Origin of the sequence: Streptococcus sp. CCH5-D3, assembly GCF_001556435.1 — a bacterium.
GTDB lineage: Bacteria > Bacillota > Bacilli > Lactobacillales > Streptococcaceae > Streptococcus.
This window is the reverse complement of the sequence record NZ_LSIW01000072.1, coordinates 1-57,671: the sequence shown is the minus strand read 5'-3', so window position 1 is coordinate 57,671 and position 57,671 is coordinate 1. Positions and strand designations below refer to the sequence as shown.

The 57,671-nt window shown below is 40.2% G+C and carries 51 protein-coding genes and 1 riboswitch (1 of these 52 running past the window's edge); of the genes, 36 read left to right on the top strand and 15 right to left on the bottom strand.

The features are described from left to right. The 10 genes from AX662_RS05015 to nt5e form a co-directional block, all read left to right on the top strand. Positions 1–177 carry the final stretch of a TraX family protein gene (locus tag AX662_RS05015; RefSeq protein ID WP_060971791.1) on the top strand. It extends 624 nt beyond the left edge of the window, so the window shows 177 of its 801 coding nt (coding positions 625–801); its start codon lies beyond the left edge, outside the window; the stop codon is at positions 175–177. A 132-nt stretch (positions 178–309) separates the two neighbouring features. Then, positions 310–858 carry a DJ-1 family glyoxalase III gene (locus AX662_RS05010; protein ID WP_060971790.1) on the top strand — a complete coding sequence of 183 codons (549 nt, stop codon included), beginning with the start codon at positions 310–312 and terminating at the stop codon, positions 856–858. A 341-nt stretch (positions 859–1,199) separates the two neighbouring features. Continuing rightward, complete coding sequence (locus AX662_RS05005) at positions 1,200–1,973, top strand: dihydroorotate dehydrogenase electron transfer subunit (protein WP_060971789.1); 774 nt, start codon at positions 1,200–1,202, stop codon at positions 1,971–1,973. A 9-nt stretch (positions 1,974–1,982) separates the two neighbouring features. Continuing rightward, on the top strand, positions 1,983–2,939 hold the full coding sequence (locus AX662_RS05000) for a dihydroorotate dehydrogenase (protein ID WP_060971788.1): 957 nt from the start codon (positions 1,983–1,985) through the stop codon (positions 2,937–2,939). Positions 2,940–3,174: 235 nt separating this feature from the next. Beyond that, positions 3,175–3,870, top strand: coding sequence for an orotidine-5'-phosphate decarboxylase (gene pyrF, locus AX662_RS04995; protein WP_060971787.1), 696 nt, complete (start codon positions 3,175–3,177; stop codon positions 3,868–3,870). A gap of 87 nt (positions 3,871–3,957) precedes the next feature. After that, positions 3,958–4,587: an orotate phosphoribosyltransferase gene (gene pyrE, locus AX662_RS04990; protein WP_004182503.1), complete on the top strand. Its 630-nt coding sequence runs from the start codon at positions 3,958–3,960 to the stop codon at positions 4,585–4,587. 85 nt (positions 4,588–4,672) lie between these two features. Continuing rightward, on the top strand, positions 4,673–6,124 hold the full coding sequence (locus AX662_RS04985; protein WP_060971786.1) for an amidase: 1,452 nt from the start codon (positions 4,673–4,675) through the stop codon (positions 6,122–6,124). 109 nt (positions 6,125–6,233) lie between these two features. Beyond that, the gene (locus tag AX662_RS04980) at positions 6,234–7,082 is read left to right on the top strand and encodes a transporter substrate-binding domain-containing protein (protein ID WP_060971785.1); all 849 of its coding nucleotides are present in this window, start codon (positions 6,234–6,236) and stop codon (positions 7,080–7,082) included. A gap of 58 nt (positions 7,083–7,140) precedes the next feature. Beyond that, positions 7,141–7,794 carry an amino acid ABC transporter permease gene (locus AX662_RS04975; RefSeq protein ID WP_060971784.1) on the top strand — a complete coding sequence of 218 codons (654 nt, stop codon included), beginning with the start codon at positions 7,141–7,143 and terminating at the stop codon, positions 7,792–7,794. A 110-nt stretch (positions 7,795–7,904) separates the two neighbouring features. Beyond that, on the top strand, positions 7,905–10,151 hold the full coding sequence (gene nt5e / locus AX662_RS04970; protein WP_060971783.1) for a cell surface ecto-5'-nucleotidase Nt5e: 2,247 nt from the start codon (positions 7,905–7,907) through the stop codon (positions 10,149–10,151). Between the two features lie 35 nt (positions 10,152–10,186). Here the strand turns inward: nt5e and AX662_RS04965 are convergent, their stop codons facing one another. The 3 genes from AX662_RS04965 to AX662_RS04955 all read right to left on the bottom strand — a co-directional run bounded on the left by AX662_RS04965 (position 10,187) and on the right by AX662_RS04955 (position 14,111). After that, positions 10,187–11,128 (bottom strand): AraC family transcriptional regulator, encoded by a 942-nt coding sequence (locus AX662_RS04965; protein ID WP_082757396.1) that lies wholly within the window; start codon positions 11,126–11,128, stop codon positions 10,187–10,189. Between the two features lie 142 nt (positions 11,129–11,270). Then, entirely contained in the window at positions 11,271–12,641 is a 1,371-nt protein-coding gene (gene mnmE / locus AX662_RS04960) for a tRNA uridine-5-carboxymethylaminomethyl(34) synthesis GTPase MnmE (protein ID WP_060971782.1), read from the bottom strand. A gap of 126 nt (positions 12,642–12,767) precedes the next feature. Then, the gene (locus tag AX662_RS04955; RefSeq protein ID WP_060971781.1) at positions 12,768–14,111 is read right to left on the bottom strand and encodes an alanine/glycine:cation symporter family protein; all 1,344 of its coding nucleotides are present in this window, start codon (positions 14,109–14,111) and stop codon (positions 12,768–12,770) included. Positions 14,112–14,207: 96 nt separating this feature from the next. After that, positions 14,208–14,314, bottom strand: a riboswitch (glycine riboswitch). 305 nt (positions 14,315–14,619) lie between these two features. Here AX662_RS04955 and pcrA point away from each other — a divergent pair. The 20 genes from pcrA (at position 14,620) to AX662_RS04855 (ending at position 34,671) form a co-directional block, all read left to right on the top strand. After that, on the top strand, positions 14,620–16,929 hold the full coding sequence (gene pcrA / locus AX662_RS04950; RefSeq protein WP_060971780.1) for a DNA helicase PcrA: 2,310 nt from the start codon (positions 14,620–14,622) through the stop codon (positions 16,927–16,929). A gap of 120 nt (positions 16,930–17,049) precedes the next feature. Next, positions 17,050–18,330, top strand: coding sequence for an O-acetylhomoserine aminocarboxypropyltransferase/cysteine synthase family protein (locus AX662_RS04945; RefSeq protein ID WP_060971779.1), 1,281 nt, complete (start codon positions 17,050–17,052; stop codon positions 18,328–18,330). A 60-nt stretch (positions 18,331–18,390) separates the two neighbouring features. Continuing rightward, positions 18,391–19,146, top strand: coding sequence for an HAD hydrolase family protein (locus tag AX662_RS04940; RefSeq protein ID WP_060971778.1), 756 nt, complete (start codon positions 18,391–18,393; stop codon positions 19,144–19,146). Between the two features lie 64 nt (positions 19,147–19,210). Continuing rightward, entirely contained in the window at positions 19,211–19,705 is a 495-nt protein-coding gene (gene tpx / locus AX662_RS04935; protein WP_037599845.1) for a thiol peroxidase, read from the top strand. A 127-nt stretch (positions 19,706–19,832) separates the two neighbouring features. Then, positions 19,833–20,453: a restriction endonuclease subunit S gene (locus tag AX662_RS04930; RefSeq protein WP_037599843.1), complete on the top strand. Its 621-nt coding sequence runs from the start codon at positions 19,833–19,835 to the stop codon at positions 20,451–20,453. An 88-nt stretch (positions 20,454–20,541) separates the two neighbouring features. Next, positions 20,542–20,775: a DUF1858 domain-containing protein gene (locus AX662_RS04925; RefSeq protein ID WP_060971777.1), complete on the top strand. Its 234-nt coding sequence runs from the start codon at positions 20,542–20,544 to the stop codon at positions 20,773–20,775. Between the two features lies 1 nt (position 20,776). After that, positions 20,777–22,123: a DUF438 domain-containing protein gene (locus tag AX662_RS04920; protein ID WP_060971776.1), complete on the top strand. Its 1,347-nt coding sequence runs from the start codon at positions 20,777–20,779 to the stop codon at positions 22,121–22,123. A 120-nt stretch (positions 22,124–22,243) separates the two neighbouring features. Next, positions 22,244–23,125 (top strand): tRNA pseudouridine(55) synthase TruB, encoded by an 882-nt coding sequence (gene truB / locus AX662_RS04915; RefSeq protein ID WP_060971775.1) that lies wholly within the window; start codon positions 22,244–22,246, stop codon positions 23,123–23,125. After that, the gene (locus AX662_RS04910; RefSeq protein ID WP_060971774.1) at positions 23,122–24,033 is read left to right on the top strand and encodes a bifunctional riboflavin kinase/FAD synthetase; all 912 of its coding nucleotides are present in this window, start codon (positions 23,122–23,124) and stop codon (positions 24,031–24,033) included. The genes truB and AX662_RS04910 overlap by 4 nt, the downstream gene beginning before the upstream one ends. 69 nt (positions 24,034–24,102) lie before the next feature. Then, positions 24,103–24,516, top strand: a complete 414-nt coding sequence (locus tag AX662_RS04905) for a Spx/MgsR family RNA polymerase-binding regulatory protein (protein ID WP_002890965.1) — start codon at positions 24,103–24,105, stop codon at positions 24,514–24,516. Then, positions 24,509–24,790, top strand: coding sequence for a UPF0223 family protein (locus tag AX662_RS04900; protein ID WP_004182521.1), 282 nt, complete (start codon positions 24,509–24,511; stop codon positions 24,788–24,790). Before AX662_RS04905 ends, AX662_RS04900 begins: the two co-directional genes overlap by 8 nt. Further along, positions 24,780–25,547: an inositol monophosphatase family protein gene (locus AX662_RS04895; protein WP_048790298.1), complete on the top strand. Its 768-nt coding sequence runs from the start codon at positions 24,780–24,782 to the stop codon at positions 25,545–25,547. Before AX662_RS04900 ends, AX662_RS04895 begins: the two co-directional genes overlap by 11 nt. Before the next feature lie 80 nt (positions 25,548–25,627). Beyond that, positions 25,628–26,938 carry an RsmF rRNA methyltransferase first C-terminal domain-containing protein gene (locus AX662_RS04890; protein WP_002890962.1) on the top strand — a complete coding sequence of 437 codons (1,311 nt, stop codon included), beginning with the start codon at positions 25,628–25,630 and terminating at the stop codon, positions 26,936–26,938. Between the two features lie 125 nt (positions 26,939–27,063). Further along, positions 27,064–27,939, top strand: a complete 876-nt coding sequence (locus AX662_RS04885; protein ID WP_060971773.1) for a phosphate ABC transporter substrate-binding protein PstS family protein — start codon at positions 27,064–27,066, stop codon at positions 27,937–27,939. Between the two features lie 2 nt (positions 27,940–27,941). Continuing rightward, positions 27,942–28,856 (top strand): phosphate ABC transporter permease subunit PstC, encoded by a 915-nt coding sequence (pstC, locus tag AX662_RS04880; protein ID WP_002890959.1) that lies wholly within the window; start codon positions 27,942–27,944, stop codon positions 28,854–28,856. Further along, positions 28,846–29,730: a phosphate ABC transporter permease PstA gene (gene pstA / locus AX662_RS04875; RefSeq protein ID WP_013990602.1), complete on the top strand. Its 885-nt coding sequence runs from the start codon at positions 28,846–28,848 to the stop codon at positions 29,728–29,730. The genes pstC and pstA overlap by 11 nt, the downstream gene beginning before the upstream one ends. Before the next feature lie 10 nt (positions 29,731–29,740). After that, positions 29,741–30,544: a phosphate ABC transporter ATP-binding protein PstB gene (gene pstB, locus AX662_RS04870; RefSeq protein WP_002890957.1), complete on the top strand. Its 804-nt coding sequence runs from the start codon at positions 29,741–29,743 to the stop codon at positions 30,542–30,544. Between the two features lie 12 nt (positions 30,545–30,556). Next, positions 30,557–31,315, top strand: a complete 759-nt coding sequence (gene pstB, locus AX662_RS04865) for a phosphate ABC transporter ATP-binding protein PstB (RefSeq protein ID WP_002890956.1) — start codon at positions 30,557–30,559, stop codon at positions 31,313–31,315. Between the two features lie 28 nt (positions 31,316–31,343). Continuing rightward, positions 31,344–31,997, top strand: a complete 654-nt coding sequence (gene phoU, locus AX662_RS04860) for a phosphate signaling complex protein PhoU (RefSeq protein WP_004182526.1) — start codon at positions 31,344–31,346, stop codon at positions 31,995–31,997. Positions 31,998–32,130: 133 nt separating this feature from the next. Beyond that, positions 32,131–34,671, top strand: coding sequence for a M1 family metallopeptidase (locus tag AX662_RS04855; protein ID WP_060971772.1), 2,541 nt, complete (start codon positions 32,131–32,133; stop codon positions 34,669–34,671). Positions 34,672–34,833: 162 nt separating this feature from the next. Here AX662_RS04855 and xerS read toward each other — a convergent pair whose 3' ends face one another. Both xerS and AX662_RS04845 read right to left on the bottom strand, forming a co-directional pair. Then, positions 34,834–35,904 (bottom strand): tyrosine recombinase XerS, encoded by a 1,071-nt coding sequence (gene xerS / locus AX662_RS04850; RefSeq protein ID WP_060971771.1) that lies wholly within the window; start codon positions 35,902–35,904, stop codon positions 34,834–34,836. A 267-nt stretch (positions 35,905–36,171) separates the two neighbouring features. Next, on the bottom strand, positions 36,172–37,161 hold the full coding sequence (locus tag AX662_RS04845; protein WP_049545534.1) for a lipoate--protein ligase: 990 nt from the start codon (positions 37,159–37,161) through the stop codon (positions 36,172–36,174). 123 nt (positions 37,162–37,284) lie between these two features. Between AX662_RS04845 and AX662_RS10335 the strand changes: the two genes are divergently transcribed. Next, positions 37,285–38,154, top strand: coding sequence for a hypothetical protein (locus AX662_RS10335; RefSeq protein WP_231728413.1), 870 nt, complete (start codon positions 37,285–37,287; stop codon positions 38,152–38,154). A gap of 366 nt (positions 38,155–38,520) precedes the next feature. On the opposite strand, the gene glgP is transcribed toward AX662_RS10335, so the two are convergent. From glgP to AX662_RS04820, 3 genes are all read right to left on the bottom strand, one after another. Continuing rightward, entirely contained in the window at positions 38,521–40,782 is a 2,262-nt protein-coding gene (glgP, locus tag AX662_RS04830) for a glycogen/starch/alpha-glucan family phosphorylase (RefSeq protein WP_060971770.1), read from the bottom strand. 1 nt (position 40,783) lies between these two features. Further along, positions 40,784–42,283, bottom strand: coding sequence for a 4-alpha-glucanotransferase (malQ, locus tag AX662_RS04825; RefSeq protein ID WP_060971769.1), 1,500 nt, complete (start codon positions 42,281–42,283; stop codon positions 40,784–40,786). 262 nt (positions 42,284–42,545) lie between these two features. Continuing rightward, positions 42,546–43,538, bottom strand: a complete 993-nt coding sequence (locus tag AX662_RS04820) for a LacI family DNA-binding transcriptional regulator (RefSeq protein WP_060971768.1) — start codon at positions 43,536–43,538, stop codon at positions 42,546–42,548. A gap of 180 nt (positions 43,539–43,718) precedes the next feature. On the opposite strand from AX662_RS04820, the gene AX662_RS04815 reads away from it, so the two are divergent. The 5 genes from AX662_RS04815 (at position 43,719) to AX662_RS10330 (ending at position 48,653) form a co-directional block, all read left to right on the top strand. Continuing rightward, positions 43,719–44,966: an extracellular solute-binding protein gene (locus tag AX662_RS04815; RefSeq protein WP_002884898.1), complete on the top strand. Its 1,248-nt coding sequence runs from the start codon at positions 43,719–43,721 to the stop codon at positions 44,964–44,966. 89 nt (positions 44,967–45,055) lie between these two features. Then, positions 45,056–46,414, top strand: a complete 1,359-nt coding sequence (locus AX662_RS04810; protein WP_060971767.1) for a carbohydrate ABC transporter permease — start codon at positions 45,056–45,058, stop codon at positions 46,412–46,414. After that, entirely contained in the window at positions 46,414–47,250 is an 837-nt protein-coding gene (locus AX662_RS04805; protein WP_060971766.1) for a sugar ABC transporter permease, read from the top strand. The genes AX662_RS04810 and AX662_RS04805 overlap by 1 nt, the downstream gene beginning before the upstream one ends. A gap of 15 nt (positions 47,251–47,265) precedes the next feature. Then, positions 47,266–48,402, top strand: a complete 1,137-nt coding sequence (locus AX662_RS04800) for an ABC transporter ATP-binding protein (RefSeq protein ID WP_060971765.1) — start codon at positions 47,266–47,268, stop codon at positions 48,400–48,402. Between the two features lie 158 nt (positions 48,403–48,560). Next, positions 48,561–48,653: a type I toxin-antitoxin system Fst family toxin gene (locus AX662_RS10330; protein ID WP_004182539.1), complete on the top strand. Its 93-nt coding sequence runs from the start codon at positions 48,561–48,563 to the stop codon at positions 48,651–48,653. A gap of 135 nt (positions 48,654–48,788) precedes the next feature. Here AX662_RS10330 and AX662_RS04795 read toward each other — a convergent pair whose 3' ends face one another. From AX662_RS04795 to AX662_RS10325, 7 genes are all read right to left on the bottom strand, one after another. Beyond that, positions 48,789–48,977, bottom strand: coding sequence for a twin-arginine translocase TatA/TatE family subunit (locus AX662_RS04795; protein WP_003092496.1), 189 nt, complete (start codon positions 48,975–48,977; stop codon positions 48,789–48,791). 12 nt (positions 48,978–48,989) lie between these two features. Continuing rightward, positions 48,990–49,718, bottom strand: a complete 729-nt coding sequence (tatC, locus tag AX662_RS04790; RefSeq protein ID WP_060971764.1) for a twin-arginine translocase subunit TatC — start codon at positions 49,716–49,718, stop codon at positions 48,990–48,992. After that, positions 49,705–51,390 (bottom strand): FTR1 family iron permease, encoded by a 1,686-nt coding sequence (locus AX662_RS04785; RefSeq protein WP_060971763.1) that lies wholly within the window; start codon positions 51,388–51,390, stop codon positions 49,705–49,707. Before AX662_RS04785 ends, tatC begins: the two co-directional genes overlap by 14 nt. Then, positions 51,368–52,573: an iron uptake transporter deferrochelatase/peroxidase subunit gene (efeB, locus tag AX662_RS04780; protein WP_060971762.1), complete on the bottom strand. Its 1,206-nt coding sequence runs from the start codon at positions 52,571–52,573 to the stop codon at positions 51,368–51,370. Before efeB ends, AX662_RS04785 begins: the two co-directional genes overlap by 23 nt. Before the next feature lie 5 nt (positions 52,574–52,578). Next, positions 52,579–53,451, bottom strand: a complete 873-nt coding sequence (efeO, locus tag AX662_RS04775) for an iron uptake system protein EfeO (protein WP_037599798.1) — start codon at positions 53,449–53,451, stop codon at positions 52,579–52,581. A 250-nt stretch (positions 53,452–53,701) separates the two neighbouring features. Next, on the bottom strand, positions 53,702–57,415 hold the full coding sequence (locus tag AX662_RS04770) for a pullulanase (protein WP_060971761.1): 3,714 nt from the start codon (positions 57,413–57,415) through the stop codon (positions 53,702–53,704). A gap of 119 nt (positions 57,416–57,534) precedes the next feature. Continuing rightward, a partial coding sequence (locus AX662_RS10325; RefSeq protein ID WP_156430692.1) for an N-acetylmuramoyl-L-alanine amidase family protein occupies positions 57,535–57,671 on the bottom strand: 137 nt, incomplete at its 5' end.

The window sequence follows — 57,671 nt, the reverse complement described above, 5'->3', positions numbered from 1 at the left end:
ATTTCAGTGATTGCCCATCTCTTTGATCCGACGGGTGTGCAATGGATGATGGTCTTTGCTGCGATTCCTATGTATTTCTATAATGGTGAGCGTGGTAGTGGTAACAAGAATTTCTTCTATATTTTCTACCCAGCCCATATTTATCTCTTGTGGATCCTAGCAAGTTTGTTTAGATAAAATGACAAAGACAGTCCTTGTGCTGTCTTTTTTCATGCTCAAAGTCCGTTTTTATAGTTTGTTTCCTGCTTCTAAAACTGCTATAATTTAAGGCGTAATAGAATCATGCGATAAGTAAATTGGAGGTATATCATGACAAAAGTAGCAGTAGTATTTGCGGACGGATTTGAAGAAATCGAAGCCTTAAGCCCAGTGGATGTCTTTCGCCGAGCAGAATTTGACTGTAGCATGCTTGGACTCGAAAATGTGTCAGTGACTGGCTCACATGGGATTCAAGTTGCGATGGATGGCGTATTTGATGGCAATTTTGCGGATTATGACTTGGTGGTCCTTCCTGGAGGTATGCCTGGATCAACTAATCTACGCGACAACGAAACTTTGATTGCCTCTCTTCAAGAGGCTGCAAAAGCTGGAAAATACGTTGCTGCTATTTGTGCTGCACCAATTGTTCTCGAACGTGCTGGTCTTCTTGAAGGGCGTAAATTCACATGTTTTCCTGGCGTAGAGGAACAAATTGCATCTGGCGAGCATCAAACTGACTTGGTAGTTGTTGATGGTAATATTGTCACTAGCCGTGGTGCTGGAACAGCATTAGCCTTTGCTTATGCCTTGGTCGATCTGTTGGGTGGCGATGGTCAGCAGTTGGCTCATACTATGGTTTACGACAGATTGTTTAAATAATGTTTTTTAGGGCTCTTGTTCAAGAACTCTAGCACCTCTTGTTAGGAATGTTGACAATTTATTTTCCCCTATGAGATGATAGAGAACGTATCAAACAGAGGGCCTAGTTATAGGCTGGAGAGACCTTAGCTTAATTTTATAAGCTTTGGTTTTTTCTTTTCTCCTTTGACATCCGTCTTGAAAACGGTTATAATAATCACAAAATAACCTTTAAATGAGTCCAGAGAGGCTTGAAAGGTCGGACAGAGTGAAACAGCAGGGGATTTCCTGTGATTTTTTGTGCGACCTTGCCATGTGGCGAGGTTTTTTTGATGACAGTTTGCAGTTTAGAAAGGGTTGTCATGATTTTAGTTGAAGATTTAACCATTGTGAGTCAGCGTGAGATTGCACCTCGTATTTTTGAGATGGTGCTAAAGGGAGAGATGGTTACGGATATGCAGGTTGGTCAGTTCGTCCACCTCAAGGTGCCAGACCCAAGTAAGCTCCTTCGTCGTCCGATTTCCATCTCAGAGATTGACTACGACAAGAAAGAGGCAACCATTGTCTATCGTGTGGAGCGTGAGGGCACAGCTATTCTCTCTAAGATGGTAGCTGGTCAAACCATTGATACCATGGGCCCTCAGGGAAATGGTTTTGATATTTCCGTTGTCGATGCTGGGCAGAAAGCTCTCCTTGTTGGTGGTGGTATCGGTGTGCCACCTTTGGTTGAGACGGCTAAGCAGTTGAAGGCTAAAGGTGTGGAAGTCGTGTCTGTGATTGGTTTTGCCAATAAGAAAGCCGTCATCTTGGAGGACAAGCTCAAGGCTTGTGGTGATGTTTATGTGACCACTGATGACGGTTCATACGGTATCAAGGGTTACGTTTCGACGGTTATTGATGGTTTCGACTGGACTCCAGATGCCGTTTACAGTTGCGGAGCTCCAGGCATGCTTAAATATGTCGATAGCAAGTTTGAAAATCATCCTCATGCCTATGTTTCTATGGAAGCTCGCATGGCTTGTGGTATGGGTGCTTGCTATGCCTGTGTGGTTCACGTAAAAGGAGAGTCGGATGCCAAAAATCTTCGTGTTTGCGAGGAAGGGCCGGTCTTCCCCACCGGAAAAGTCATCGTCTAGGAGGTTACCATGTCAGAGACTAAATCAGAAAATCGTTTAGCTATTAGCCTTCCAGGGCTCGACTTGAAAAATCCCATTATCCCAGCCTCAGGTTGCTTTGGTTTTGGGCAAGAGTACGCCAAGTATTATGATTTGGACAAACTAGGTTCTATCATGATTAAGGCAACAACTGCCAACCCTCGTTTTGGTAATCCAACACCACGTGTGGCTGAGACACCATCAGGCATGCTTAATGCCATTGGCTTGCAAAATCCTGGTGCTGATGCTGTCTTGTCTGAAAAACTACCTTGGTTGCAGGAGCATTATCCTGGGCTTCCAATCATTGCCAATGTAGCTGGATTTTCTAACGAAGAATATGCGGAAGTCTCTCACAAGATTTCCAAAGCTAGCAACGTCAAGGCTATCGAGCTTAATATCTCATGTCCAAACGTAGACCATGGCAATAACGGCCTTCTCATCGGACAAGTCCCAGAGCTTGCCTACGCAGCCGTAAAAGCCAGTGTCTCTCATTCTGATGTGCCCGTCTATGTCAAACTGACACCAAGCGTGGCTGATATCACAAGTGTAGCCAAGGCAGTCGAAGATGCCGGTGCGACAGGCTTCACTATGATTAACACCTTGGTTGGTACACGCTATGACTTGGCGACTCGCAAACCTATCATTGCTAATGGTCAAGGTGGTATGTCAGGGCCAGCTGTCTTCCCAGTAGCCCTTAAACTCATCCGCCAAGTTGCTCTAGCGTCAGACCTCCCAATCATCGGTATGGGTGGCGTCGACAGTGCCGAAGCGGCTATCGAAATGTTCATCGCTGGTGCCTCAGCTATCGGTGTCGGAACAGCCAATTTCGCAGATCCCTATGCCTGCCCTAAAATCATTGACCGTCTCCCTGAGGTCATGGACAAGTATGGCATTACAACTCTTGAGGACTTGCGCAAAGAAGTTCGAACAGAGTTGTTGGGGAAATAGAATAAAAATAACTTTTTTAAGGAATTTAACAAAGGTATAATTACTTTCATCCCCCTTTGACATTCCCTTATAAAAGCGCTATAATAGAACAAATTGAACTGAACCTTTAATCGAGTCCAGAGAGGCGAGAAAGGTGTACTGAGATGCTACGGCATCACTAAAGGGTAGGGACTGCCCTGTTTTCGTGCAACCTTCGCTGACTGGCGGAGGTTTTTTGTGTGAAAGGATATAAGAAATGAGAGAAAAACGTCCTGTTATTGCCCTTGATTTCCCGACTTTTGAGGATGTGAAGGCATTCTTTGCTAAGTTTCCTGCTGATGAAAAGCTCTATGTGAAGATTGGTATGGAACTTTACTATGCGGCTGGTCCAGAGATTGTTCGCTACGTTAAAGAGCTTGGCCATAGTGTTTTCCTTGACCTTAAGCTTCACGATATTCCAAATACTGTCAAATCTGCAATGCGTGTTTTGTCTAACCTTGGTGTTGATATGACAAATGTGCATGCGGCTGGTGGTGTGGAAATGATGAAGGCTGCGCGTGAAGGCTTGGGTGATGGTCCAATCTTGATTGCTGTAACTCAGTTGACCTCTACCTCTGAAGAGCAGATGCATGATTTCCAAAATATCCAAACGACACTTCAAGAATCAGTGGTTCATTATGCTAAGAAGACTGCTGAAGCAGGCCTTGACGGTGTTGTTTGCTCAGCACACGAAGTAGAAAAAATCAAAGAAGCAACAAATGAAGATTTCGTTTGTTTGACACCTGGTATTCGTCCAGCAGGAGCAGCAGTTGGTGACCAAAAACGTGTCATGACACCTGCCGATGCGCGCCAAATTGGTTCAGATTACATTGTTGTTGGTCGTCCAATTACACAAGCTGATGATCCAGTAGCAGCTTATCAAGACATCAAGGCTCAATGGACCGGTCAATAAATTTTCAAAAAGACCTTATTTCATAGGAAAATAGACCGAATTAGGTTATAATAAAGAGTAGAAAACGCTTTACGGAGGATAATAATTATGACATTAGCATCACAAATCGCATCTGACTTGCTTGATATCAAGGCTGTTTACCTTAAACCTGAAGAACCATTTACATGGGCATCAGGAATCAAATCACCAATCTACACAGACAATCGTATTACTTTGTCTTATCCAGAAACTCGTACACTTATCGAAAATGGTTTTGTGGAAAAAATTAAGGAAGAATTTCCTGAAGTAGAAGTGATTGCTGGTACTGCAACTGCTGGTATTCCTCACGGTGCTATCATCGCTGACAAGATGAACCTTCCATTTGCCTATATCCGTAGCAAACCAAAAGATCACGGTGCTGGTAACCAAATCGAAGGTCGTGTGGTTAAAGGCGAAAAAATGGTTGTTGTTGAAGACTTGATTTCAACTGGTGGATCAGTACTTGATGCTGTAGCAGCTGCAGAGCGTGAAGGGGCTGATGTTATCGGTGTTGTGGCTATCTTCACTTACGAATTGCCAAAAGCTGAGAAAAACTTCGCTGATGCTGGCGTGAAATTGGTCACTCTTTCAAACTACACTGAGTTGATCAAAGTGGCTAAAGTGCAAGGCTACATCACAGCAGACGGACTTCAACTCTTGAAAAAATTTAAAGAAAACCAAGAAACTTGGCAAGACTAAATATCATGATTGAAGGCGGAACGTTTCAGGCGTTTCGTTTTTTTTAGTATAATTTAGGAAGTAATAGAAGCAGGGAGAATATAAGATGTCAGTAAATGAGTGGTCAGATGCAACGGCAATGGCTGAGGCCGTGCGAAATAAGACGGTCAGTCCCCGAGAACTAGTAAAGGATACTATAAGTGAAGCGGAAAGGACGAATACTAAAATCAATGCTATCGTCAGTCAACGTTACGAGAAAGCTTTAGAAGAAGCAGAAACTAGAGACTTTTCAGATAAACCTTTTGCTGGTGTCCCAATTTTCCTAAAGGATTTAGGTCAGGAGGAAGCTGGTGAGCCGTCAACAGCGGGTTCTCGCCTATTTACAAGTTATCGGGCTAAGGAAACGGATAATTATGTTAAGAAACTTGAGGAATTGGGCTTTATTATTTTAGGACGTTCTAGCACTCCTGAGTTTGGCTTCAAAAATATCAGTGATGCTCAGATTCATGGTCCTGTCAATCTACCTGATGATGTGAGGCGTAATGCTGGTGGCTCAAGTGGCGGTGCGGCTGCTATTGTGAGCTCTGGCATTTCTCCTTTGGCCCCAGCTAGTGACGGTGGGGGCTCTATTCGAATTCCAGCTTCCTTTAACGGCCTAATCGGTCTCAAGCCTACCAGAGGACGAATTCCTGTCGGTCCTGGTTCGTTTCGTGGATGGCAGGGAGCCTCTGTCCAGTTTGCTTTGACTAAGTCTGTTCGAGATACCAAACGCTTGCTTTATCATATGCAGACGTGTCAGATGGAAAGTCCATTTATCTTGCCAAAGCTCAGCAAAGATTCTTTTGATCAACCAGTCAGACCTCTGAAGATAGCTTTTTCGACTGTCTCTCCTATTGGTGGTAAGGTATCAGAATCTGCTATTGCGGCGACAAAAAAGGCTGCTAGAGCATTAGAAAGTCTAGGACATCATGTCTATGAAATCACCTATCAGCCCTTGAATGGGATTGAAGCTATGCAGTCTTACTACATCATGAATAGTGTTGAGACGGCAGCCATGTTTGATGGTATAGAGGCTGGTTTGCAACGTCAGATGACGCCTGAAGATATGGAGTTGATGACTTGGGCTATTTTCCAATCTGGGCAAAAGATTCCTGCCAAAGTTTACTCTAAAGTCCTAACTCAGTGGGACCAGTATAGCCATCAGATGGCCAATTTTCATGAGTCTTACGATATTCTTCTGACTCCTACAGTGGCGGATGTGGCACCTAAGCATGGGCAGTTTGCCCTCTCTGAAAGCCTACAGAACCAACTCAAGCATATGTCTGAGTTTGATTGGCCAAAACAACAAGAACTTATTTGGGATATGTTTGCGGATAGTTTAGATTGGACGCCTTTCACCCAACAAGCTAACCTGACGGGACAACCATCGATTTCTTTACCTGTCTATCGTGATGGGCAAGGGCTGTCCCTTGGTGTTCAACTGACAGCCGCCAAGGGAAGAGAAGACCTCCTCTTACACTTGACCCAACAAATGGAAGAAGGTTCGGTTTTTAGCTAGCTATACTCATTCTCGGTTCAATTTTTTGTAAAACCCTTTCAAATAGTGTAGGCTTAGATTATAAGTTTTTAACTTAACTTTATTATTTGTTTTAAGGAGACACACATAGATGAAAAAGAGATTTTTCGCCGTTTTCAGCCTAATCTTGGCTGCGGTCTTTTTGGTTGCCTGCTCGTCACAAAGTACAGGTGAGAAGAACTGGGAAAAGATTGAGAAACGTGGTAGCATCAAGGTTGCGACTGCTGGAACACTTTACCCACAAACCTATCACGATGATAAGAATAATTTGACTGGTTATGACGTTGAGATTCTCAAAGAAGTTGGAAAACGTCTTAAGTTGAAAATTGAATTCACTGAGATGGGTGTAGATGGCATGCTTACTGCTGTAAATAGTGGGCAAGTCGATATCGCTAACTACTCACTCGAAGACGACAACAAGAATGTTAAAAAATTCTTACGTTCTGAACCATACAAGTATTCCTTCACTTCAATGGTCGTTCGTGAATCGGATAATTCTGGAATCTCTTCATGGAAGGATCTCAAAGGCAAAAAGGCAGCCGGTGCTGCAAGTACAAAGTACATGAAGATTGCCAAAAAAATGGGTGCTGAACTCGTCGTATATGATAATGTTACCAATGACGTTTACATGCAAGACTTGGTAAATGGGCGTACAGACGTTATCGTCAACGATTACTATTTGCAAAAGATGGCAGTAGCCGCTGTCAAAGACAAGTACCCAGTTAAGATCAACGACGGTATCTACAGTAACCCTTACTCAACAAGCTTTACTTTCTCATTGAAGAATAAAACTCTTCAAGAAAAAGTTAATAAAGCTATCAAAGATATGAAGAAAGATGGTACCCTTACTAAGATTTCAGAGAAATTCTTTGCTGGTCAAGACGTTACAAAGAAAACAAAAGTTGACTATACTGAGATTGATATCTCTGATGTTGAATAATATGAGCGATCCAATTGGATCGCTTATTTGCTAAAGAAATGTTTAGAAAGTTAGACTTATGATTATTGATTTTTCGCTGATTCTAAAAAGCATTCCTTATGTCTTATCAGGTCTGCCTTATACCTTAGGAATCTCTCTTTTAAGCTTTATGGTTGGGAATGTTTTTGCTATCATCCTTGCCTTTATGCGAATGTCTCAAAAGCCTTGGTTAAAGTATCCAGCCCGCATTTATATTTCCATCATGCGTGGGGTTCCTATGTTGGTCGTGCTCTTCATTCTTTACTTTGGTTTGCCTTATGTTGGTGTTCAGCTACCTGCCCTTCTTTGTGCCTTTATTGGCTTCTCCTGTGTTAGTGCCGCTTATATGGCAGAGATTTTCCGTTCATCCATAGTTGCCGTAGATAAGGGGCAGTGGGAAGCAGCTCGCTCTCTTGGTCTTCCTCAGAAGTCTATTATCCGTCGGATTATCTTACCTCAGGCTATGCGTATAGCAGTAGCCCCTCTTGGTAATGTTATTATTGATATGGTTAAGAGTTCCTCATTGGCTGCTATGATTACAGTGCCTGACATTTTCCAAAATGCTAAGATTATCGGTGGGCGTGAGTATGACTACATGTCTATGTATATCCTAATTGCCCTTATTTACTGGACTTTGAGCTTTACTTTAGAACTGCTTGAAGGCTATCTTGAAAAACGTTTAGTTAGCTATTGATTTTTGAAAAAATTGTTTGAATATCTAATAAAATATTGAAAATTATTTAATTCTAATCTTATAAATGTGGTATAATAAAAGCGATTTAAAAATCAGAAAGGTCTTTTGGAATGAAGAAGAAAACAGTCGTTGCAACGACACTATCAACCCTACTCGTCTCAACTGCCATCTTGGCTAATGCTGTCCAAGCTGACGAGATAGAAACTCATGCAGCTGTAACAGCACCAAGCACTGAAGTGGTAGCTACAGAGGCAACTACCAATGCGACATCTACTGCAGCAACAACTGGATCAAGCGAGTCTGCAGCTCCAGTAGCTAGTTCAACATCAGTTGTTACTGCTTCTACAGCTGAAACAAGCGAGACACCAGTTGCCACAACTAGTGAAACAGCAACTGCAGCCACAACTCCTACAACAGAAGTCGTGACAAATGCTAGCACAAGTGCCAGCAACGACACTGTAACTGTTCTTCACACCAACGATGTTCATGGACGTATGGTTGAAGATGATCGTAACGGAGTTATTGGTGATGCCCTTTTGTCTGGTATCGTCAATGATTCTCGTTCAAAAGGAACAACCCTTGTCTTTGACTCTGGGGACTCATTCCAAGGTCTTCCAATCTCAAACAGCTCTAAGGGTGAGGACATGGCAAGCGTCATGAATGCTGTTGGTTTTGATGCCATGACAGTGGGTAACCATGAGTTCGATTTTGGTCTTGACCAATTGCGTCGTTTGAGCAAACAAATCAATTTCCCAATCATCACATCTAACGTTTATGTGGACGGCGTACGTCTTTTCCAACCATCTACAATCGTTGACAAAACACCTGGTGTTGATGGAGATGAAGTAGTTGTTATTGGTGTTACTACACCTGAGACAGCTACTAAGACACACCCACGTAATATCACTGGTGTCTCTTTCACCGATCCTATTACTGAGGTTAAAGCTGTTGTTGACCAAGTGGAATCAAATGCTCGTGCTGAAGGTAAGGAATACAAGACTTATATTGTCCTTAGTCACTTGGGTATAGATACAACAACTCCAGTTGAATGGCGTGGATCAACATTGGCAGAAGCTCTTTCAAACTATGCACCTTTAAAAGGAAAACGTGTTCTTGTCCTTGATGGTCACTCACACACTCTTCACACAGCGACATACGGCGATAATGTCACTTACAACCAAACTGGTAGCTACCTTAACAATGTCGGCCGCGTCGTTTATAATTCTGACCGTATCTTGTCACATGGCGTGATTTCACACGACGAAGCTAAGAAGAATTATCAAGTTAACCCAACAGTTAAAACTATGATTGATGACATCCAAGCTAAGTATAAGGCAGATTCTTCGAAAGTAGTTATCGAAAATAGTCCAGTTAAACTTAGCGGTGACCGTATGGACGTTCGTGTTCGCGAAACTAACCTTGGTAATGTTGTCGCTGATGCTCTCTTAGATTACGGACAATCAGCCTTCACACACAAGTCTAACCTTGCCGTAACAAACGGTGGTGGTCTTCGTGAAACAATTGCCAAAGACAAACCAATCACTAAAGGTGATATCATTGCCGTTCTTCCATTTGGTAACTCAGTTGCTCAAATTCAAGTGACAGGTCAAAATATCCATGATATGTTTGTCAAATCTCTTGGTTCTATTCTCCAAGTTGACGAAAGTGGTAAAACTGTTCTAGATGAAAATGGTCAACCTCTTCTTGAACCATCTGGCGGTTTCCTTCAAGTATCAGGAGCTCGTGTTTATTATGACACAACACTTCCAGCAGAAAAACGTATCTTGTCAATTGACATTTTTGATCCAGAAACTGGTACCTATAAACCACTCAACACTAATGAAACTTACTACCTTGTAACCAATGACTTCTTGGCTGCTGGTGGTGATGGCTTCACAATGCTTGGTGGTCCTCGTGAAGAAGGTCCTTCAATGGATACCGTCTTTGCGGATTACTTGACACATGCAGACCTTTCTAAGTATGCAGTTATCAATCCAAACTCACGTACCATTTCTATTTCAAGTGCTGATTTTGCTGCCTTGAACAAAAAAGAAAATGCAGAAGATCCTACATTCAATCCATTGAGTCCTGTTACGCCATCTAGCGTTGCTGAAGACCTTAAAACAACTAAACCAGTTGTATCTAAAGTAGTAACGACACCTAATGGTAAAGTATTCTTCGTTTCAACAAGAAACGAAGCACTTAAAGAAACAGAAAAAGTGGCAGAAGCTTCTGCTCAAACTGAAGTTCTTCCTACAACAGGTGATAAGGCCTCACACGCTGGACTCCTTGGACTTGGAATGTTGCTAACTCTCTTTGGACTTAGTGGAAAACACAAAGGTAAAGAGAAATACTAAGAAGTTTGCAGATAAAAAAAGAGTTAACCATTTGGCTAACTCTTTTTTGTTTTCTTGTTGTTGCTATGTGTTTTTCGATACTGACTTGGTGTTTGATCGTAATAGTGTTTAAATTGACGGTTGAAATTTGATAAATTGTTAAAACCAACATCAGTAGCAATTTCCAAAACTGGTTTAACACTATTACGGAGCTCTTCGCAAGCAGCATTAAGTCTTGCTTGAATGATAAATTCGGTACAAGAGGTACCAGTTTGTTGCTTAAAAATCGTCATAAAGTGAGTCTTACTATACCCCATAAGCAATGACAACTTATCAATAGTGAGATTTTCGGCATAATGCTGGTTAATGTAATCAATAATTTCCCGAATTTTTTCATTCTTACGATAATGATCATCAGAAGTCTTTCGCTCTACCAAGCGATAGAAGTAGAAGAGATAGATTAATTCCTCTAGTTTTGACTTGAGAAGAAGTTCATAGTGACGTTCTTTCTGACGAATCATCTTAAAAATCTCAAAAAGAAGAGCTTTAATTTCTGTATAACCCTCGTCTGACGGTCTTAGACATTGTTTAAACTTAAAATTGGAATTCTGTAAGGGCTGAAGATAACGGAGACTAAGCAGATCCACCAGAGACTGTCCCAACATATCCAAATGAAAATGAAGAGTATCAGTATGATGAGACTGATTATCTATGGGATGAATCGAATGAAGCTCATTAGGACCTATCAAAAAAATATCTCCAGCCTGGCTGTCAAAATAGTCATAATCAATATGATAGCGAGCTGTCCCCTCATAAACGTACTGTATTTCAAGCTCAGGATGCCAATGAAATAGAATATCAGGGCGTCCATTTTCGACCTTAATTTCCGCCAGTCGAAAAGGAAGCAGATTATCATCAAAATCTATCAAATGTTTAAAATCAGTATCAGTAGCTGCTTGACTCATGATTAACCTTTCAAAATCATAGAATAATACCATGATAGCATTTTCTTTCTTAAAAAGCATGAGTTAATCGTCTTATAGTATTGGTAGTTTTTAGTTTACATAATTTTATTTCTGTATTTAAGTATGCAAAATAAAAAGATGACTAAGCATCCTTTTTACATAAATTTAGTTATGTTTATTTTCCTAGACAGAACTGACTAAAGAGTTGTGTAATGAGTTCATCTGGGGCGGCGTCACCAGTGATTTCTCCTAAAACTTCCCAGGTACGTGTCATATCAACCTGTAAGAGGTCAACAGGCATGCCTAATTCAAGACCTTGATTGACTGCTTCAAGACTTTCGAGAGCTTTTTCAATGAGTGAAATGTGACGGGCATTTGAGAGATAAGTAGCATCTTTCTCCACTAGGCCAGCATTATCAAAGAAGAGCTGATTGATGCAATCTTCGATTTTGTCAATATTTTCATTCTTGAGGACTGAAATTGGAATGATATCTTTGGGAAGCTCTTCCATTTGGATTGCTTGTGGTAGGTCTGTCTTATTTAGAAGAATGATGCGATTGCTATTTTGACTGATTTCTAGTAATGTACGGTCTTGCTCTGTTAACGGTTCGGAGCTATTAAGCACAAGGAGAACCAGGTCAGCCTCTTCGAGAGCTTTCTTAGAACGCTCAACACCAATCTTTTCAACCACATCATCTGTGTCTCGAATACCGGCGGTATCGATTAACTTAAGTGGAACACCCTTGATATTAACGTATTCTTCAATGACATCACGGGTAGTACCTTCAATATCCGTAACGATAGCTTTCTCCTCGCGTAGGAGATTGTTAAGAAGACTAGATTTTCCGACATTTGGACGACCAATGATTGCTGTTGAAAGGCCTTCTCGTAGGATTTTTCCTCGTTTAGCAGTGGCAAGAAGATTTTCTAAAAGTGCTTGGAACTCTTGCGTTTTTTCACGGACAAGAGCTGTGGTAACTTCTTCAACATCATCATATTCTGGGTAATCAATATTAACTTCGACTTGAGCCAAGGTGTTAAGGATTTCTTGGCGAGTGTTGTTAATGAGATTCTTGAGCGAACCATCAAGTTGAGAGACGGCAACGGCCATAGCCTTATCAGTCTTAGCACGAATCAAATCCATGACAGCTTCGGCCTGAGTCAAGTCCACACGACCATTCAAAAAGGCACGTTTGGTAAATTCTCCAGGTTCAGCCATACGAGCTCCAGAACGAATAAGAAGTTGGAGGATTTCATTAGTCACAGCAACCCCACCGTGAGTGTTTATCTCCACGACATCCTCACGCGTAAAGGTCTTTGGCGCACGCATAACACTTACCATGACTTCATCAATGGTTTCCTCATTTTCGACAATATGGCCGTAATTGATAGTATGTGAAGTAACTGATTCTAGATTTCTTCCTTTGAAAACTTTATTAGCAATGGCGATAGCATCGGTTCCAGATAAGCGAACGATACCGATAGCACCTTCACCTAAGGGCGTTGAAATGGCAGTAATCGTATCAAATTCTTTGGTAATTGACATAGTTATTCCTTTGGATTTTTTCTGTATAAGTTTTAAAATGACTTAATTTCATTGTAACGCAAAAGAGCAGTAGTCGCAAGGACTGGTGCTGATAAAGCCAAGAAAAAAGAGCCTGAGCTCTTTTCTTTATTTGTGGCGTTCAAAGTATGATTTGGTTTCTTTAAAGATGATTGGTGAAAGGACTAGGAGGGCAATCAAGTTAGGCAATGCCATCAAGCCGTTTACGATATCCGCAATTTTCCAAACAACATCAAGTGTGAGGTAACCACCAAGAGCAACCATAACCACAAAAATGAGGCGGTAGAGTGGAAGGAATTTAGTTGATTTGAAAATGAATTCGAAACAACGTTCACCGTAGTAAGACCAACCCAAGATTGTTGTAAAGGCAAAGAGAACTAAAGAAAGTGTTAAGGCAATTTCACCAAATGTACCAAAAACAGAAGAGAAGGCGGCTTGTGTCATTGGGGCACCTTCTAGGCTACCTGACCATTGACCAGTTACAAGGATAGCAAGACCTGTAAGCGTACAGATGATAATCGTATCAATGAAAGTACCTGTCATCGAAATCAAACCTTGTTCAACAGGTTCTTCGGTCTTAGCGGCAGCGGCAGCGATAGGAGCTGATCCAAGACCTGACTCATTTGAGAAGACACCACGCGCAATACCAAGTCGCATAGCGACCATGACTGTTGCACCAGCAAAACCACCTACGGCTGCTTTCCCAGTAAAGGCAGATTGGAAGACCATTTCAAGAACTGGTAAAAGTTGATTAAAGTTTGTAAAGATAACCACAAGAGCTGCTAGGATATAAAGTCCAGCCATAAATGGTACTACCTTTTCAGAAACTTTAGAGATAGATTGGATACCACCAAAAATGATGGCAGCAGTTATAAGAGCAAGTAAGATACTTACGATTTTTGGTGACCAGTCAAAGCTGTTTTGAAGTGAGGCGGTGATTGAGTTAACTTGAGAGAAAGTACCAATCCCCAACCATGCAACAAGCACACCTGCAAAGGCAAAGAAGTAGGCCAAAGGTTTAGCAATTATTTGCCATTTTCCAGAGAAACCATGTGTGATGTAATACATTGGACCACCAGAAACATTACCTTGGTCGTCAAGTGTACGGAATTTAATAGCCAAAAGACCTTCGGAATATTTGGTTGCCATACCAAAGAAAGCGGCAATCCACATCCAGAAAAGGGCACCAGGTCCACCAGTTTTGATGGCTGTAGCTACCCCAACAATGTTACCTGTACCAACAGTTGCAGCAAGAGCTGTCGCAAGGGCTGCAAAACTAGAAATATCACCTTCCCCTTTATCTTCAGCAAAGATAAGTTTAAAAGCTTTAGGAAGACGAAGAACTTGCAAAAGTCCAAGACGAAGCGTAAGGTAAATCCCAGTTCCTACAAGAAGGACCAAAAGGGGTGGACCCCAGACAAAATCATCAATTGTAGTAAAAAAGTCTAACATGAATGTAACAATCTCCTTTAACCGAGACGTCAAAAAAGAGGTTTGGCTTAACCAGACCTCTGAGAATACAAAGCTATTAATACAAGTTAAAAACTTGCGATGCTTTCTGTCCTTTTACCTGAGAGTTTCGGTTGTTACCCCTTGCCCCTTCGGTGTCTTGTTTACAGCTAAGGCTGCTTCAAGATCTCTCCAGAAGTCCGTCAATCACCAGTCTTCCTGATGACATCACTCGGTTCTTATTTTATTGTGGTTCTATCTTATCGAAAAAACCGAACAGTGTCAACACTAATTTTCATCAAAACTATAAAAAACCGAATATTACACTTAAGAATGCCTTTCACCAAAATCTAGAAAAGTTTGGAATAACAATCATTTTAAGCAAACAACCTCCCAATAAAAACAAACGATTATTTGCTAAAGTTATTTCACACTCATTATGAATAGAGTCTGCATTTTCATCCAAAAAATGATAAAATAGTAGAGCTTATTTTTGAGAATGGAGAATATGATGAACCCATTATTAACTGGTATGAATGACAAACAGGCCGAAGCCGTCCAAACAACTGAAGGTCCTTTGTTGATTATGGCAGGTGCAGGATCAGGGAAGACACGTGTACTTACCCACCGCATTGCCTACCTTATCGACGAAAAAATGATCAATCCTTGGAATATTTTGGCCATTACCTTTACCAATAAGGCAGCTCGTGAGATGCGTGAGCGTGCTATGGCTTTAAACCCAGCAACTTCAGAAACCTTGATTGCGACCTTCCATAGTATGTGCGTGCGAATCCTTCGTCGTGAAGCGGACCATATTGGCTACAATCGAAACTTTACTATCGTGGATCCTGGTGAACAACGTACTTTGATGAAACGTATTCTCAAGAATCTTAATCTTGATCCTAAGAAGTGGAATGAACGTGCCATCTTAGGGACGATTTCCAACGCAAAAAATGACCTCTTGGATGAAGTGGCTTATGAGCACCAAGCTGGTGACATGTATACTCAAATCGTTTCTAAATGTTACAAAGCCTATCAGGAAGAGCTCCGTCGTAGTGAAGCCATGGATTTCGACGATTTGATTATGATGACTCTGCGTCTCTTTGACAAAAATCCCGATGTGCTCGCTTATTATCAGCAGCGGTATCAGTATATTCACGTGGATGAATATCAAGATACCAACCATGCTCAGTATCAGTTGGTAAAACTCTTAGCATCTCGCTTCAAGAATATCTGTGTCGTGGGTGATGCTGACCAATCAATCTACGGTTGGCGTGGGGCTGACATGCAGAACATCCTTGATTTTGAGAAGGACTATCCTGAAGCTAAGGTTGTCCTCTTGGAGGAAAACTACCGTTCAACCAAGAAAATTCTCCAAGCAGCCAACGAAGTTATCAAGAACAACCGTAACCGCCGTCCTAAGAAACTTTGGACTCAAAATGATGACGGTGAACAAATTGTTTATTACCGTGCTAATGACGAGCGTGATGAAGCTGTTTTTGTTGCTTCAACTATTGATAACATTATTCGTGAAGAAGGTAAGAACTTCAAGGATTTCGCTGTACTTTACCGTACCAATGCTCAGTCTCGTACCATTGAAGAAGCTTTACTCAAGTCTAATATTCCTTATACCATGGTTGGAGGAACCAAGTTCTATAGCCGTAAAGAAATTCGTGATGTCATTTCTTACTTGAACTTGATTGCCAATCCTGCTGATAATATTAGCTTTGAACGTGTCGTTAATGAACCTAAACGTGGAGTTGGGCCTGGGACACTAGAAAAGATCCGTAAGTTTGCCTATGAGCAAAACATGAGCCTCCTAGATGCTTCAGCTAATATTATGTTGTCTCCTATTAAGGGGAAAGCAGCTCAGGGCGTTTACGATTTTGCTAACATGATTCTGAACCTACGTGATCAGCTAGATGGACTAAGTATCACTGAAGCTGTAGAGGCTGTTTTGGATAAGTCTGGTTATCTGGATGCTCTTTCGATGCAACAAACACTTGAAAGTCAAGCGCGCATTGAAAATATCGAAGAATTCATGTCTGTTACTAAGAATTTTGACGAAACCAACACCGATGGTACGGAGGACGAGTCAGGTATTGACCGTTTAGGCCGTTTCTTGAACGATTTAGCGTTGATTGCTGATACGGACGATGGTGATATGGAAGCAGCAGAAGTAACCTTGATGACTCTTCATGCTGCCAAAGGACTTGAATTCCCAGTTGTCTTCCTAATTGGTATGGAAGAGGGTGTTTTCCCTTTGTCACGTGCCTCAGAAGAGCCAGATGAACTCGAAGAAGAGCGTCGTTTGGCTTACGTAGGTATTACTCGGGCGGAAGAGATTCTTTTCCTTACCAACGCTAATACGCGTACGCTTTTTGGTAAGACTAGCTATAATCGTCCTAGCCGTTTCTTACGTGAAATTTCAGATGATTTATTACAATATCAAGGTCTAGCACGTCCAGCCAATTCATCATTTGGTGTTCGTTTTACAAAGGAAGAGCCGATACAATTTGGTCAGGGCATGAGTTTACAACAAGCGCTTCAGACCAGAAAAGCAAATGCACAACCGCAAAGACACACTGGCGCTCAGCCATTTTCAAAAGCTACTGGGGGACTACCTTTTGGTAAGACTTTAGACTCTGGCAACTCAGCTACAGATTGGGAAATCGGAGATATCGCTCACCACAAGAAATGGGGAGATGGTACCGTCCTAGAAGTAACTGGAAGTGGCAAGACACAGGAACTTAAGATAAAATTCCCAGAAGTTGGACTTAAAAAAGTCTTGGCAAGCGTAGCACCTATTGTGAAGAAATAGAAAGGGACCGAAAGGTCCTTTTTATAAGCCCTCCCTATCACATTGATAAAAAATTTCTATTAGACAGCTAGCTTTTCTGGGTGTAGAATGAAGGCAACTTTTGTTTTGGAGGACACCCATATGTCACGAGAATTTTCATTTGAAACCTTACAATTACACGCTGGACAAACACCTGACAAGGAAACAAAATCACGTGCTGTTCCAATTTACCAAACCACTTCATATGTTTTTGACGACGCTCAAGAAGGTGAAGATCTCTTTGCCCTTAGAAAGCCTGGTAATATTTACACACGGATTACCAATCCAACAGTAGCAGTACTTGAAGAACGTATTGCAGCCCTCGAAGGTGGTGTTGGTGCCTTGGCTACGGCATCAGGTATGGCTGCAATCACCTATGCTATCCTTGGTTTGGCACATGCTGGCGATCACGTTGTTGCCGCGACAACCCTCTATGGTGGGACATTCAATCTCTTAAAAGAAACTCTTCCACGCTATGGTATCACAACAACTTTTGTAGATGTTGACAATCCTGAAGAAATTGAAACCGCTATCAAAGATAATACCAAGCTTGTCTTGATTGAGTCTTTGGGAAATCCGCTTATCAATATTCCTGATTTTGAAAAAATTGCTGAGATTGCTCACAGTCATAAGATTCCATTGGTTGCTGACAATACTTTTGGAACTCCATATCTCATCAATGTTATCTCCCATGGTGTAGATATCGTGGTTCATTCTGCAACTAAGTTTATCGGTGGACATGGAACAACTATTGGAGGTCTTATCGTCGATTCTGGTAAATTTGACTGGGAAGCTTCAGGCAAATTCCCACAGTTGGTTGACGAGGACCCATCTTACCACAATATCAGCTATACGCGTGATGTTGGTCCAGCAGCATTTGTAACTGCCCTTCGTACACAACTTTTGCGTGACACAGGGGCTGCCTTGGCACCTTTCAATGCTTTCTTGCTCTTGCAAGGACTTGAAACACTTTCACTTCGTGTCGAACGCCACGTCGAAAATACTAAAAAAATCGTAGACTTTTTGGAAAATCATCCAAAAGTTGAAAAAGTTAACTATCCTGGATTACCATCAAGTCCTTACTATGATTTGGCACAAAAATACTTCCCTAAAGGACCAGGTTCTATTTTCACTTTCCATGTTAAAGGTGGACAAGACGAAGCACGTACTGTTATTGATAATCTTGAAATCTTCTCAGATTTAGCCAACGTTGCTGACGCAAAATCTTTGGTGGTGCACCCTGCAACAACAACTCACCAACAATTGGCAGAAGCTGATTTACTAGCTTGTGGCGTCACTCCAAATCAAATTCGTATCTCAGTTGGTTTGGAAAACGCAGATGATTTGATTGAAGATTTAAAACTAGCTCTTGATAAAATCTAAGTATTTCAATACAAAATGATTTAGCCAGCTCTTTAGCTGGTTTTTTGTTATACTATCCCTATGAAATTTGTTTTTGATTTGGATGGAACCCTATGTTTTGATGGTATGACCATGTCAAAAGACCTACAAAAGGTTCTTTTAACTGCACCAAAATACGGGCATGAAATTATTTTTGCAACAGCACGCTCTTACAGAGACTGTCTTAGTATTTTAGAAGGAGAATTGAGAAAGCTGACAGTAGTTGGCTTAAACGGTGGTGAAGTCTTTCAAGATGAACACTTAGTATCACAATACACAATACCTTCTTCTGGTCTAAGAATGATTGTTAGTTACTGTGATACTTATAATCTCCCTTATTTTATTGATGATACCTTTAATTATGCTATTCAAAATCCTGAGCAAATCCCTTTTCTTTCAAATGTTGATCCATTAAACAAAGCAAGAATTTTGCCTGTTCATGAACTTAATGAGCCTATCAAAGTTGTTATTCCACTTGTAGAGCATGAAGATATACGTGAAGACTTTATCTTTAATCTAAACAAACTGGAATGTTTAGACCTTAGTTATCATGATATCGAAAGGTGTCTTTACATTAATCCTAAAGGTGTAACCAAGGCTAGTACTGTTTTAAACCACTTTGGTAAAGACTTTGTAGCTTTTGGAAATGATCAAAATGATATTTCTCTTTTCAAAAATGCTATATATGGAGTGCAAATTGGTGATTATCCCTACCTAAAAAACTTTGCGGATGAGGTTATTCCTGCAATTAATGCAGTTATTGCTGAAAAAATTAGACTACTGTTTGAAAAGTTCTAAACAAATGCTTAGGCTTATTGCTATATTTACAGTACAATAGTTAAAAAAGTATTGGAGGACTAACATGCCAAAATTTATTGGAAAACCAGTTACGGTAGCAGAAGACAAACAACTTCAAGTTGGAGATACCTTGCGTGACTTTAACTTGACCGCGACAGATTTGACGAAAAAATCACTTTCAGAATTCGATGGAAAGAAAAAAGTTATCTCTATCGTTCCATCAATCGATACTGGTATCTGTTCAACTCAAACACGTACCTTTAATAAGGAATTGTCAGAATTAGACGATACAGTAGTTATTACTATTTCAGTGGACCTACCATTTGCACAAGCTCGTTGGTGTGGTGCTGAAGGACTTGAAAATGCCATCATGCTTTCTGACTACTATGATAATAGTTTCGGTAAAGATTATGGTGTCCTCATTGAAGAATGGCACTTGTTAGCACGTGCAGTTTTAGTGGCAGATGCTGACAATAAGATTACTTATGTCGAATATTTGGACAATATCAATACTGATCCAAACTATGAAGCAGCAGTAGCAGCGGTTAAAAGCTTATAAAATGAGGCTCAGGTCTCTTTTTTATTTTTGCCTTTCTTACAGTTTTTACTTGCAAAAGTATTAGCTTCTTGCTATTATTGTATAGCAATACTCAATATGGATAGTAAAATATAAAAAAGGAGATTCAATGTCTGAAAAAGAAAGACCTCAACTGATTATCGATTACGAAGCTAATACAGACAAACTTGTTCGTTTAGGCGATGTTGTCGATCAATTTAAAGGGAAAGCTGTCCCTGCTAAGGCAGAACCTGGCGAATTTTCTGTCATTAATCTATCGGATATGACACCCAACGGCATTGCCTACGATGACCTAAAGACGTTTTCTGAAGAACGCCGGAAATTATTACGATTTCTCTTAGAAGATGGGGATGTTCTTATTGCTTCTAAGGGAACTGTACAAAAAGTTGCTGTTTTCGAAGATCAGGGCAAGCGAGAAGTTGTCGCCTCATCAAATATCACAGTATTACGACCTAAGGAAAAACTCCGTGGTTTCTACATCAAGTTTTTCCTTGAGACAGAGATTGGTCGTGCCTATTTAGACTATGCTGATAAAGGAAAGGCTGTCCTAAATTTGTCGACAGCTGACCTCTTGGATATCAAAATTCCTGAGATACCAATTGTGAAGCAAGATTATCAAATTGCTGCCTACTTGCGTGGGCGTGCTGATTACCACCGTAAGATGGTGAGGGCAGAGCAGGAGTGGGAAAATATCCAGCATAATGTCACAGAAGCTCTATTTGGAAATTAATCAAAAGCCAGCAAACTAAGATTTGTTGGTTTTTTTTCATTATTCTCGTGTATAATGGAAGTAGTAAATATGTTAATAGGAGGTCATTATGACTACCAACACTATAGATTTATCACAACCTGTTGCAACAATCATTAAAGAGCATCCAGAGGTTAAGGAATTACTGATTGATCTCGGTTTCAAGCCCTTGTCTAACCCAGCTATGCTAAATACTGTCGGTAAGGTAACAAGTCTAAAGGCTGGATCTAAGTTAGCAAATATTCCCTTAGAAAAAATTAAGCAAACCTTACTGTGCAATGGTTATAACGTAATTGGTGACTGATATGGAAGATAATCGTATTCAAATACTCAAAGAAATTCTACTAGATTTGCACCATGGAGCCAGTCCTGAGAGTGTTCAAGAGCGCTTCAATCAACACTTCAAGGGAGTATCTGCCCTCGAAATCTCTATGATGGAGCATGAATTGATGTCATCAGAAGATGGGGTTACCTTTGAAGACGTAATGAGCCTCTGTAATGTCCACGCAAACCTCTTTAAAGGTGCTATTGCAGATGTGGAAGTGGCAGACACTGATCAAGAGGGCCACCCTGTCTATGTGTTTAAACAAGAGAATTTAGCCCTACGTTCAGCTATTCTCCGTATCCGACGTATCATAGAAAATATTAGTAAGCCTGAAAATGAAGATTTTAAATCTGACTTGTTCAATGGACTTAAGCATCAGATGACTCTACTTGGTCAATTCCATAATCATTATACTCGTAAAGAAAAGCTTTTCTTTCCAATAATGGAGCGTTACGGCCATGACTCCCCTCCAAAAGTGATGTGGGGAGTAGACGATGACATCCGAAAACTTTTTAGAGCGGCAGAATCTAAACTAAAAGAACTTCCAGATGCTGATTTAGAAGAATTTTCAAAGTCTTTCGAAGCATTCTCAGAAGAGTTTGAAGCCATGATTTTCAAAGAAGAGGCTATCTTACTTATGATTCTGCTTGAAACCTTCACGCAAGACGATTGGCTTTCGATTGCCGAAGAAAGCGATGCCTATGGCTATGCAATAATAAAACCTACAGCTATCTGGAAACCTAAGCATGAACGTTTTGAGGAGGTAAATGCTGATACATCGCAAGAACAATCTGAACTAAGTAGTGACGAACATCTGGACAATACCCGAATTATCGACACTCCCGAAGGGCAGTTCACCATCAGCTTCACTCCAAAACCAAAAAATGAAACTGTCGTAGATAGAGAAACGACTCAGCCTTTTGGCAATGGTTATCTTTCTGTGGAGCAGGCCAATCTCATTCTCAACCATCTTCCTTTGGAAATCACTTTCGTCAATAAAGACGATATTTTCCAGTACTATAATGATAATGTTCCCGCCAATGAAATGGTTTTTAAACGAACACCTAGCCAAATTGGACGAAACGTTGAACTTTGTCATCCGCCAAAAGTGCTTGATAAGGTCAAGAAAATCTTTGAATTACTGAAGAGTGGGGAGCGTGACCAAGTTCCAATGTGGTTCAAATCTGAACGTTTAGGGAAATTCGTTTATGTTACCTATGCAGCTGTTAGAGATGACAAGGGAGACTTTCAGGGTGTCCTAGAATATGTGCAGGATATTCAGCCTTTCTTTGAATTGGAAAGCGACCTTAATAGAGATATCGATTAAAAAAGCTAGCAGACCTGCGATTGCTTATGACTATAATACTTAAGAGGTTTGAGACTTTGCTCTCTGCCTCTTTATGTTTCTACCTAGCTCTTTAGGATTGCTTTTGATATAATTAAAAGTATGATTTCAGGAATTATTAATCTCAAAAAAGAGGCTGGAATGACCAGTCATGATGCTGTATTTAAACTACGTAAAATATTACAAGAGAAAAAAATCGGACATGGAGGTACCCTTGATCCAGATGTTACTGGTGTTTTACCTATAGCGGTTGGAAAAGCGACTCGTGTTATTGAGTACATGACTGAAGCAGGAAAGGTCTACGAGGGTGAAATTACCATTGGATTTTCAACAACTACCGAGGATACTAGTGGAGATGTCGTTCAAACAACTCCGGTTACAGAGTTAGATGAAGAAACCGTCGATATGGCAATGGCTAGTTTTGAGGGAGAAATCACACAAATTCCTCCTATGTATTCAGCGGTTAAGGTCAACGGAAAGAAACTTTATGAGTACGCACGCGCTGGAGAAGAAGTAGAGCGTCCACAACGTCAAGTGACAATTTCCGAATTTGTCCGTACCTCTCCTATTGAATTGGAGCACAATACCGCAAAATTCACCTTCCGTGTTGCTTGTAGCAAGGGGACTTATGTCCGTACTTTATCTGTCGATTTGGGTGCTAAACTCGGATACGCGAGTCATATGTCTGCTCTTCGTCGAACAGCCTCAGCTGGTCTAACCTTAGATAAGGCACTAACACTCTCACAAATTTCAGAAATGGTAGAAGCGGGGGATACTTCCTTCCTCCTTCCCATCGAATTTGGTGTTCAGGACCTACCAGCTGTTCAAGTCACTGAGGATGATGCTAAAGAAATTTCATTTGGTCGCTTTATTACTATCGATAGCCAAGAACCCTTAGTTGCGGCCTTTTTAGGAGACAAGGTTCTAGCCATCATGGAAAAGCGAAATCAAGTTTATAAACCTAGAAAAGTATTAAGTCAATGAAAGTAACTTCTATTAATGATTATAAAGATATCCATCAGGAAAAGGAAACGGTTCTTGTCTTAGGGTATTTCGATGCTCTTCACCGTGGTCATAAGGTCCTTTTTGATAAGGCGCGCCAGATTGCTGATGAAAAACAGCTTGAAGTAACTGTCCTTACCTTTAATGAGAGCCCTCAATTGACTTTTCAAAGGTATACGGATGATCTCCTCCTTCATATCACAGCACCTCAGAGACGTTGTGATCTTTTTAAAGCCTATGGTACTGATCAGCTTTATTTAACAGATTTCAATAGTGATTTTGCTCGAACAAGTTCAGACGATTTCATTGCTCGTTATATTAAACGTCTAAAAGCCCAAGAGGTTGTTGTGGGCTTTGATTACAAATTTGGACATCATCGAACAGATGCGGACTATCTTGCCCGTAATTTTTCTGGTAATGTTCATGTCATTGAGGAGCAACAAAGCGATGGTGAAAAGATTTCGTCAACACGTGTGCGTCAATTAATACGAGAAGGCAAGGTTAAAGAAGCCAATAAACTCCTTGGCCATGAATTCTCTACACGTGGCATTGTGGTGCATGGTGATGCCCGTGGACGTACCATTGGTTTTCCAACAGCAAATTTAGCACCTATTGATAGGACTTTTCTACCAGCTGACGGTGTCTATGTCGCCGAAGTTGTAATTGATGGCAAACGTTATCGTTCCATGACTAGCCTAGGAAAAAACGTTACCTTTGGGGGAACAGAACTTCGTCTTGAAGCCAATATCTTTGATTTTGAAGGCGATATTTATGGAAAGACAATTGAAGTTTTTTGGCTGGATTATATCCGTGATATGATTAAGTTCAATAATATCGATGAACTATGTGCTCAACTGGAGGCTGATAAAAAAATCGCGGAAAAATTTTAAGAAAGCGTAGCCAAAACTAATCAAATAATGTATAATGATTAGGAATGTTAAAGTGAAAGGGGTGTTTGCGTGGTAACTTTATTTTTATCACCTAGCTGCACTAGCTGTAGGAAAGCACGAGCCTGGTTGACCAATCATGAAGTTGCTTTTGACGAACACAATATTATCACGAGCCCATTAACTCACGATGAGTTAATGAAGATTTTGTCTTACACGGAAAATGGTACTGAAGATATCATTTCAACTCGTTCAAAAGTCTTTCAGAAGCTGAATATCGATGTGGATGATTTGACCATCAAGGAACTCATTCAATTGATTTCTGAATACCCAAATCTTCTTCGTCGACCTATCATTATGGACACCAAACGCATGCAAATTGGTTTCAACGAAGATGAAATTCGTGCCTTTTTGCCTCGTGATTATAGAAAGCAAGAATTGCGCCAAGCGACCATTCGAGCTGAAATTGAGGGTAACAATGACTAAAGGAAATTATTCCTACCCACTCGATCCATCATGGAGCACTGAGGAAATTACCACAGTGCTTCATTTTTTGAGTCAGGTAGAAAAAGCATACGAGAGCAAGGTTGACCGTGACCAACTCTTGCAAGCCTATAAGGCATTTAAAACCGTTGTTCCAGGCAAAGCGCCTGAAAAACAACTAGACAAGGCCTTTGAAGAAGCTAGCGGTTTTTCAACCTATCAAGCTGTCAAAGCTGCTAAAGCAAAAGATAAAGGATTTGTATCACTTGGAAAATAAACTGATTTTCGCCAAAGAAATCATCAAAGAAGCCGGTGCTTTTATTAAAGAAAGTTTAAGTAAAACTATCACGGTCGAAGAAAAGACGGCTTATGATGATTTAGTAACTAATATTGACAAACAAACACAAGATTTACTCGTGGCACGTATTAAATCCTCCTTCCCTTCAGACAATATTTTCGCTGAAGAAAATGGCTTGGTTCATAATATTAAAGATGGAAATGTCTGGGTCTTGGATCCTATTGATGGAACGGTCAATTTTATTGTCCAACAAGATAATTTTTGTGTTATGATTGCCTACTATGAAGAGGGGCAAGGAAAATTTGGCCTCATTTACAACGTCATGGCTGATCAACTTTTCTATGGTGGTGGCCAGTTTGATGTGTATTGTAATGACAAGTTGCTTCCAGCATATAAAAACCGACCTTTAGACCGTTGCCTAGTCGCTAGCAATGGAGCTATGTATGCTAAAAATTTTCACGGCTTAAAAGACCTTATTGATAAGACCTTGGGCGTTCGTGTCTACGGTGGTGCTGGTTTAAGCATGTCAAAAGTCCTATCTGGTCAAATTTTAGCTTACTTTTCGGTAATTTACCCATGGGACTATGCCGCAGCAAGTATTATGGGGGAAAAATTGGGTTATCACCTTGAGACCATTACTGGAGAACCACTGGATTATTCTAGTCGTCAAGCTGTGATGCTTGTCCCTAAAGACAGACTTGAAGAAATCAAGCATATTATGGGCTCAGAAAATTAATTTGAAACATAAAACCATACTGGACAAATCAGAACAGCAAGTTCTCTTGGTTAGTCCAGTTTTTTGATAGAAAGGAAACTATGCAATTTCCATCAGACTTTATAGAAAAATATAATAACCTCCTTAGAGATGAAGCTGAGGACTTCTTTGCATCTTTTGATCAAGAAGCCGTATCCGCCTACCGTACCAACCCTTTGAAAAAGCAACAGAAGGACTTTCCTGATGCCATCCCTGAAACACCTTGGGGCCATTACGGTAAAATTTCCGGAAAATCTGCCGACCATGCAACTGGTTTGGTTTATTCTCAGGAACCAGCTGCTCAAATGGTTGCTCAAGTGGCAGCTCCATCCAAGGGAAGTCGTGTCTTAGACTTGGCAGCTGCTCCAGGCGGAAAGTCTACTCATCTTCTTAGTTACCTAGATAATACAGGACTGTTGGTCAGCAATGAAATCAATCCAAAGCGTAGCAAAATTCTGGTTGAAAATATTGAGCGTTTTGGAGCGAGAAATGTTATTGTGACAAATACGTCAGCTGATAAACTAGCCAAAGTTTTCAAAAATTATTTTGATACGATTGTCTTTGATGGACCATGTTCAGGAGAAGGAATGTTTCGTAAGGATCCTGATGCAATCCAATATTGGCATAAGGAGTATCCTAGTGAACTGGCACAATTACAGAAGGACATCTTATCAGACGGTTTGAAAATGCTCGCTCCTGGTGGACAATTGATCTACTCAACCTGCACCTGGTCTCCTGAGGAAAATGAAGGTGTTGTTGCTTGGATTTTAGAAAATAATCCTGATCTTGAATTGGTGGCAATCCCTAAATTGAATGGCATGAGTGATGGAATTGATTTTCCAGAAACAGCTCGAATGTATCCACACCATTTCAAAGGTGAAGGCCAGTTTGTGGCAAAATTCCAGGATAAGCGCGTGCCTGAGCAAACACGTATCAAAGAGGGAAAATCTAACCTAAACAAGGAGCAGAAGCAACTTTGGGAAGATTTTGCAAAAAAACACCTTAAAACTAGACTGGATGGTTTACTGCAAGTTTTTGGGGACAATCTCTACCTGCTTCCAAAAGGGCTCCCAGACCTTTCTAAAGTTAAAATCGCTCGTAACGGTTTGCATCTTGGTGTCTTCAAGAAAAAACGTTTCGAACCAAGTTTTGCTCTTGGAATTGCTTTAACATCTGATGAAGTTGTTTCAAGTATAGAGCTAACTCAAGACCAGTTTGCCCAATACGTTTCTGGTAATGTGGTTACTCTAGATCAAACACATCCTAACGGTTGGTATCAGCTTTTAGTGGACGGCAATGGTTTTGGGTTTGCTAAAGTTGTTGGAAATACGGTTAAAAACTACTATCCTAAAGGATTAAGATTTCACATTTAAGAACCTGTAACCAAACTTTAATATGACTTAGTTATCCTATACTTGTTATAATTAGATAGGTGTCTTTTCACAGCATATCTATGAGACACTTTCTTACTTATGTTACAAAATGTCGGAGGACAAAAATGAAAAAAACAAAAGTCCTTGCAGTGATTCTGTCACTGGCAATGGCCATGCTGGTTTTAACTGGCTGTGCCTCTTGGATTGACCGTGGCCAGTCCATTACAGCAGTTGGTTCTACGGCCCTTCAACCTTTAGTGGAGGCGGCAGCAGATGGGTTTGCTGAAAAGAACCCTGACAATATCGTTAACGTTCAGGGGGGCGGTTCTGGTACTGGACTTTCTCAAGTACAATCCGGTGCCGTTCAAATTGGTAACAGTGACCTTTTTGCCGAGGAAAAATCGGGAATTGATGCTAGTAAGCTTGTTGACTTTCAAGTTGCCGTTGCTGGGATTGCAGTTATTACAAACAAAGAAGTCTCTGTAGATAACTTGACAACAGAACAACTGCGTAAGATTTTCACTGGTGAAATCACAAACTGGAAACAGCTTGGTGGTAAAGACCTAGAGATTACTATTATTAACCGTGCAGCTAGCTCAGGATCACGCGCAACTTTCGATGCAGTGATTATGGATGGTAAATCACCAATCCGTACCCAAGAGCAAGATTCTAACGGTATGGTTAAGTCAATCGTTGCACAGACACCAGGTGCTATTTCATACCTATCATTTGCTTACCTTGATGATTCTGTTAAAACATTGAAGTTAAATGGATTTGAACCCAAAGCTGAAAATGTTGCAACTAACGATTGGCCGATTTGGTCCTACGAACATATGTATACCAAGGGAAAACCGGATAGCTATACCAAACAATTCTTAGATTACATGATGAGTGACGAAGTCCAAGAAAACATCGTCGCAAAAATGGGTTACATTTCCATCCATAGCATGAAAGTTACCAAGGATGCTGATGGTAAAGTCTCAAAGAAGAGTGAGGAGTAAGCATGAAAAATGAAGAATTGGTGAAACAATTAACATCACCCTCTAAAAATTCACGCCTCGAGAAGTTTGGTAAAACAATCACTTTCCTTTGCCTGGCCTTGATTGTTTTCATCGTAGCGATGATTTTACTTTTCGTTGCTCAAAAAGGGCTGGCGACTTTCTTTGTCAATAAAGTTAGCTTGGTCGAGTTTCTCTTTAGTGGTGATTGGTCACCATCTGAAGGCAAATTCGGGGCACTACCAATGATTTTGGGATCATTCGTAGTGACTTTGCTTTCAGCCTTGGTTGCAACCCCATTTGCCATTGGAGCAGCCATCTTTATGACTGAGATTTCTCCTAAAGGGGCTAAATTCCTACAACCCGCTATTGAACTTTTGGTCGGAATTCCATCCGTTGTTTATGGATTTATTGGTCTCCAAGTCGTGGTTCCATTTGTTCGCTTAATTTTTGGTGGAACAGGTTTTGGTATTCTTTCAGGTACCTTTGTCTTGTTCGTCATGATTCTACCAACCGTAACCTTTATGACAACAGATACGCTTCGTGCAGTGCCTCGTCACTATCGTGAAGCTAGTCTAGCAATGGGGGCTACACGCTGGCAAACGATTTGGCGTGTGACACTTAATGCAGCTAAACCAGGTATCTTCACGGCCGTTATCTTTGGTATGGCCCGTGCCTTTGGTGAAGCCCTGGCCATCCAAATGGTTGTCGGAAATTCCGCCGTGATTCCAACTTCTTTAACGACACCAGCAGCAACATTGACATCTGTCTTGACTATGGGAATCGGGAATACAGTTATGGGTACTGTTTCAAACAATGTCCTTTGGTCTCTCGCCCTGGTGCTCTTATTGATGAGTCTTGGTTTCAATATGTTGGTGAAATTCATTACCCGTGAGAGAAAGAGAAATTATGAACGCTAAAAAAATTGATAAAATTGCCATCAGCACGCTTTATGTGATTGCTGGCATTATTGTAACAATCCTGGCAGCCTTGATTCTCTATATCTTGGTTCGCGGGATACCACACATCAGCTGGTCTTTCTTGACTAGTCGATCATCATCCTACAAAGCTGGTGGAGGAATTGGGGTTCAACTCTACAACTCATTCTTCCTATTGGTTATTACTTTGATTATTTCTGTGCCTCTTTCAATGGGTGCTGGCATCTTCTTATCAGAATATGCTAAAAAAGGACGACTTACCAACTTTGTCCGTACCTGTATTGAAATCCTATCTTCACTACCTTCAGTGGTGGTCGGACTCTTTGGTTATTTGATTTTCGTTGTCCAATTTCAGTATGGATTTTCAATCCTATCAGGTGCCTTGGCCTTAACTGTCTTTAACTTGCCACAAATGACTCGTACCGTTGAAGATAGTCTACGCACAGTTCACCATACCCAACGTGAAGCTGGCCTAGCTCTAGGTTTGTCTCGATGGGAAACTATCTGTCACGTTGTTGTTCCAGAAGCCTTACCTGGTATAGTTACTGGTATCGTTCTTGCTTCTGGTCGTATTTTCGGAGAAGCAGCAGCGCTTATCTATACAGCAGGTCAATCTGCACCAGCACTTAACTGGAGCGACTGGAATCCGCTTAGCATCTCTAGTCCAATTTCGATTTTCCGCCAAGCAGAGACACTTGCTGTTCACATCTGGAAGGTCAACTCAGAAGGTACGACACCTGACGCCACTGCAGTATCTGCTGGTTCAGCAGCAGTGCTCTTGATTTTCATTCTGATTTTCAACTTTGGTGCACGTCGTTTGGGAGCTTACCTCCATAAGAAATTAACATCCGCTTAAAGGAGTTATTATGACAAAATATAATTGGGACGAGCGTCATATTATCACCTTCCCAGAGAAGGAGCTCGCTCTTGAAACAAAAGACTTGCATGTCTACTATGGTCAAAAAGAAGCCATCAAAGGCATTGACATGCAATTCGAGAAAAATAAAATCACAGCTCTTATTGGGCCTTCAGGATGCGGTAAATCAACTTTTCTTCGTAGTCTAAACCGTATGAATGATACGATTGATATTGCAAAGGTTACTGGACAAATCCTTTATCAAGGAGTTGATGTTAACGCAAGTAATATCAATGTTTATGAAATGCGTAAACATATTGGAATGGTTTTCCAACGTCCAAATCCATTCGCCAAGTCTATTTACAGAAATATCACCTTTGCTCACGAACGTAAAGGTGTAAGAGATAAGCAAACCTTGGACGAGATTGTTGAAACATCACTTAAGCAAGCTGGACTTTGGGATCAAGTTAAAGATGACCTTCATAAATCTGCCTTCACCCTCTCAGGTGGTCAGCAGCAACGTCTTTGTATTGCAAGAGCTATTGCCGTGAAACCGCAGATTCTCCTCATGGACGAACCTGCAGCTTCATTGGACCCTGTAGCTACTATGCAGCTCGAAGAGACCATGTTTGAACTTAAGGAAGATTACTCTATTATCATCGTGACGCACAATATGCAACAAGCAGCACGTGCTAGTGATTATACAGCATTCTTCTACCTTGGTGATCTTATCGAATATGATGAAACCAAGAAAATCTTCCAAGATGCTGCCCTACAGTCAACCAGTGACTATGTATCAGGACGCTTTGGATAGAAAGGAGCACTTATGACTGAACCAATCATTTCAATTAATGATTTATCGGTGTATTTCAATAAGAAAAAAGCCCTCAATAATGTGACAATGGATTTCTATCCAAATGAAATCACGGCCCTTATCGGTCCTTCAGGATCCGGGAAATCAACCCTGCTCCGTTCTATCAACCGAATGGGAGATTTAAATCCCGAATGGACACTTACTGGTGCTGTTTCATACAACGGTCACAATGTCTACAGTCCTCGAACAGATACCGTTGAACTCCGTAAAGAAATCGGAATGGTCTTCCAACAACCCAATCCTTTTCCAATGTCAATCTATGAAAACGTGGTTTATGGCCTTCGTATCAATGGTATCAAAGATAAGGCTGTTCTTGATCAAGCAGTAGAAGAATCACTAAAGGGTGCTTCAATCTGGGAAGAGGTTAAAGACCGTCTCCATGATTCAGCACTTGGACTTTCAGGAGGGCAACAACAACGTGTCTGTATTGCACGAGTGCTAGCCACATCTCCAAAGGTCATCCTTCTTGACGAACCAACGTCGGCCCTCGACCCTATATCCGCTGGTAAGATTGAGGAAACCCTCTATAACCTTAAAGAACAATACACCTTGTTGCTAGTCACTCGTTCTATGCAGCAGGCAAGTCGTATCTCACAACGAACAGCCTTTTTCCTTGATGGAGAACTCATCGAGTATTCATCAACGAAAGACATGTTCCTAAATCCACAACATAAAGAAACTGAAGATTATATTACCGGTAAATTCGGTTAAGAAAGGACAGATTACTAAAAAAATTATGATGTTACGAACTCCCTTCGAAGAAGAATTAGAAAAACTCCACAACCAATTTTACGCTATGGGTACAGAGGTTGCAGCTCAGCTTAAGAAAGCTGTACGTGCCTTTATCAGCCATGACCGTGATTTGGCTAAGGAAGTCATTGAAAATGACGAAATCGTCAATAACTACGAAACCAAACTTGAGAAAAAATCACTTGAAATTATTGCTCTACAGCAACCTGTATCAAGTGATTTGCGTACAGTTATCACCGCACTTAAAGCATCTAGCGACGTTGAGCGTATGGGTGACCATGCCGTTGCTATCGCTAAAGCAACCATCCGCATTAAAGGTGAAGAGCGTCTAACTGAAATTGAAGCTGAAATCAAGAAAATGGGGAAAGCAGTCCGCCACATGGTCGAAGATGCTCTAGATGTTTACTTGAACAGTGACGAACGACGCGCTTATGAAATCGCAGCTTCAGATGAAATCATTGATAACTATTTCCGTGATATTCAAGCCATGACAGTAGAAGGTGTTCGTAAGAATCCAGATGCTGCCTTCGCTGCCAAAGAATATTTCCAAGTACTTATGTATTTGGAACGTATCGGTGACTATGCCCGCAATCTCTGCGAGTGGGTTGTCTACCTCAAATCTGGTAAAATCATTGAACTGTAGGCAAAGCTTCCAATCTATGTTATAATGGGTTTGTATTGAATAATTCAGACCCTTTTCTTTTGTAAAAGAGTCTAATATCGAAACATTTGTCAGTCTGTTTCGATGCGAAAAGTTAGATTAGGAGTATATACGTATGACAGCATCTGTTGCTCGTTTTATCGAAAGTTTCATCCCTGAAAATTACAATCTTTTCTTGGACATTAATCGTTCTGAAAAGACCTTTACAGGGAATGTTGCCATTACAGGTGAAGCCCTTGATAACCATATCTCCCTTCACCAAAAAGACCTTACCATTAGTTCCGTTCTCTTGGATAATGAATCGTTAAGCTTCCAAATGGATGATGCTAACGAAGCCTTCCATATTGAACTTCCAGAGACCGGTGTTTTGACGCTTGTCATTGAATTCTCTGGTCTTATTACAGATAATATGACAGGGATTTACCCATCATATTACACCTACAATGGTGAGAAAAAGGAAATTATTTCAACGCAGTTTGAATCTCATTTTGCGCGTGAAGCCTTCCCATCTGTTGATGAACCAGAAGCTAAAGCTACTTTTGATTTCTCATTGAAATTTGATGCTGAAGAAGGCGATATCGCTTTGTCAAATATGCCTGAAATCAATAGCCATTTGCGTGAAGAGACTGGGGTTTGGACTTTTGAGACAACCCCTCGTATGTCTACATACCTCCTTGCCTTTGGTTTTGGAGCTCTTCAAGGTAAGACAGCGAAAACACAAAACGGTACTGAAGTTGGTGTCTTCGCTACAGTTGCACAAGCTGAAAACAGCGTTGACTTTGCCCTTGATATTGCCGTTCGTGTCATTGATTTCTACGAAGACTACTTCCAAGTCAAGTATCCTATCCCATTGTCATACCATCTCGCACTTCCTGACTTCTCAGCAGGTGCCATGGAAAACTGGGGACTTGTTACCTATCGTGAAGTTTACCTTCTTGTAGATGAAAATAGCTCAGCTGCAAGCCGTCAACAAGTAGCCCTTGTAGTTGCCCACGAATTGGCTCACCAATGGTTCGGTAACCTTGTTACAATGAAATGGTGGGATGATCTCTGGCTTAACGAAAGTTTTGCCAATATGATGGAGTATGTTTCAGTAGATGCCATTGAGCCTAGCTGGAATATCTTCGAAGATTTCCAAACAACTGGTGTGCCTCATGCCCTCCAACGTGATGCTACAGACGGTGTTCAGTCTGTCCACATGGAAGTCAATCACCCAGATGAGATTAATACCCTCTTTGATAGTGCTATCGTTTATGCTAAAGGTAGCCGTCTCATGCATATGCTTCGCCGTTGGTTAGGTGACGAAGCCTTTGCTAAAGGACTTAAAGCTTACTTCGAAAAACATCAGTACAACAACACTATTGGACGAGATCTCTGGAATGCCCTCTCTGATGCTTCTGGTAAAGATGTCTCTAGTTTCATGGATACTTGGTTGGAGCAGCCAGGTTACCCTGTTGTTAGTGCAGAAGTAGTTGACGACACTCTTATTCTTAGTCAAAAACAATTCTTCATTGGTGAACATGAAGATAAAGGTCGTCTTTGGGAGATTCCATTGAACACAAACTGGAAGGGGCTCCCAGACACACTCTCAGAAGAGCGTATTGAGATTCCAAATTATAACCAGCTTGTTGCTGAAAATAACGGAGCTCTTCGCCTTAATACAGCAAATACAGCACATTACATCACAGATTATCAAGGTGAACTCTTGGACCACCTCTTAGAGGAATTTGCTAACCTTGATACTGTAAGTAAACTTCAGATTTTGCAAGAACGCCGTCTTCTTGCTGAAAGTGGCCGTATCTCGTATGCAAGCCTAGTCGCTCTTCTTGATCTTGTCGAAAAAGAAGAAAGCTTCTTGATTGCTCAAGCTAAGTCTCAAATCCTCGCTGGTTTGAAACGCTTTATCGATGAGGATACAGAAGCAGAAGTGCATTACAAGGCTTTAGTACGTCGTCAATTCCAAAACGACTTTGAGCGTCTTGGTTTCGATGCCAAAGATGGAGAATCAGATGAAGACGAAATGGTTCGTCAAACAGCTCTCAGCTACTTGATTCAAGCAGACTATCAACCAGCAGTCCTTGCGGCCGCAAGTGTTTTCCAAGCTCATAAAGAGAACATTGAAAGCATCCCTGCAAGTGTCCGTGGTCTCGTTCTCATTAACCAAATGAAACAAGAAAACAGTCTAACTCTTGTTGAAGACTATGTCAATGCATATGTAACAACAAATGATAGTAATTTCCGTCGTCAATTGACTCAAGCAGTTTCATACCTTAAAAACCAAGAAGGTCTCGACTACGTGCTAGGTCAGCTTAAAGACAAACATGTCGTTAAACCTCAAGATTTGTACCTATGGTATATGAATTTCCTCAGCAAATCATTTGCACAAGAAACCGTTTGGAACTGGGCGAAAGATAACTGGGATTGGATTAAGGCAGCTCTAGGTGGCGATATGAGCTTTGATAGCTTTGTTAATATCCCAGCTGGAATCTTTAAAACACAAGAACGTCTTGATCAATATATTGCTTTCTTCGAGCCACAAACAAGTGATAAAGCCTTAGAACGTAATATCTTGATGGGAATTAAGACAATTGCTGCACGCGTAGACTTGATTGAAAAAGAAAAAGCTGAGGTTGAATCAGCTCTTAAAGATTATTAATAAGTAAAACAAGCTTTCCATGAAGGAGAGTTTGTTTTTTGTGTGTAATATTTACATAAATTTAGTTATGTTTATGAATGGTCATAAAATGATTTTAGCATAATTAAATTTATGTTAACTAAAAAATAACCACTCCAAATAGGAATGGTTAGACTAGGGTAATTATAAATTATCTAGAGCGTTTTTTTGCTCATCATTGACGATATGAGTATAAAGATCAGTGACCTGAGTGGAAGCATGGCCAAGTTGGTGGCTAACTAAAACTTGAGACTTGGTAGCATCATAAAGACGTGTTGCCAGAGTGTGTCGTAGTTTATGGGGAGTCACACGTATCTTGAAATCCTGAGAATATTTGGCAACCATTTTTTCGATACTTGAAGCATCAATACGGTTTGGAACCCCTCGATATTCCGTTAAAAATAGGGCAAGGTCTTGCTTTTCAGCCTTATAGCGTTTATCACGGATACTAAGATAATTTTCAAGATAAGGTTTTGCAAAACTTGCTACATTAACTGAGTCTCGTTTGCCACCTTTTCGAGTAACATCAATGACCATCATTTTCAGATTGATATCTTTAAGGTCTAGATTAACAGCTTCAGAGAGTCGAACCCCTGAAGCCAGTAGCAAGGCTATTATCGCTAAATCACGTTCTTTATTCTTATAAAACGAAGATTTTGCGCGATTTGAGAGCTTAACTTCGTATTCATTTTCGACATAATCAAGAAATTCCATGGTTTCATCGCCTAGAAAGAGTTTCTGCTTGATATTCTCAGCACGTGCAGCTAGAGTTTCTTTCTTTTTCTTAGTAGAAACTTTTTTCATGACGTTACGATAGAAATATGGCTCACCGTCAGGACCCTCGACCTCCTCAGTTAAATACTTATAGAGACTAGATAGAGCTGAAAGCGTACGGTTAATGGTTGTTTGAGAAACCCCCTTTTTCTTGGAATAGGTATTTAAGGACGGACGTTCACGTAGATAGAGCACAAATGACTCCATGTCTTTTTTAGTTAGATTTTCCAGAGTTTTGATGTCAATTGAGGCAATATCATGAGCATCTGAAATACCTGAGTCAATCAACCAGTCAAAAAAGCGTTTATATTCCTTAAGGTATTCGTATAAGGTCGTAAAAGAATATGGAACCGATAGTTTAGACTGATAATACTCCAAGACAAACCACGGCATTAGAGATTTGTATTCTTCAATTTTTTCGAGTAAGAGTTCACGTTTCATTTGTTTTTTCTCCAAAATTACTTAATAGAAGTATATCACACCCTTATCTTTCTTTCAAGAAAATTACAGTTTTTCGGAAAGATGTTATAGGATATTTTCTCTTAGAGGCTTTATAGGTTTACTATCTGAATATATAAAATACCACACTAGGTCAATCAGATACTAACTTCCAGAACCAATGCGAAAATATCTATATCGTTATTTCACTTTGAAAGATTTTTCCCAAGAAAAAACAACCTGGAGTTTTCCAGATTGTTCAAACAATGATTAAGCTACGATAGCTTTTGCAACCTCCTCGGTTGTCATACGTGAGAAATAATGTGTTGTGTCAATAGTTTTAAGTTTTGCCAAGACATCTTCGTACTCGTAAGGTACACCAACCAACAAGTCTTCAATATCTGATACATCTCCGATACCAAAGAAATCTCCGTAAATCTTAACAGATTTAATGATTGAATTTTCAACGTTGGCATAGGTTGAGATCTTACCAGCTGGGTAACGAACATTACGTTCTACTGTGTATTCTGGTGACTGTCCATAAGTCCAATCCCATGTATTGAATTGTTTCTCATAAGAATCTTGAATCTTAGCCAATTCGCTTTCAGAAAGGACGTATTCTGTCATTTCTGGGTAGAATTCTTTCATTTTTTCCAAGATTTTATCTGAGAATTCATTTACAGTGATTTTTTCTGGCAATTCGTCGACGATGTTGGTCACACGAGCACGTACAGATTTAACGCCTTTTGATTCGATTTTGTCTTTGCTGACTTTAAGGGCTTGACCAAGAACCGACATATCAACGTCAAAAAGCAAGCAACCATGGTGCATCATACGGCCTTTATAGTAAGCTTGAGCATTTCCACAGAACTTTTTACCATCGATTTCAAGGTCATTACGGCCAGTAAATTCAGCTTTAACTCCCAAATCAGCAAGTGTAGCGATTACAGGTTGAGAGAAAGTCTTAAAGTCAAAAGCACCTTCATCTGCCTTATTAGAGATGATGGTATAGTTCAGGTTATTCAAATCGTGATAAACAGCGCCACCACCAGACAAACGGCGAACAACCTTGATACCATGAGCATCTGTATATTCTTTGTTAATCTCTTGAATGGTATTTTGGTGTTTACCAACAATGATAGCTGGACGGTTAATCCAAAGAATGAACAATTCATCTTCATTCACCAATTCACGAAAAGCATAGGCTTCCAAAGCAATATTATAGGCAGGATCGTTTGATGTATTTACGATATATTTCATGAGGTCTCCTCTTGTAATGTGATACTTATATTATAAAGGAAAACAGTGACAAAGTACACGAAGACGCCTTAGGTATAAGGATTTTCATGATATAATAGTATAAAATATATGGGGAGTTTTGACATGATACAAAATCCTAGTAAATTGAGTCTCTTTTTCTCAAGGCTAACTAATAAAATAAATAAAAAGTTCAAAATAGCCTTAGCTCTGCTTCTTTTTGTAACCCTTGGAATTTTTCTCTATAATGCCTACCAAAGAGCTTATAAGCCTTACCTCTATGATAAGGAGAATTACTATTACAAGGCTTATCATTACAGTGTCAAGAAGATAATACCTCAAAGAAAAGTTGTCAAAGATATTGAGATTGAGGTTCTACACTTCGGAAAAGACGATTTTCCAGATGATTTGTCTGCCTATAAGGTCGGCCATTATATTGATAAAGGAATTGATCCCCGAAGACTTTTCTTACATATTACTTTTACAGATAATACCAATATGACTTTACCATTTGGACAGGTGACCTCTACTGAAAACTTTTTCGACCGTTATGAACGCTATTTTGACCGTAAAGTTTTTGAGGTTGGTCCGGGTTTTGATGAAGAATGGTTTTCGAATGCAGAGAATTACAGACAAATAATTCAGCGTTTCCCTGGATTACATGATAAAACAATGGATGCCGACTTCGAATTATATCTAAGAGATTTTCTTTTTTTGATAGTCCCTGGGGATACCCTATATCAAACTGGAGCTGTCAAAGATGGTGTTAGAGAGTACCAGTTTCAGTTGAAAAATCCTAAATCAGGAAAAATGCAAAGTTATTTTATCTATGGAAATGAAGGCAAATTACATTATGGGATTGGCAAACGCCCTTTGTTACTTTTGATAAAGATTTTGCTAACAAAGAAAGAATCCAGGAATTTTTCGATGACTACGAAATTAGAGAGTATGGAAATTATTGGAATGGCATCTACCATATACAATTCCCTCACTTAAATTCATTTAGAGGTGACAGGTACAACTTTTATAAAATGGCTTTTTACTCAGATGAATTTACAAATTTTCCACTAAGCCTTGATTTAACAGGTAAGAGCGAGAACTTTAAAATTACCATTACAGATTCATACCTACAAGAAGAATCCAGATCTGCAAAAGATCAAATCCATTATCTAAAATACTCAACATCTAAGACTTATGATTCATCAAATAAAGAAGCATATATTAATGATATATTGAATCATTATCATAACTGACAGAATTAAATTTATGTAAACACAGCTAACCATCTAAATTAGCTGTGTTTTTTTCATGCAAAAAAACAAGACCATTTCTGATCTTGTTTCCTTCTATGCAACTAGATTTTTATTTTGTGTGCCAGATGTCTTTGTCATACTGTTCGATTGTACGGTCAGATGAGAAGAATCCTGCTTCAGCGATGTTGTAAACAACTTTTTTGTTCCATGCATCTTGATCTTCGTAAGCTGCGTATACTTCTTCTTTCTTGTCGATGTATTCAGCCAAGTCAATCAATGTCATGAACCAGTCTTTAGAGATAAGTTCTTTGTGGAGACGTTCCAAGCGTTCTTTATCACCAAGTTTAACAAGATCTTCGCTTACGATAAAGTCAACAGCTGCTTTGATGTTAGCATCTTTTTTGTAGTAATCACGTGATACATAACCTTCTTTTTCGTAAAGGTCGATGATTGTATCAGAGTCTTTACCGAACGTGAAGATGTTTTCTGGTCCTACCAATTCAGCAATCTCAACGTTGGCACCGTCCATTGTACCAAGTGTGAGGGCACCGTTAAGCATGAATTTCATGTTACCTGTACCTGAAGCTTCTTTAGAAGCCAATGAGATTTGTTCTGAGATATCTGTTGCTGGGATAAGGTGTTCAGCAACTGTTACGTTGTAGTTTTCAACCAAGTGAACGTTGAGGTATTTGCTTACTTCTGGATCATTGTTGATGAGCTCAGAAAGTGACAAGATCAAGTGGATGATATCTTGAGCAATAACGTAGGCAGGAGCTGCTTTACCACCAAAGATGATAGTGATTTTACGTTTTGGAAGGTTACCTTTTTTGATTTCCAAGTATTTGTGGATGACATACAAAGCGTTCATTTGTTGACGTTTGTATTCGTGGAAACGTTTGATTTGAGTATCAATAATTGAGTTTTCATCAAGATCAATACCTTTGTTGGCTTTAAGATAACGTTTAAGAGACAATTTGTTATCATATTTGATTTCAGCTAAACGTTTGTGAACTGCTGGATCATCTGCAAAGGCAGCCAATTTTTCCAATTGAGTCGCGTCAGTAAGGTAACCATCGCCAATCAATTCTTTGATGTAATCAGCAAGTTCTTGGTTTGAGAATTCCAACCAACGACGGAATGTAATACCGTTTGTTTTGTTGTTGAAGCGTTCTGGGTAAAGGTCGTAGAATGGTTTCAACTCAGAAGATTTAAGGATTTCTGTGTGAAGTGCTGCTACACCGTTAACGCTTGTAGAGAAGTGGATATCCATGTGTGCCATGTGAACACGCTTGTGTTCGTCAATGATTTGAACACGTGGATCTTCGAATTTTTCACGAATGATAGCATCCAATTTTTTGATGATAACAACAAGGTGTGGAACAACTTCTTCAAGGTAGTCAAGAGGCCATTTTTCAAGGGCTTCAGCCAAGATAGTGTGGTTTGTGTAACCAACCATTTTGCTTACGATTGCCACTGCTTCATCAAATTCAAATCCATGTTTTTCTGTCAAAAGACGGATCAATTCAGGGATAACCATTGATGGGTGAGTATCATTGATTTGTACGTAAGCGTAATCTGGAAGATCGTGAAGGTTAGAACCACGTTCGATAGCTTCGTCAATCAAAAGTTGAGCAGCATTTGATACCATGAAGTATTGTTGGTAGATACGCAAGAGCTCACCTTTACGAGTTGAGTCATCTGGGTAAAGGAAGAGTGTCAAGTTCTTTTGGATTTCGTCTTGATCAAAAGTGATTCCTTTATCAATCAAATCGTAGTCCACACCATTGATGTCAAAGAGGTTAAGGTAGTTCTTAGTTTCTTTCTTATAACCCAAGATATCCAAACGATCCAAACGTGATTTCAATGTGAAGTTTTTGAATGGAACATCATAAGAGATATCAGTTGGTACCAACCATGATTGATCTTCAATCCAGTAGTTTGGTTCTGCATCTTGTTTGTTGTCTTTGAAGACTTGTTTGAAAAGACCACAGTGGTAGTTAAGACCAACACCTTCACCGTTGATGCCTAGTGTTGCCATAGAGTCGATGAAACATGAAGCCAAACGACCCAAACCACCGTTACCAAGAGATGGTTCTGGTTCAACGTCTTCAATTTCGCTGATTGATTTACCAGCAGCATCCAATTCAGCTTTAACATCCTTGTAGATGCCCAAGTTGATCAAGTTGTTAGACAAAAGTTTACCGATTAAGAATTCAGCTGAGATATAGTAAACTTTACGTTTGCTATCGTTTTTTGGTTTTAGAGCAGCTGCTTCTTTTACGAATTCCAACAAAAGATAGTAGATTTCTTCGTTTGAAAGGTCCTTAAGATTTTTGTTTTTTGCTTCAACATATTGTGTAAATGTAGCCATTTTAATTATTACCTCGATTATATCTTTCTGTAATGTCTGTCAAAAATTCTTTCTTGTCGACAGTAATTTCACCTGGGAGCATACGCCATTTCCAGTTTTCACCAACTGTGTTAGGGAAGTTTGTACGGCTATTTTCAGGTTTATCAAGGATATCCTGCATAGTCGCAATAGCTGTGTTGCTTACAGTAGCAAAGAGGGTGCGAAGAAGAGCACGTGTGATTGGTTCACCTTGACGACGGTTGATGTAGGCATCAGTATAATCACGTTGCTCTTGCGTCAAGTTGTCGTACCAACCGTTGATTACTTCGTTATCATGTGTACCTGTGTAGGCAACTGAATGTTGTGTGTATACGTGTGGAATGTCAATGCTGTTTCCAGTAGTATCGTAGAATCCAAATTGAACGATCTTCATTCCAGGGTAACCACAGTCTGCAAGAAGTTTACGTGTCTTATCATCAATGTTACCAAGGTCTTCGGCAATGATTTTAAGATTACCCAATTCTTCTTTAACCACTTTGAAAAGGTCATAACCAGGTCCAGGAACCCATTCACCATTTTCAGCAGTTTCATCACCTCCAGGAATTTCCCAGAAGTCAGAGAACCCTTTGAAGTGGTCAATACGCAAGTAATCATAAAGTTTAAATGATTCTTGAATACGGAATACCCACCAAGCATAATTTTCAGCTTTGTGTTTATCCCAAGCATAGATTGGGTTACCCCAAAGTTGACCAGTTGCTGAGAAGTTATCAGGTGGAACTCCTGCAATGTAACGCGGTTTACATTCAGCGTCTAGTTTGAAGAGATGTGGTTGAGTCCAAACTTCAACACTATCAGCTGAAATGTAGATTGGCATGTCACCGATGATTTGAATACCATTTTTGTTAGCATAAGCTTTTAGTTCTGCCCATTGGCTAAAGAAGAGGTATTGTACCACTTGGTGATATGTGATAACATCAGCAAGTTCTTTGCGAAGTTTCACAAGAGTTGCTTCATCGCGTTTAACTGCTTTTTTATCATCCCAATCTTGAAGTGCTTTGTTATCGAAGTGTTCTTTGATAGCCATGAAATCAGCATAATCAGCTAACCAGTTAGCATTTTTAGTTTTAAAAGCTTCGAATCTTTTAGTTTCTTTCTTATCTGCTAAAATTGCTTTAACTGCTTTTTCAAGAATTGGACGACGTGCTTCGTAAACTTTAGCATAGTCAATAAACTCAGGATCTGACCCAAAGTCAGCGTTTTTAACATCAGCTTTAGTTAAAAATTTGTCACGAATAAGGAAATCCAAATCGATAAAGTGTGTATTTCCTGCTACCGCTGAGAATGATTGGTAAGGTGAATCCCCATAACTTGTTGTAGTAAGTGGCAAAATCTGCCAGTAAGTTTGTTTTGTTTCTTTTAAGAAATCAACAAAGTCATAGGCTGCTTGACCGAAAGATCCGATCCCGTAGTCACCTGGAAGTGATGTGATGTGCATCAAAACACCGCTTGCTCGTTTGTTCATAACGTTTACCTCAAATTATTTTTTACACTTATTATTATAATGCAAACGTTTGCATTAGTCAAGAATTTTTAACAAAAAAATAAAAAAATTTATAGCTCTTTAAAATAAAGTTCGTAAAACAAGCGCTTACATTACGGGAGTATTTTCTTAAATCTTTATTTCTATTGAATTCGAAAAAATAGGTTTCTTTTTAAACGAAAAAAGTAGCCGGCTGTTTTTCTAACCAACTACTTGGATGCTCCTTAACCTATTAGGGATAAGTTCAGACGCTTTCTCTTTCTATAAGTTCAAATGGAATAATGACTTTTTGCGACTTATTCTTAGTCGCTTTAAGAATCCCAAGAAGGTTTTGAACACTTTCTTTAGCTAGTGCCTGAATATTAATGTCAAATGTGGTCAAGAAAGGATGCATGATTTCAGCAAAAGTCGAATTATTGAAAGAAATAATGGCATAATCTTCAGGAACTCTAAATCCTTGGTTGTTTAACCATTGAATGAGACGAAGGGCAATAAGGTCATCCTTAACAATCAAAGCTGTCGGAGAAAATCTTTCCAATTCCTTTTTAAAAGTCTCGATTGTTCGAGCTGAAAATACAAGTTCAGGTAAAACATCCAACTTTAGATTGTCTGCCGCTTCCTGATACCCTTGATAACGTTCCTGTCCTACTTGCCCAAATAAATCGTCTGTGACAAAACCAATCTTTCGGTGACCTTTTGCCTGTAAGTAGTTCACAGCTTCATGACCTAATTCCTTATTATCATTATCAATATAGGTTACTTTTTTTTCATTATCCACTGCTGCTCCAACCACTACAAAAGGTACTTTTTGTTTTAATAAGTAATCTTTAACCGGATCTTTCTTTTCTGAATAGAGAATTATAAAGCCATCTGCCCGTTTTTGGCGATGCATGAGCTCAACTTGCTTGACTAATTCCTCTAGAGTAGCACCCGTAGCAATACTAACGACCTGAGAATGACAACTAGCCTCTTCATTGATTGCTGTTAAAATCTCCATATAGAAGGGCTGGCTGATATTTTCACGGTCTGTTAAGGGAGGAAGAACAACACCTAAACTATGAGTTAAGCCTGTTGCCAACATTTGTGCTGCTGAGTTTGGTACATAACCTAATTCATCCATAGCCGCCCGCACCTTGTTTTTTGTTTCTTCAGAAATGGCTGGATTATCTTTTAAGGTCCTACTAACCGTTGAAGGACTTACTCCTGCTTTTTGGGCAACATCCTTAATTGTAGCCATTATTTTCCTCTCATTCTCATAAATATTTATAGTCGTAAAATACAAGAACAATTATAACCGAAACAATTTAGTTTTGCAATCGTTTGCACAAAGTTAAAAACTTTTTTATAAAATACTTGACAGATTGTGGAAACGGTTGCATAATGTTTATCGTAAACTAAATTTCTGGAGGAAATAGAAATGAAAAAATGGCAAAAGGTATTACTTGGTAGTGCTGGACTTCTCGTGGCTGGGTCGCTCTTGGTGGCTTGTGGGTCAAACTCAAGCAAGAGCTCAAGTTCAGATAGCAAGACTTTGAAACTTTGGGTACCAACTGGTGCTAAGAAATCTTACTCAGATACAGTAGCACAGTTTGAAAAGAAATCTGGTTACAAAGTTGATATGGTTGAAATGGAAGATCCAAATGCTCAAGAAAACTTGACTAAGGATGCTTCTACTGCTGCAGATGTCTTCTCACTTCCACATGACCAACTCGGTAAATTGGTAGACGCTGGAGCTATCCAAGAAATCCCAGAGCAATACTCAAAAGAAATTGCTGAGCAAGATACTGAACAAGCTGCTGTAGGTGCTCAATACAAAGGTAAAACTTACGCCTTCCCATACGGTATCGAAACTCAAGTTACATACTACAACAAATCTAAACTTAATGAAGAAGATGTGAAATCATATGAAACAATCACTTCTAAAGCTAAATTTGGTAGCAACTTGAAAGAAGTTAATGCTTATGTAACTGCTCCTCTCTTCCTTTCTGTTGGTGACACACTCTTTGGTCCTAACGGTGAAGATGTGAAAGGTACTAACTGGGGTAACGAGGCTGGTGTGAATGTTCTTAAATTCATCGCAGCTCAAAAAGACAATAAAGGATTTGTCAATGTCGATTCAGCTAACATGATGGCTAAATTCGAAGATGGTTCTGTTGATGCTTTCCAATCAGGACCATGGGACTACGCTGCAGCTGCTAAAGCTGTTGGTAAAGACAATCTTGGTGTTGCTGTTTACCCAACAGTTAATATCGGTGGTCAAGACGTTCAACAAAAAGCCTTCATGGGTGTTAAACTTTACGCAGTTAACCAAACACCATCTAAAGGTAACGCAGAACGTATCGCTGCTTCTTACCAATTGGCACAAGCTTTGACAAGCAAAGACAGTCAAAATAACCAATTCACTAATGAAGACCGTCACATCATCCCAGCTAACAAAGAAGTTCAAGCTTCTGAAGCTGTTCAAAAGGATGCACTTGCACAAGCTGTAATTACTATGGGTTCATCTGATCAGTACACAACTGTTATGCCTAAACTTAGTCAAATGTCAGTCTTCTGGACTGAAAGCGCTGCTCTTATGAGTGATGCATATAATGGTAAAATCAAGGAAGACCAATTCCTTACTAAATTACAACAATTTGATAAAGATTTGGCAGCAGCTAAATAAGAATCCTAACTATGAGAAGGTAAAGAGGCAGGTCAGGTTCCTAGCCTCTTTATCTATCACTAATTAAACATTTATCTGAGGAGATATCTATGTCACAAACAATCTACGACACAACTCCTATGCGCCAGGTCTTCAAAGAAGGTACATGGGATGTCAAATTATCCTTTCTGGTAATGGGATTGGCAAACTTGGTCAACAAACAGTTCACCAAGGGCTTGCTCTTCCTCCTTGCTGAGATTGCCTTCTTAGTAGCCTTCGTTATCCAAATCATCCCTGCACTTAAAGGTATGATTACCTTAGGGACTCAAGAACAAGGTGAGGCCGTTAAAGAAGTTAATGGGGTTAAGCTTACTGTTCAGGTCGCTGGAGATAACTCTATGCTCTTGTTGATTTTTGGACTTGCTTCACTAATCTTCTGTGCAGTCTTCGCTTATATTTACTGGTGTAACCTTAAGAGTGCTCGTCATCTCATGGCTCTCAAACAATCTGGACGTAAAGTTCCTAACTTTGTCGAAGACTTCAAGACCTTGGCCGATGGTCGTTTCCACATGGGACTTATGACTATACCATTGATTGGAGTTTTGCTCTTCACAATCTTGCCTTTGATCTACATGATCTGTTTGGCCTTTACTAACTTTGACCACAATCACCCAGCACCTAAATCACTCTTTGACTGGGTTGGTTTCTCAAGTTTTGGTGAGGTTTTACAAGGTCGTATGGCTGGTACTTTCTTCCCACTTTTGACATGGACCTTGATTTGGGCAGTTGCTGCAACAGCAACAACTTTCTTCTTCGGTATTGTCCTTGCTCTCCTGCTCAACACTAAAGGACTTAAATTCAAGAAAGTTTGGCGTACACTCTTTGTTATCACTATCGCCGTCCCTCAGTTCGTATCCCTTCTTTTGATGCGTAACTTCCTTAACGACCATGGGCCTTTGAATGGTTTGCTTCAAACCTTGCATCTCACTAATGGACCAATTCCATTCTTGACTGACCCTCTCTGGGCTAAGTTCTCTATTATCTTTGTTAATATGTGGATTGGTATTCCGTTCACAATGTTGGTTGCAACTGGTATCATCATGAACTTGCCAACTGAGCAGATTGAAGCTGCTGAAATTGATGGAGCAAGTAAATTCCAAATTTTCAAGAGTATCACTTTCCCACAAATTCTCTTGATTATGGCACCATCATTGATTCAACAATTCATCGGTAATATCAATAACTTCAACGTTATCTACTTCCTTACTGGTGGTGGACCTAAAAATTCTGAATACTATCAAGCGGGTTCAACTGACCTCTTGGTAACTTGGCTCTACAAACTGACTGTTAGCGCTAAAGACTATAACTTGGCATCTGTTATCGGTATCTTGATTTTCGCCATCTCTGCAACATTCAGTCTCTTGGCCTACACAAGATCATCTTCATTCAAGGAAGGGGCTGCTAAATAATGAAACGTAAGAAAAATCTATACCTAACTGGTACTTATATTCTATTGACAGTTCTAGCTGTTATCTGGTTGATTCCTATTATCTGGATCTTCCTTACAAGTTTCCGTGGTGAAGGAGCCAATGCGGTGCCTTACTTCTTCCCTAAGACTTACACATTTAATAACTACATCAAACTGTTTACCAGCGATGCTTATCCATTTGGAAAATGGTTCATCAATACCTTCATCGTTGCCACATGTACATGTATCCTCTCAACTTTGATTACCGTTGGGATGGCCTACTCACTTAGCCGTATTAAATTCAAACACAGAAATGGCTTCTTGAAATTGGCACTTGTACTTAACATGTTCCCTGGTTTCATGTCTATGATTGCGGTCTACTATATTTTGAAGGCCCTTAATTTGACACAAACCTTGACATCTTTGGTTTTGGTTTATTCTGCTGGGGCAGCACTTGGTTTCTACATTGCGAAAGGTTTCTTTGATACCATTCCTTACTCATTGGATGAATCAGCAATGATTGATGGGGCAACTCGTCTTCAAATCTTTACCAAGATTACCTTGCCACTTTCTAAACCAATCATCGTCTACACTGCCCTCATGGCCTTCATGGGACCTTGGGTAGACTTCATCTTTGCATCTGTTATCCTCGGTGACGTTAAAGATAAATATACCGTTGCCCTTGGACTCTTCCAAATGCTTAACCAAGACGCTATCAATGAATGGTTCCTTCCATTTACCGCAGGTGCTATTATCATCGCCATCCCAATCACCCTTCTCTTTATCTTCATGCAAAAATACTATGTTGAAGGTGTAACCGGCGGATCAGTTAAATAATAAAGGATAAATGATATGACAACTCTTAAACTGGATAAAATTTACAAAAAATACCCAAATGCAACTCACTACTCTGTTGAAGATTTCAGTATCGACATCAAAGACAAGGAATTCATCGTTTTCGTAGGTCCTTCAGGATGTGGTAAATCAACAACTCTCCGTATGGTTGCTGGTCTTGAAGAAATCACTGAAGGTGAACTCTATATTGATGGTGAAGTGGTTAATGACAAATCACCAAAAGACCGTGACATTGCCATGGTATTCCAAAACTACGCACTTTACCCACACATGACTGTTTATGAAAATATGGCCTTTGGTCTTAAACTTCGTAAATATAAAAAAGACGATATCGACAAACGTGTGCGTGAAGCTGCTGCTAGCCTTGGGTTGACTGAGTTCTTAGATCGTAAGCCGGCAGACCTTTCTGGTGGTCAACGTCAGCGTGTAGCTATGGGACGTGCCATCGTTCGTGATGCTAAAGTCTTCCTCATGGATGAACCTCTCTCAAACTTGGATGCTAAACTTCGTGTCACTATGCGTGCTGAAATTGCTAAAATTACTCGTAATATTGGCGCAACAACCATCTATGTTACTCACGACCAAACAGAAGCCATGACTCTTGCTGACCGTATCGTTATCATGAGTTCTACTAAAAATCCTGATGGTTCTGGTACAATCGGCCGTATCGAACAAATTGGTACACCTCAGGAACTTTACAATGAACCAGCCAACAAATTTGTTGCTGGATTTATCGGAAGTCCTGCTATGAACTTCTTCAATGTTAAGGTTGACGGCAATCGTATCACTAACTCTGAAGGCTTGGATATTGCAATTTCTGAAGGTCAAGCTAAAATCTTGAAAGAAACAGGTTATCAAGGCAAAGAAGTTATCTTTGGTATTCGTCCTGAAGATGTTTCAAGCCGTCCAATCGTTCAAGAAGTATATCCAGATGCCAATGTAGATGCTGAAGTCGTCGTTTCAGAGCTTCTTGGTGCAGAAACAATGCTTTACCTAAAACTTGGAGAAACTGAATTTGCTGCCCGTGTTGATGCGCGTGACTTCCACAATCCAGGTGAAAAAGTAAACCTTACTTTCAGCGTTGCAAAAGGTCATTTCTTCGACGCTGAGACAGAAAAACGTATCAGTTTGTAAGATAAAAAATCAGCTCAAGAGGCTGATTTTTTGTTTGGCATGATTAAACCACATTCTAACTTTTACTTCCTGACACTCACTAAACAAAACTCTCTCAATCTATGATATAATATCCCTTGGCACCTCGACACCGCCTACGAAGGGAGGTGAGTTTGCCTATGATGGATTTACTATTCAAAACTATCATCGGACCCATTGTGGTCGGTGTTATCCTTCGTCTGATCGACAAGTGGTTAAACAAGGATAGATAGTGCTAAAAAAGACCCCGAGCTTATGTGGAAGTTAGCTTGGGGTCTTTTCTTGCCTATGATATAGACTTACTATTCAATACAGGTGTATTATGTCATAAAAGCTTAGAATTGTCAAGAAACTAGAGTATCTAGGAACTAGTCTTTCTTCTCAGTCTCATGATCCTTTTTATCTTCATCAGTCTTATTTACAGCTGCTTTAAATTCGGCTAGCATTTTACCGATGGATTGGCCGAGTTCTGGCAAGCGTTTAGGACCAAATATGAGGAGGGCTCCTAGGACAATAATGATAAGTCCTGGGGCTCCGATATCACGTAGAATTCCCATGAGATTTCCTTTCTATTTATCTTTATATTTTCTTTGTTTACGTTTATAAATGAGCTTACTTAGAGTTACGCTAACTTCATAAAGCAAGATTAAGGGTGCCGTCATGGCAAGGTCGCTGATAAAGTCAGCTGGTGTTAGAATGACCGCCAAAACCAAGAGAATAAAGTAAGCATAGCGTCTATAGTGTGTCAGAAAAACTGGTGTTATTATGCCGATAGATGTCAAAAAACTCACAACTACGGGAAGTTCAAAGAGAACAGCCAAAGGCACTGTCGTATGCAGTAAGAAACTAAGGTAGTTCTGTGCTGTAATTTGTGTATTAAAGAGCCCTTCGCCTAGTTTTAAAAGCACTTCTAAGATAGCTGGACTAACAAAATAATAACCAAAGGCAAGACCCAAAACAAAACAGACAAAAGTTGCTGGAATATAGGCAAAAATGGCACGCGCTTCATTGTCCCTCAAACCAGGTTTCACAAACTGCCAAATCTGGTAGGTGGTAAAAGGCAAGGTGACCGTAAAAGCCATGAGACTAGCCAAGTTAATGTAAATCCAAAGAATATCGTTAGGCCCTAGAACTAATAAAGGCTTGTCAAATCCTCTGGTTAGATAAGCATAGAGTTGCCTAGCAAACAACAGAGTAATACAAAAAACTAGGAAAAAGCATAACACTACTGCAATGAAACGTCTCCGAAATTCCACCAGATGCTCAACAATAGTCATCTCATCTTTATTTCTTGCCATGCTGTTTCACCGTCACAAAGACAATAATAGCAATAAAGATAAGTTGTGGAATCAAGACTTCCCAGCTTGGATAGATACCAGCCCAATCAATGGTTGGGAAACCACTAATCAAATGATTAGACATCATATTAGTTAACTGAAGGGCATGAACACTGACACCGAGCATCTTGAAGGCCAAGGCATAAATCAACCAAGTCAAAATAAAGAAAATGCGGTGCGGTTTAATATAGTGACTCGCTTTAGTCATAGCCACAGCAATGATAACAAGAACTGCAATGGCTGAAGCAATACCAATCAAGAAATTAGCTGTCGTGATACGTGGAACAATACCGACATAGAAAAGAATAGTCTCGGCACCTTCACGGAAGACAGCCAAGAAACTGAGGGCAAACATGGACACAAAGCTTCCAGTAGCCGTCACCGTCTTCATCTGGCGGTCCATAAAGTCATTCCACTGTTTGACTGAAGACTTGCTATGGAGCCAAATTCCAATCAGAATCATCATCGCAACTGCAAAGATACCAACGCCACCTTCAATAATTTCACGGTTAGCCCCCGAGGTCACAGCTGGAAAGACAACTTGTAAGATAACAGCTATAACTGCGCTGGCAAGAACACCAGCAATAGCTCCGCCATAAACCCATTTGAGTCCCTTACGCATCTTGGCTGCCTTAAGAGTTGTCACAAGTGCCATAACAATGAGGAGGGCTTCAACCCCTTCACGTAAGAGAATCAACATGGCATCAAAGGCATTATAAGAAGCACTTGTATCAATAGCAGATAGGTCTGTAATCAAGGCTTGCAGTTTGTCCTGATAAGCTTTTTCTTTTCCCTTAACCATGATAACAGGTGTTTCACTTTCCACGCGCGTATAAAGGCTTGGATTAGTTGTGCTTACATCGCCTTCAATGGTTGGCCAGATAGTGATGAACTTCTTCATAGTTGCCGCAGCCGTTTTTTCATCACCTGCTTGGAATTGAGCTAGAGACTTTTCCAAGAGCTTAATACCATCTTTTAGGGTTAAACTTGAGCTTGTGCTATCAAGAGGGACACCCTTGATAAAGTCATCAATCCCACCCTTGAGATCATCATAAGATGACTGGATGCTGGTAAAATCAGTAGGCTCCGTCTCAATGCTACTTCGCAAAAGTGAAATGGCCGTCTCAATCTTGCCGTAGTAGGCAGTACTGTGGTCACGGACAACAGCTTCATTTCGCGTCCAAGCATTATTTAATTCACTGTAAGTTTTGCGTGTTGCAGCCAGGTCTTTGGCCGTAATGGCATCCTGTAAGTTTTTGAAATAAGGCTCTAGGCGTGTTTCAAGTTTTTCCTTTTCGGCATCTAAATCAACAGGATTTTGCTCTTTCTCAAATTTAAGAAGGGCTGACGAAATGGAGGTTAGGTCCTCTTCTGTCACGTCACCCTTAATATCAAGAGCCTTGCTAACTTTTTTACCTGCCTTGGAATCGTGATTTTCTTTAGTTTCGAAATCAGTCTTAATCTCAGCAACCAATTCCTTAGCTTTAGCTTGATCTTTATTTTGAACAGCTGTTGTGGCATCTGTAATTTTGATATAGAGGTCACTGTATGATTCAGCAGCTACTGGATAAGTCCAGAATAAGGCCAGAAGCCCAAGCAAAACGAGGAGTTTATTCAAAGAGTGCTTGACCAAGGTAGCCTCCTTTCTCCACGCCAGCAAAGCAAGCAAAGAGCCCACTTCCGATATGGGTGATGTACTCGTTCATCTTGTCTACAGCACCAAGATTGGTCTGAATTTTAACAAAACGGTCTGGATCCTTCTGGTAGGCAATGAAAATCAAACCTGAATCAAACTGGCCAGTTCTCTCATCAATGCCATCTGAATAAGAATATGAACGACGTAAGATAGGAAGGTCTACTTCTTTAGCCAAACGCACATGCGAATCTACAGGAAGTTTAGATAAATCTACTTCATCAAACTCATCTTTCTTTCCAAAAGGCGCGCCTGATTCCTTGTAACGACCAAAGGTGTTTTCCTGTTCCTGCAAGTTGGTACGATCCCAAGTTTCAAGGTGCATCTGTACCAGACGAAGAGCCATATAAGAACCACCCTTCATCCAATCTTTACTATCAGCCCAGACAACCTTGTCGAATTCCTTTTCCGTCGTAACATTAGCAGTACCATCCTTGAAGCCAAAGAGATTTCGAGGCGTTTCCTTGCGGTCTCCAATTGCAGCAAAACCTGATTTGCTCCACTTCATGGTAATTTTATTACGACCTTTACGAATCAGATTGCGGACAGCGTGGAAAGCTACTTGTTCATCGTCCGCACAGGCTTGAATCACGATATCACCACCCGTATACTTGTCCTGCAACTGCTCCTTAGGAAATGGAGGCAAATCACGGAAGAGCTTAGGACGTTTGGATTCTAAACCAAGTTTTTTAAGAAAATCAGCCGAAACTCCAAAAGTCAGACTCAGGCGATAGGGATTGAGTCCTACCGTTTCGCCTGTATCCGTAGGAGGCAAGAGGGCATTAGAACCATCTTTTTTGACTAACTCTCCTTCGACCAATTTACTACTATAATCGGTCCAGTCTTTAAAAAGCTGGATGACATCTTTTTTATCGGTTGTATGAAGATCTAGCACCACCAAGTAGCAAGCCTTCTGCATAGGAGTCGTAATCCCAGCCTGGTGCTTGCCAAAGAAGCTAATATCTTCATCACCATCATAAGCATTTTTACTTGAACTATCCTGATTAGCGAAAAAAGCAGATGCACCAGAAAGACCAAGCGCAAGCCCAGCCCCTCCAATACCTGCTTTTTTAAGAAATTCACGACGGTCCATTTTTTGATCTAAAAATTTTTCGTCAGTCATTTTTCTTATTTCCCATCTAGGATAACACCCATTTGTGATAATGGTTCACCAAGTTTAGTTACAGCTTCGGCCAATTCCTTAGTATCTGCCTCACTCAAATCTGTATAAGACTTATAGTTTTTCTCATCAGTCATGTGTTTGTCCAAAAGACCATTCACATTCTTGAATTCAGTTTCCAGAGTCTTAACAAGTTTAGCATCTTTCTTTTGGATCAACGGCTTGAAAAGTTCAAAGATTTTTTCTGCCCCTTCAATATTGGCACGGAAGTCGTAAAGATCCGTGTGTGAGAAGACCTCTTCTTCACCTGTAATCTTTTGAGTGGCAACTTCATTAAGAAGGTCAACAGCACCTGTCAACATGATATCTGGAGTAACTTTAACAGTTGCAATTTTAGCTTTGAGTTCCTTAATATCGTTAACCAATTGATCTACATAGGCAGCTGTACCCTCTGTCGTGTTGTCTTGCCACATGATACGTTCGATACGGTGGAACCCTGACCAACCGTCTTCTGATTTATTTTCGTCCATGTAATCAACCAAACGGTAGTCGATTTTCACGTCAGACTCACCAAAGCTTTCTGCAATCGGTTCTGAACGCTCGTAAGCCATACGAATCAATGGGTATTGTTTCTTAGCTTCTTCAAGATTTCCTGACTTGAGGGTTTCACTGAATCCTTCAGTATCTTTCAAAAGCTGATCAATTTCGCCTTCTACGAAAGTCTTATAATCACTTGTGGCCTGCTTCAATTGCTTTTGCTCACTGGCTGTGAGTTTTGAGGTAGTTGAGCTTGAATTACTTGAATTACCAGATTTGGCACAAGCCGTCAATAAAAGTCCTGATGCCAAAAGAACAACACCAAGTTTGCTAAGTTTTTTCATGAATGTCTCCTATTTTCAAGATAGTGTTCGACATTTGTCGTTATATATGTGAATCGTCGTTTTAACATTAATAAAGAACGAACGATGATAAGTCAATAATGATCTCTCGTATGTAAGAGAACAATATCTAAACTAACAGAAGAAACCAGCACTGTCAACGGTTTTAGGCTATTTAAGAACTATTCTAAAGAGCAGATAAGAATGATTCTAAATAAAAGAAAAACAACAGGAAATAACCTGTTGCTACTTATTATTTTGTACGACGTTTTCGAAGGAATCCTAGGCTAAGAATGCTTAGAAGACCTGCTAAAAAGAGTCCACGATTTGTCTTTTCACCAGTGGATGGCAGTTGTTTATCAGTCTGACGACTAGCTTCAGTCTTAGCCTGACCATTGTCACGATTAACAAGTTCAGCATCTCCAACAAGGTCCTCTTTACCTGAAGCCTTGACATTTGCTTTAGTTGCCTCAGTATCTTTACCACCAAATGACCCGGTCTTTTCAGAAGGCTGATCTACTGCCTCAGTTGGCGTCTGAGCATTAGTCAAACGAATAATAGTCGCTGTTAGTGGATCCAAGGTCAAGATGTGATTGTTGATTGTCACACCTGATAACTCACTAATTCCGGATAAATTGACTTGACTGCCATCTGCCAAAACCAGATAGGATAGGCCATTTGTAATCTTACTCAAATCAAACTGACGAGCCTTGCTATCGGCATTGACATAGACAAGGTAACGGTCTCCATTCGAAGCAACAGTTTGGTATCCCAATACCAAATCTTCTTGAGCGACATTGTCCTGACCAGGAACTGTCAATAGCGTTAGACGTGCATCTACATCTGCTTTTGATTTGAAATTGAAGGCATCTGTCGACTTACGTAAGGCGATCAAACCTTTGGTAAAGGCGCGAGTTTTCGTATTTTCTGGGAAGGCCTGGCTATCAGTCGCCTTAGTCCAGTCAAAATGGTTAACCGCGTCACTAGAATCATAAGAATCATGGATAAAGTAAGGATAGTCAAATGGATTGCCCTTTTCATCCACTAAGAGATGTGACTTATTTGGCACCTTGTCCTCAGACACAGGATAACGGTAGGCAGGATCACGGAACTGTTTGGTGCGGCCGTATTCCTGACCAGAGTGAATAAATGGTGTTCCCTGAGCAGTCAATACCATGAGGTTTCCTAGACGCAAGCGACGATGAATTTCAGCATTATTCTCAGGCTTGCTTGGATCCTTCTTGATTGATTGGGCAATAATATCAAAAAGGGTCAAATTATCGTGAGCAGCAATATATTGAATCACATCACCTGGAGAATCAGCTTCGAAGTTAGTTGGTTGTGCCTTGATATTGTCAAAGACCTTATTAATATCACGTTTGCCACCTGTGATAAAGGCAGGTGTCCCCTCGTTTGGATAACCTGATTTGAGGGTGTTTCGAATATCGTCTGAAAATACAGCTACGGTATCTGTGTCTTTCATCCAAGACTGATCGGCAGGCTGAACAGGGCTATTTTCATCGCCAGTATAAGTCACCCAGCCCTCACCAAGCATAATGAGGTTTGGATTAAGGGCACGTGCAGCATGATAAGCTTGCTCGATACTTTCAGCATCATGGTCACCCATCATATCAAAACGGAAACCATCCACCTTGTATTCCTTAGTAAGATAAGCAATCGAATCAACCAAGACACGACGACTCATATAGTGAGTCGTGCCTAGACGCCCCCCTCCAAAACTCGAACGAGGAGTGCCATCAGCATCCATAAAGTGATAATAATTTGGCTCAAGGTCTTCAAAAATAGCTGTCTTAGCTGTATGATTATAGACCACATCCAAGATAACGCCCATACCGTGGGCATGAATAGCAGCAACTAAATTCTTGAATTCTTCGATACGTTTAGCTGGTTCACTTGGGTTTTCAGAATACATACCCGTCAAAGAGAAATAGTTTTGTGGATCATAGCCCCAGTTGTAGTTACTATCACTTGATGCATAGGCATCCAAACGCTTCCCATTTTTCATTTCATTGACAAAATAGTAGCTTAATACTGGTAAAAGCTGAATATGGGTAACACCGAGATCTTTAAGATAATCCAAACGCTCTGCAAAGGCTGCGAAAGTCCCAAACTGGTGTTTCAATTCAGCTGAGATAGCCTTATCAGAGGTGAAATCTCGGACATGAGCCTCATAAATGATGGCATCTTCTCGAGATTTAAAGTTTGGAATCTTAGCGTAGTCAAGATCTTTTGGTCCATAATTAGCAGGATCTACAAAGGCAGCCTTGGCAATCTTGTGTTCAGGTCCCTTGCTGGTATCGTCACTATTCCAAGCAGCCAAAGACTTAGCATAAGGATCCAAAACGATTACAGACTGATCACCACGTTTAATGCGATATTGATAGAAATAACCTGTTAAGTTTTCCAAACCAAGATCAGTCGCAAGCAAGTCAGCTTGCCAAGTCCCTCGAAGTCCTTTGCTTAGAGCATGTTCAGCAAGAACCATGTCTTGATTATTCTTATCATAGACAATGATATCTACTTGATCTGCACTTGGTGACCAAAGTGTCACATGTGCCTTAGTACCATTCTCTTGAAGACGGGCACCCAATTCACCATCGTAACTGTAGAGCGCATCCTTCAATTGCCAACTCTCAGACGTTTTAAAACTATCATTGCCCAAAGTGACCTTGTAAGGCAGATTTTCCGCAGCAAAATCACCTGTTAATGTAGCTTTTTTGAGTTTAGTATCCAAGTTAAGCTGTTTAAGAGTTGCACTGTTACCATCCTTGTCTGTCACCTTGAGGTCTTTGAGAATATCTTCAGATGAAACATCTTCTAAATTGGTGAAGCTAAGTTCGATTTGGCTTGGACTAAGCTGCTGAGCTCCAGTCAAACGCACATCCTTGACAAAGTAAGGGTTGGTGTAGACTGTCGTATCAGTATCTCGTACGAAAAGCTGACGAGTTTTTTTCAAGTCACTAAATTTATAATCATTTGGTTGAATTTTCACATCATCTCCTGTTTTGCTCTCATCTAAGAGTAAAAATCCGATAGATTTAGCAGCCTCGGTTAGCGGAATGTCTAAATAAGCACCATACTTACCATTTGGTTGGAAATTGACACCATCAGGCCAATTACTTGGGGCATCCTTTACATCTCCCCAATACCATACAGACTTATTACTATAGTCGCCATCCGTACGGAAATAATTGATACGAACGTGGTCTTGAGGGATGGGCTGATAGCTGTAAACTTGAAAATCCTTGTCAATCCAGGCCTCATTCATTTGAGGACTTAGAATTTCAACAGTTTTATCTCCTGAAAGGTTCGTTCCAGCAGCATTATTAATAAGGAAGCTAAGTTTTTTAGGTGTTGAAGACAACTTCACATCCAGGTAAACACCATAATCATCCTGTTTCGCTTCTGTAAATGAGGTTGCCCCTGTTGGCCAAGCACCTTTCTGAGATGATGGCGTCTCCACATCATCCCAAGTCCAAAGCCCAAGTGATGCCTTATCCTGACTTGGCAACTCTTGGAAATGCAAGCGAATAGTCCCCTCAGCAATAGGTTCCTCAGATGCATTAGTGAGAGCTTGACTATTATTAGTACTTACTGTTTTTGGCGTGTTTTCGCTAGTTTCAGTTAGGTTGGTAGGCTCAGTACGGCTAGTATTTTCTGCTGGAAGAGAAACTGGCTCATTTTCCTTGGACACTGTGGTATTCTCAGCTGTTAGAGGAGCTGTTGGCGTTTCAGTTACTAGACTACTGGTGGTAAGACTAGAATCAGCTGATTCTACCTGTGTACTTGAGGCAGGTGTTGACACTACTTCTTCTGCCTTGACTCCATGAGTAGCAGCAAAGCTCAAAAAAACAGCTCCAATGGTTACAGAAGCCAACCCTAACTTGTACTTGCGAAGGCTATAACGAAGAACTTTTTCATCATTAGCTTGAGTATTTCTTTTCATACTAACTCCTTTTGTTAACGTTTTCATGTTTTTTAATATACCATTTAGATTAGATTTATGCAAGCGTTTTCGCTCCTTTAAAATAAAAAAAGAGAGAACTATAAAATTCTCTCAATCTATTAGTTATAAACAGAATAATAACGCTTAATCCCTGCCACAATTGCGTTAGCTAAAGTCTCTTGATATGCAGAGGTATTCAAGCGGGCTGCTTCTTGAGGATTTGACAAGAAGCCAAGTTCAAGGAGAACTGCTGGCG

Coding starts and splice junctions, on each gene's coding strand:
- nt5e (WP_060971783.1), top strand. CDS start 7,905: ATGAAGAAGAAAACAGTCGTTGCAACGACACTATCAACCCTACTCGTC.
- malQ (WP_060971769.1), bottom strand. CDS start 42,283: ATGAACAAACGAGCAAGCGGTGTTTTGATGCACATCACATCACTTCCA.
- pyrE (WP_004182503.1), top strand. CDS start 3,958: ATGACATTAGCATCACAAATCGCATCTGACTTGCTTGATATCAAGGCT.
- phoU (WP_004182526.1), top strand. CDS start 31,344: ATGTTACGAACTCCCTTCGAAGAAGAATTAGAAAAACTCCACAACCAA.
- pstB (WP_002890957.1), top strand. CDS start 29,741: ATGACAAAATATAATTGGGACGAGCGTCATATTATCACCTTCCCAGAG.
- AX662_RS04805 (WP_060971766.1), top strand. CDS start 46,414: ATGAAACGTAAGAAAAATCTATACCTAACTGGTACTTATATTCTATTG.
- AX662_RS04920 (WP_060971776.1), top strand. CDS start 20,777: ATGGAAGATAATCGTATTCAAATACTCAAAGAAATTCTACTAGATTTG.
- tatC (WP_060971764.1), bottom strand. CDS start 49,718: ATGGCAAGAAATAAAGATGAGATGACTATTGTTGAGCATCTGGTGGAA.
- AX662_RS04855 (WP_060971772.1), top strand. CDS start 32,131: ATGACAGCATCTGTTGCTCGTTTTATCGAAAGTTTCATCCCTGAAAAT.
- AX662_RS04975 (WP_060971784.1), top strand. CDS start 7,141: ATGATTATTGATTTTTCGCTGATTCTAAAAAGCATTCCTTATGTCTTA.
- AX662_RS04795 (WP_003092496.1), bottom strand. CDS start 48,977: ATGGGAATTCTACGTGATATCGGAGCCCCAGGACTTATCATTATTGTC.
- efeO (WP_037599798.1), bottom strand. CDS start 53,451: ATGAAAAAACTTAGCAAACTTGGTGTTGTTCTTTTGGCATCAGGACTT.
- AX662_RS04890 (WP_002890962.1), top strand. CDS start 25,628: ATGCAATTTCCATCAGACTTTATAGAAAAATATAATAACCTCCTTAGA.
- AX662_RS04910 (WP_060971774.1), top strand. CDS start 23,122: ATGAAAGTAACTTCTATTAATGATTATAAAGATATCCATCAGGAAAAG.
- AX662_RS04955 (WP_060971781.1), bottom strand. CDS start 14,111: ATGTTAGACTTTTTTACTACAATTGATGATTTTGTCTGGGGTCCACCC.
- AX662_RS04820 (WP_060971768.1), bottom strand. CDS start 43,538: ATGGCTACAATTAAGGATGTTGCCCAAAAAGCAGGAGTAAGTCCTTCA.
- AX662_RS04980 (WP_060971785.1), top strand. CDS start 6,234: ATGAAAAAGAGATTTTTCGCCGTTTTCAGCCTAATCTTGGCTGCGGTC.
- mnmE (WP_060971782.1), bottom strand. CDS start 12,641: ATGTCAATTACCAAAGAATTTGATACGATTACTGCCATTTCAACGCCC.
- AX662_RS04940 (WP_060971778.1), top strand. CDS start 18,391: ATGAAATTTGTTTTTGATTTGGATGGAACCCTATGTTTTGATGGTATG.
- AX662_RS04925 (WP_060971777.1), top strand. CDS start 20,542: ATGACTACCAACACTATAGATTTATCACAACCTGTTGCAACAATCATT.
- AX662_RS04900 (WP_004182521.1), top strand. CDS start 24,509: ATGACTAAAGGAAATTATTCCTACCCACTCGATCCATCATGGAGCACT.
- AX662_RS04845 (WP_049545534.1), bottom strand. CDS start 37,161: ATGAAATATATCGTAAATACATCAAACGATCCTGCCTATAATATTGCT.
- AX662_RS04930 (WP_037599843.1), top strand. CDS start 19,833: ATGTCTGAAAAAGAAAGACCTCAACTGATTATCGATTACGAAGCTAAT.
- efeB (WP_060971762.1), bottom strand. CDS start 52,573: ATGACTGACGAAAAATTTTTAGATCAAAAAATGGACCGTCGTGAATTT.
- AX662_RS04885 (WP_060971773.1), top strand. CDS start 27,064: ATGAAAAAAACAAAAGTCCTTGCAGTGATTCTGTCACTGGCAATGGCC.
- AX662_RS04985 (WP_060971786.1), top strand. CDS start 4,673: ATGTCAGTAAATGAGTGGTCAGATGCAACGGCAATGGCTGAGGCCGTG.
- truB (WP_060971775.1), top strand. CDS start 22,244: ATGATTTCAGGAATTATTAATCTCAAAAAAGAGGCTGGAATGACCAGT.
- AX662_RS05005 (WP_060971789.1), top strand. CDS start 1,200: ATGATTTTAGTTGAAGATTTAACCATTGTGAGTCAGCGTGAGATTGCA.
- pstA (WP_013990602.1), top strand. CDS start 28,846: ATGAACGCTAAAAAAATTGATAAAATTGCCATCAGCACGCTTTATGTG.
- tpx (WP_037599845.1), top strand. CDS start 19,211: ATGCCAAAATTTATTGGAAAACCAGTTACGGTAGCAGAAGACAAACAA.
- AX662_RS10335 (WP_231728413.1), top strand. CDS start 37,285: ATGATACAAAATCCTAGTAAATTGAGTCTCTTTTTCTCAAGGCTAACT.
- AX662_RS04965 (WP_082757396.1), bottom strand. CDS start 11,128: ATGGTATTATTCTATGATTTTGAAAGGTTAATCATGAGTCAAGCAGCT.
- pstB (WP_002890956.1), top strand. CDS start 30,557: ATGACTGAACCAATCATTTCAATTAATGATTTATCGGTGTATTTCAAT.
- AX662_RS04810 (WP_060971767.1), top strand. CDS start 45,056: ATGTCACAAACAATCTACGACACAACTCCTATGCGCCAGGTCTTCAAA.
- AX662_RS10330 (WP_004182539.1), top strand. CDS start 48,561: ATGATGGATTTACTATTCAAAACTATCATCGGACCCATTGTGGTCGGT.
- xerS (WP_060971771.1), bottom strand. CDS start 35,904: ATGAAACGTGAACTCTTACTCGAAAAAATTGAAGAATACAAATCTCTA.
- AX662_RS04770 (WP_060971761.1), bottom strand. CDS start 57,415: ATGAAAAGAAATACTCAAGCTAATGATGAAAAAGTTCTTCGTTATAGC.
- AX662_RS04945 (WP_060971779.1), top strand. CDS start 17,050: ATGTCACGAGAATTTTCATTTGAAACCTTACAATTACACGCTGGACAA.
- glgP (WP_060971770.1), bottom strand. CDS start 40,782: ATGGCTACATTTACACAATATGTTGAAGCAAAAAACAAAAATCTTAAG.
- pyrF (WP_060971787.1), top strand. CDS start 3,175: ATGAGAGAAAAACGTCCTGTTATTGCCCTTGATTTCCCGACTTTTGAG.
- AX662_RS04815 (WP_002884898.1), top strand. CDS start 43,719: ATGAAAAAATGGCAAAAGGTATTACTTGGTAGTGCTGGACTTCTCGTG.
- AX662_RS05010 (WP_060971790.1), top strand. CDS start 310: ATGACAAAAGTAGCAGTAGTATTTGCGGACGGATTTGAAGAAATCGAA.
- AX662_RS05000 (WP_060971788.1), top strand. CDS start 1,983: ATGTCAGAGACTAAATCAGAAAATCGTTTAGCTATTAGCCTTCCAGGG.
- pstC (WP_002890959.1), top strand. CDS start 27,942: ATGAAAAATGAAGAATTGGTGAAACAATTAACATCACCCTCTAAAAAT.
- AX662_RS04800 (WP_060971765.1), top strand. CDS start 47,266: ATGACAACTCTTAAACTGGATAAAATTTACAAAAAATACCCAAATGCA.
- pcrA (WP_060971780.1), top strand. CDS start 14,620: ATGAACCCATTATTAACTGGTATGAATGACAAACAGGCCGAAGCCGTC.